39 protein-coding genes and 1 pseudogene (1 of these 40 cut by a window edge) are annotated in these 41,817 nt (G+C 48.8%); 5 read left to right on the top strand and 35 right to left on the bottom strand.

Annotated elements, in window-relative coordinates; genetic code table 11:
• Positions 1–84: 84 nt before the first annotated feature.
• From FJQ58_RS15575 to FJQ58_RS15440, 28 genes and pseudogenes are all read right to left on the bottom strand, one after another.
• On the bottom strand, positions 85–324 hold the full coding sequence (locus FJQ58_RS15575; protein WP_139994994.1) for a hypothetical protein: 240 nt from the start codon (positions 322–324) through the stop codon (positions 85–87).
• An 834-nt stretch (positions 325–1,158) separates the two neighbouring features.
• Complete coding sequence (locus FJQ58_RS15570; protein WP_139994992.1) at positions 1,159–2,106, bottom strand: polysaccharide pyruvyl transferase family protein; 948 nt, start codon at positions 2,104–2,106, stop codon at positions 1,159–1,161.
• 1 nt (position 2,107) lies between these two features.
• Entirely contained in the window at positions 2,108–3,460 is a 1,353-nt protein-coding gene (locus FJQ58_RS15565) for a lipopolysaccharide biosynthesis protein (RefSeq protein WP_139994990.1), read from the bottom strand.
• Positions 3,461–3,469: 9 nt separating this feature from the next.
• Positions 3,470–4,369 carry a glycosyltransferase gene (locus tag FJQ58_RS15560; RefSeq protein ID WP_139994988.1) on the bottom strand — a complete coding sequence of 300 codons (900 nt, stop codon included), beginning with the start codon at positions 4,367–4,369 and terminating at the stop codon, positions 3,470–3,472.
• Positions 4,370–4,372: 3 nt separating this feature from the next.
• On the bottom strand, positions 4,373–5,404 hold the full coding sequence (locus FJQ58_RS15555; protein ID WP_139994986.1) for a glycosyltransferase family 4 protein: 1,032 nt from the start codon (positions 5,402–5,404) through the stop codon (positions 4,373–4,375).
• A gap of 46 nt (positions 5,405–5,450) precedes the next feature.
• Positions 5,451–6,023 carry a DapH/DapD/GlmU-related protein gene (locus FJQ58_RS15550; protein WP_139994984.1) on the bottom strand — a complete coding sequence of 191 codons (573 nt, stop codon included), beginning with the start codon at positions 6,021–6,023 and terminating at the stop codon, positions 5,451–5,453.
• Positions 5,998–7,149 carry a glycosyltransferase gene (locus FJQ58_RS15545; RefSeq protein WP_139994982.1) on the bottom strand — a complete coding sequence of 384 codons (1,152 nt, stop codon included), beginning with the start codon at positions 7,147–7,149 and terminating at the stop codon, positions 5,998–6,000. Before FJQ58_RS15545 ends, FJQ58_RS15550 begins: the two co-directional genes overlap by 26 nt.
• Positions 7,150–8,319, bottom strand: coding sequence for a glycosyltransferase family 4 protein (locus tag FJQ58_RS15540; RefSeq protein WP_139994980.1), 1,170 nt, complete (start codon positions 8,317–8,319; stop codon positions 7,150–7,152).
• On the bottom strand, positions 8,316–9,710 hold the full coding sequence (locus FJQ58_RS15535; RefSeq protein ID WP_139994978.1) for a hypothetical protein: 1,395 nt from the start codon (positions 9,708–9,710) through the stop codon (positions 8,316–8,318). Before FJQ58_RS15535 ends, FJQ58_RS15540 begins: the two co-directional genes overlap by 4 nt.
• A 19-nt stretch (positions 9,711–9,729) precedes the next feature.
• Positions 9,730–10,845 carry a glycosyltransferase family 4 protein gene (locus FJQ58_RS15530; RefSeq protein WP_139994976.1) on the bottom strand — a complete coding sequence of 372 codons (1,116 nt, stop codon included), beginning with the start codon at positions 10,843–10,845 and terminating at the stop codon, positions 9,730–9,732.
• A 64-nt stretch (positions 10,846–10,909) separates the two neighbouring features.
• Positions 10,910–11,596: a sugar transferase gene (locus tag FJQ58_RS15525; protein ID WP_139994974.1), complete on the bottom strand. Its 687-nt coding sequence runs from the start codon at positions 11,594–11,596 to the stop codon at positions 10,910–10,912.
• Positions 11,596–12,501, bottom strand: coding sequence for a UTP--glucose-1-phosphate uridylyltransferase GalU (gene galU / locus FJQ58_RS15520; protein ID WP_139994972.1), 906 nt, complete (start codon positions 12,499–12,501; stop codon positions 11,596–11,598). The genes FJQ58_RS15525 and galU overlap by 1 nt, the downstream gene beginning before the upstream one ends.
• Positions 12,502–12,696: 195 nt before the next feature.
• A complete protein-coding gene (locus FJQ58_RS15515) occupies positions 12,697–13,389 on the bottom strand; it encodes a CpsD/CapB family tyrosine-protein kinase (RefSeq protein WP_139994970.1) in 693 nt (230 codons plus the stop codon).
• On the bottom strand, positions 13,370–14,125 hold the full coding sequence (locus FJQ58_RS15510; protein WP_139994968.1) for a YveK family protein: 756 nt from the start codon (positions 14,123–14,125) through the stop codon (positions 13,370–13,372). The genes FJQ58_RS15515 and FJQ58_RS15510 overlap by 20 nt, the downstream gene beginning before the upstream one ends.
• A gap of 160 nt (positions 14,126–14,285) precedes the next feature.
• Positions 14,286–14,573 carry a hypothetical protein gene (locus FJQ58_RS15505; protein ID WP_139994966.1) on the bottom strand — a complete coding sequence of 96 codons (288 nt, stop codon included), beginning with the start codon at positions 14,571–14,573 and terminating at the stop codon, positions 14,286–14,288.
• A gap of 954 nt (positions 14,574–15,527) precedes the next feature.
• Complete coding sequence (locus tag FJQ58_RS15500) at positions 15,528–16,577, bottom strand: M42 family metallopeptidase (protein ID WP_139994964.1); 1,050 nt, start codon at positions 16,575–16,577, stop codon at positions 15,528–15,530.
• A 457-nt stretch (positions 16,578–17,034) separates the two neighbouring features.
• Positions 17,035–17,526 carry a EutP/PduV family microcompartment system protein gene (locus FJQ58_RS15495; protein WP_139994962.1) on the bottom strand — a complete coding sequence of 164 codons (492 nt, stop codon included), beginning with the start codon at positions 17,524–17,526 and terminating at the stop codon, positions 17,035–17,037.
• 9 nt (positions 17,527–17,535) lie between these two features.
• The gene (locus FJQ58_RS15490) at positions 17,536–17,883 is read right to left on the bottom strand and encodes a VOC family protein (protein ID WP_139994960.1); all 348 of its coding nucleotides are present in this window, start codon (positions 17,881–17,883) and stop codon (positions 17,536–17,538) included.
• Positions 17,884–18,216: 333 nt separating this feature from the next.
• On the bottom strand, positions 18,217–19,572 hold the full coding sequence (locus tag FJQ58_RS15485) for a dipeptidase (protein ID WP_139994958.1): 1,356 nt from the start codon (positions 19,570–19,572) through the stop codon (positions 18,217–18,219).
• Between the two features lie 178 nt (positions 19,573–19,750).
• Entirely contained in the window at positions 19,751–20,083 is a 333-nt protein-coding gene (locus tag FJQ58_RS15480; protein WP_139994956.1) for a hypothetical protein, read from the bottom strand.
• Between the two features lie 375 nt (positions 20,084–20,458).
• A pseudogene (locus FJQ58_RS15475) lies at positions 20,459–20,955 on the bottom strand (SRPBCC family protein).
• A 659-nt stretch (positions 20,956–21,614) separates the two neighbouring features.
• A complete protein-coding gene (locus FJQ58_RS15470; protein WP_139994954.1) occupies positions 21,615–22,955 on the bottom strand; it encodes an FAD-dependent oxidoreductase in 1,341 nt (446 codons plus the stop codon).
• Positions 22,956–22,981: 26 nt separating this feature from the next.
• On the bottom strand, positions 22,982–23,836 hold the full coding sequence (locus FJQ58_RS15465; protein ID WP_139994952.1) for a carbohydrate ABC transporter permease: 855 nt from the start codon (positions 23,834–23,836) through the stop codon (positions 22,982–22,984).
• Complete coding sequence (locus FJQ58_RS15460) at positions 23,820–24,731, bottom strand: carbohydrate ABC transporter permease (RefSeq protein ID WP_139994950.1); 912 nt, start codon at positions 24,729–24,731, stop codon at positions 23,820–23,822. Before FJQ58_RS15460 ends, FJQ58_RS15465 begins: the two co-directional genes overlap by 17 nt.
• Positions 24,732–24,747: 16 nt before the next feature.
• Positions 24,748–25,440 (bottom strand): hypothetical protein, encoded by a 693-nt coding sequence (locus FJQ58_RS15455; RefSeq protein ID WP_139994948.1) that lies wholly within the window; start codon positions 25,438–25,440, stop codon positions 24,748–24,750.
• Between the two features lie 72 nt (positions 25,441–25,512).
• Positions 25,513–26,802, bottom strand: coding sequence for an ABC transporter substrate-binding protein (locus FJQ58_RS15450; RefSeq protein ID WP_139994946.1), 1,290 nt, complete (start codon positions 26,800–26,802; stop codon positions 25,513–25,515).
• Between the two features lie 122 nt (positions 26,803–26,924).
• Entirely contained in the window at positions 26,925–27,701 is a 777-nt protein-coding gene (locus FJQ58_RS15445; protein WP_139994944.1) for a response regulator transcription factor, read from the bottom strand.
• Entirely contained in the window at positions 27,694–29,526 is a 1,833-nt protein-coding gene (locus FJQ58_RS15440) for a cache domain-containing sensor histidine kinase (RefSeq protein WP_139994942.1), read from the bottom strand. The genes FJQ58_RS15445 and FJQ58_RS15440 overlap by 8 nt, the downstream gene beginning before the upstream one ends.
• Before the next feature lie 589 nt (positions 29,527–30,115).
• Here FJQ58_RS15440 and FJQ58_RS15435 point away from each other — a divergent pair.
• Both FJQ58_RS15435 and FJQ58_RS15430 read left to right on the top strand, forming a co-directional pair.
• Positions 30,116–30,934, top strand: coding sequence for an SPL family radical SAM protein (locus FJQ58_RS15435; RefSeq protein WP_139994940.1), 819 nt, complete (start codon positions 30,116–30,118; stop codon positions 30,932–30,934).
• Between the two features lie 107 nt (positions 30,935–31,041).
• A complete protein-coding gene (locus FJQ58_RS15430; RefSeq protein WP_139994938.1) occupies positions 31,042–31,722 on the top strand; it encodes an SRPBCC domain-containing protein in 681 nt (226 codons plus the stop codon).
• A 93-nt stretch (positions 31,723–31,815) separates the two neighbouring features.
• Here the strand turns inward: FJQ58_RS15430 and FJQ58_RS15425 are convergent, their stop codons facing one another.
• The 4 genes from FJQ58_RS15425 to FJQ58_RS15410 form a co-directional block, all read right to left on the bottom strand.
• Positions 31,816–32,514, bottom strand: coding sequence for a DNA alkylation repair protein (locus FJQ58_RS15425; RefSeq protein ID WP_139994936.1), 699 nt, complete (start codon positions 32,512–32,514; stop codon positions 31,816–31,818).
• Between the two features lie 16 nt (positions 32,515–32,530).
• The gene (locus tag FJQ58_RS15420) at positions 32,531–33,148 is read right to left on the bottom strand and encodes a DNA-3-methyladenine glycosylase family protein (protein WP_139994934.1); all 618 of its coding nucleotides are present in this window, start codon (positions 33,146–33,148) and stop codon (positions 32,531–32,533) included.
• A 182-nt stretch (positions 33,149–33,330) separates the two neighbouring features.
• Positions 33,331–34,440, bottom strand: coding sequence for a glycoside hydrolase family 88 protein (locus FJQ58_RS15415; RefSeq protein ID WP_238404075.1), 1,110 nt, complete (start codon positions 34,438–34,440; stop codon positions 33,331–33,333).
• Positions 34,441–34,528: 88 nt separating this feature from the next.
• On the bottom strand, positions 34,529–35,395 hold the full coding sequence (locus tag FJQ58_RS15410; RefSeq protein WP_139994930.1) for an SDR family NAD(P)-dependent oxidoreductase: 867 nt from the start codon (positions 35,393–35,395) through the stop codon (positions 34,529–34,531).
• A gap of 200 nt (positions 35,396–35,595) precedes the next feature.
• On the opposite strand from FJQ58_RS15410, the gene FJQ58_RS15405 reads away from it, so the two are divergent.
• The 3 genes from FJQ58_RS15405 to FJQ58_RS15395 all read left to right on the top strand — a co-directional run bounded on the left by FJQ58_RS15405 (position 35,596) and on the right by FJQ58_RS15395 (position 37,739).
• Complete coding sequence (locus FJQ58_RS15405) at positions 35,596–36,021, top strand: MerR family transcriptional regulator (protein ID WP_238404073.1); 426 nt, start codon at positions 35,596–35,598, stop codon at positions 36,019–36,021.
• Positions 36,022–36,185: 164 nt separating this feature from the next.
• A complete protein-coding gene (locus FJQ58_RS15400; RefSeq protein WP_139994926.1) occupies positions 36,186–36,527 on the top strand; it encodes a DUF1801 domain-containing protein in 342 nt (113 codons plus the stop codon).
• A 240-nt stretch (positions 36,528–36,767) separates the two neighbouring features.
• The gene (locus FJQ58_RS15395) at positions 36,768–37,739 is read left to right on the top strand and encodes an NAD(P)/FAD-dependent oxidoreductase (protein ID WP_139995010.1); all 972 of its coding nucleotides are present in this window, start codon (positions 36,768–36,770) and stop codon (positions 37,737–37,739) included.
• A gap of 64 nt (positions 37,740–37,803) precedes the next feature.
• Here the strand turns inward: FJQ58_RS15395 and FJQ58_RS15390 are convergent, their stop codons facing one another.
• The 3 genes from FJQ58_RS15390 to FJQ58_RS15380 all read right to left on the bottom strand — a co-directional run.
• Positions 37,804–38,409, bottom strand: coding sequence for a DUF1349 domain-containing protein (locus FJQ58_RS15390; RefSeq protein ID WP_139994924.1), 606 nt, complete (start codon positions 38,407–38,409; stop codon positions 37,804–37,806).
• Positions 38,410–39,277: 868 nt separating this feature from the next.
• A complete protein-coding gene (locus tag FJQ58_RS15385) occupies positions 39,278–40,957 on the bottom strand; it encodes a type 2 periplasmic-binding domain-containing protein (RefSeq protein ID WP_139994922.1) in 1,680 nt (559 codons plus the stop codon).
• Between the two features lie 106 nt (positions 40,958–41,063).
• A protein-coding gene (locus FJQ58_RS15380) for a response regulator transcription factor (RefSeq protein ID WP_139994920.1) crosses the window boundary here: on the bottom strand, positions 41,064–41,817 show its 3' end. It continues 854 nt past the right edge of the window; 754 of the gene's 1,608 nt are visible here — the last part of the coding sequence; the start codon falls outside the window, past its right edge — the gene reads right to left on this strand; the stop codon is at positions 41,064–41,066.

Raw genomic sequence — 41,817 nt, 5'->3', positions numbered from 1 at the left:
CTCCCGCTAATTCTGCCAACCTACCTCTCAAATCGCCAATTCGGCTAAATTAACGGTAGTTTTTCCCACTAATCAGGTTACTTATCAATATTTCGGTTCATTAGCGGGAGGTTTTCCTGTTAATTGGAGCGTTAGTTTAATTGCAGCAATTCGTGCTGATGATGCGTTTAGTTTTGCCAGTTTAGCTAGTTGTGCCAGTTCTGCATGCTCTGCTAGTTCTGCTAGTTCTGCTTGCTCTGCTTGCTCTGTTCTTGCTAAGGATGCTATTAACGTTACTGCTACGCTTGTTTGTACCACGCCAATTGCAGCAACTGACGGTACCAAATAGCATTAGTCTGCACATTACCAAACTCACCGCCGCCACGTGAATCTTGTAATTTAACGGGAAAAGCTCCCGTTAATTCGACTAACTCGATTCAACTATTTAACTTAACGGGAATTTCTCCCGCTAATTCTGCCAACCTACCTCTCAAATCGCCAATTCGGCTAAATTAACGGTAGTTTTTCCCACTAATCAGGTTACTTATCATTATTTAGGCTCATTAGCGGGAGGTTTTCCTGTTAATTGGAGCAGTAGTTGAATGACAGCCATGCGTGCTGATGATGCGTTTAGTTTTGCTAGTTCTGCTAGTTCTGCTAGTTCTGCATGCTCTGTTCTTGCTAAGGATGCTATTAACGTTACTGCTACGCTTGTTTGTACCACGCCAATTGCTGCAACTGACGGTGCCAAATAGCATTAGTCTGCACATTACCAAACTCACCGCCGCCACGTGAATCTTGTAATTTAACGGGAAAAGCTCCCGTTAATTCGTCTAACTTGATTCAACTATTTAACTTAACGGGATTTTCTCCCGCTAATTCTGCCAACCTACCTCTCAAATCGCCAATTCGGCTAAATTAACGGTAGTTTTTCCCACTAATCAGGTTACTTATCAATATTTTGGCTCATTAGCGGGAGGTTTTCCTGTTAATTGGAGCGGTAGTTTAATGACAGCCATTCGTGCTGATGAAGCGTTTAGTTTTGCTAGTTTTTCCAGTTCTGCCAGTTCCGCCAGTTCTGTTCATTCGAAGGGTACTATAATCAAGTTACTCGGCATCATTCCAGCACATGAGCGGGAGTTTTTCCTATTCGTTCATGACGTCTTGTTAATCTGAACCTTACTTCTTCATCACTAACTGGGCCGATTTGATGCTGCTGGTCCAGGTATTATAGTAGTTGGAGTTTTTGCCGTATGAGTTGTCGAGCAGCGTGTTCGGCTTGTCCATCAGGCAGGATAGGATATGTCCGTGCAACCTGGAGGTTTGGACAACGCGGTAGCCGCTAAAGCGCTTGACCGCTTTGTCCACCAGATAGTCGGAATATTTGCCCCAGATCGCCTGCATCGGAAGCGGCACGCCGCTTTTTGTCATCATTTGGCCGATCATCTTAATCGACTTCCGCTCCACTTTGTTGTACAGAGAGGCCCAGTCCAAGTAATCCCCGCGCCCCGCCGACTCGAAGCTTTCCTGCTCGCTCGTCTTCTCAATGTCGGTACGGAAGAAGCAGAGCAGCTCCTTGCCAGGAGCGCTCTTCGGCAAAATTGGCCACAGCTGGTGAGCCATGTCAGGCGACAAATAGACGCAGCAACGATCAAATTTTTGAGCGGCCACGCTATAGGTTAAGGTGTCCCTCACGAAGAGGTGGACGTCCTTATGCCCGTTGAAAATACGTGCCGTCCGGTCGTATTCCGCCTCGCTCTTGAAGAAGATCGTTTGCGGCAGCAGCACGATGCGGTGATGCGGATAGTCCATGACGATTTTCTCCCGCAGCTTCTGGTGCACCGGATACAAATCGCCGAAATTGCCGCCGCCCTGCAGAACGATCACCTGATCCTTCGGGATGCTCAGCTTGTCCGGAAAATCAAGAACGCTGTAACGCGCCGTCACGCGGATATGATTATCTTTGAAGAACGCCTCCGCCCCCTTCATGATCAGCAGATCGCCGCCGTTGTTGTACACGGGATAATCGATATAATAAATGCTTGAGCCTGGCGGGATCACCTTCAAAATTTGGAGCAGCTGCTTCTTCAAGCCCTCCATCGGGTGTACGTTCGATTCCACTAGCATATCAGCGCGCTCCTTTACGTTGTTTTTTGGCTTTCAAGCGTTTAATCAGAAACCGGAAATCATTTTTATCAAACAGCATGCCCTTCAGGCTCACGTGGAAAATAATCCGCATCGACGCCATCGTTACGACCAAACGGATAACTGCGCCTATCAATAACGCAAGCGCGATCCCGTTCAGTCCATACAGCGGCGTGAAGATGAAAAACAGGCCGATCGTGGCGGCCAAAGCAATGAGCTGGCGCATCAGCACCAGTCCCGGCCTGCCCATCGCATTAAACGATGAAGCGAGAATCCAAGAGCCGCCGCCGAGAATGCATTCAATCGACAGCAAGTAGAACGCACCGCTTGCTTCAAGGAATGGCGCCCCGAACAGAATGCCCATCAGGAACCGCCCGATGAACATGCTCGGAATAACGACGATCGTCATAAGCAGCATCGATAACCGGAAGGCCCGGCCTACCGTAGCAATAATCGCTGACTTCTCCATCCCGGTAACCTTCGGAAAAACGACATTCGTTATCGCCATTTGCACGACGTTGAAGACGCGGGATAACGCGTAAACGACCGTATATAACCCCAGCTCCCTTGCGGTAAGCATGGATAAAATAATGATTTTATCGAACTGCGAATACAGCGTGCCTAGCAGCTCCACCCCAAACACTTTGCTGCCGTAGCCGAACAGCGCTTTGGCCGCGACCCTGTTGCCGAGTCCCTTCAGCCAGTTCATGCGAAGCGCATCCCTTATGCTGTATAAGGACCAGCCAATGACGAGCACGCTGGTGACAAGGAAAACGAGAGAGGCATTATGCAGGCTTAAATCGCCTACCGCCCAGAGTCCCATCAGCCCGAGCAGGTTGCATAAGGGAACGCATAAGCGCACGCCGTTGTAGACGCCAAATCGGCCCGTGCTCTGCGCAAGGGCCGAAATTAAATTAATGGCAAGCAAAATCGGCAGCATCAGCACCGTGTACCATCTGGCGATTTGAACGATATCCGGCGGATAATTTCCCAGCCAGACGGGCAGCCACGTCCAAGAAACGACGCCGACGATGATGCTGACCGGAATTTGAAAAAGAAAGCCCGCTCTCACAAAATCGCTGCCGCTGCCCTTGTTCTGCTTCATGTTGTAGATAAGCGAGGTCGGCAGGCCAAACCCGACAAGCCCCGCAAGCAGCGTCGGCCAAAATAAAATTGCCGAAAACTCGCCTTTTCCGACGACGCCGAACATGCGAGCCGTGACGATCGAGGTCAGCGTGCTGATGACCATGACAAGAAGATTCGTTGCGCTCGTGCGCATAATCGTTTGAACGAGGCCGTTGCCCCTCCACGCTTTATGAATAGCGAGCTGTGCCATAGCTGTCCGTCAACCCCTACTGTTATAACGCAGGATGCCGACCAGCGATCCGTTGCGGTAACATATTTTCACAACCTGGCGAATAAATCGCTTGAAATTAAAAATCGTCAGCAGCGACGTTCCAATCGCCTGTACCATCCGAATCACATGCTTCACGATAGCAAATAGGCTTCGATCCTGCCGCTTGACCGCGTCGCTGACGCCCTGCCAAAAGATCCGTTTCAAAAACCATTTCTTGGTCGTCCGTTCCTTGGCAATCTTATGCTGAACCGGAGCAAACGGAGTATAGTACACCTTGTAGCTCTCCCTGATCCTTGCGATCAGCTCGCTCTCCTCGCTCGACAGCAGGTTTGTTCCCACCCGGCCGAGATCTTCGCGGAAAGGCTTGTAGCGATTGAAGACGCTTGCCCGGAAGGCCACGTTCGCCCCGTAAGGAATCGCAGGCGCCGGCATTTCCTTCACCGCATCCGAATAATCAAGAATGGTAAACACCGAGCGGTGCTCCTCGGGAATCCAATCCGGCTCGGCGGCTTCCCAGATCGGATCGATTCTTCCACCTACGCAGCCGATGGCTGGATCGCTCTCGAAGACTTCCACGATTTGCTTCACCCATTGACGGGAAGCGAGCGCATCATCGTCCAGAAACAGGATGAATTCGCCCTTTGCCTCCCGGATCGCCCGGTTTCTCGCTACGGATAAGCCAAGCTTGTTCTCCAAAATATAACGCACCCTTGAGCCGTGAATCGTCACTTGGGCGCCAACGACGTCGGCGGTATTATCCGTCGACCGGTTGTCGATGACGACGATTTCGATTTGATCCTGCGCAAAGTCTTGCGCGAGTACGCTCTCTATTGCTTCTCCCGTATCCTTGGCCCGGTTATGGGTGCAGATGGCTACCGATACTTTCATCCTTCATCCCCATCCTTGGTAAACGTTTTTGATCTTCTGCGCAATCGCGCTCCATTCGAGTTCCTTCAGCACCTCTTCATACGGAGGCGTCCTTTGCTCCCGCTTCACGTTCAACGCCGATTTCATCGCGTTCTCAAGGCCGTTATAATCGTTCGGGTTGTACCGTACGACCATGTCCTCCTTGAAATATTCGTCGATAAATTCATTGTCCGGCATGACGATCAGCTTCCTAAACGAGAGGCCAAGTATCGCCGAGCCCGAGGTTGTAATTTCCTTATACGGCATAACCATTACATCAACTGCGTTGATGAGATCGGCCACATCCTCATTCGGTATAAAGCGAAGATCCAAAATAATATTTTCCTTATCCTCGACTCGCTTTAAATAAGCCTCCATCTGCTTATCCGCCTTGCCCGCAATGATCAAATAGGACTGCCTTGTCTTCATGGCATTAAAAGCCTCGATCAAATCCTCAACGCCCTTGTAAGCTTTAATCGCTCCGAGGAACAAATAAATATCCGCATCCGCGTCTATCCCATAGGCCTTTCTGCAATCGACCCCTTTGGATTTATATACCCCAAGGTAATGACCGTGCTTGACGACAAACAGCTTGCTAGCCGGAACGTCAAACTCAGCGATAACCTTGCGCTTGATCGATTCCGAAGCCACGAGCAGCTTGCTGCAAAATTTGCAAATAACGGTCCGCATGAAGCGCTCCAGCCGTTTATATTTCACCTGATGCGGGTAAAGATTATGAATCGTCCATACTAGCTGCACGCGTCGTACTTTCAAATACAGCATCGTCATAATAAACAGGATCGACTTCACAATAAACACCAGCAGATTGCTGTTCTGATAAGCGTGATGCATCCAGTGAATATGGACGATGTCTCCCGCTCTCGCCCCGCCGACCTGCAGCAGCAGCTTGCCATGCTTTAAATCCTTTACTTCTATTCCTGCGCCGCTCAGCGAATTCGTGAGCAAATCATTGTAAAAGTTCAATTCGCTTGATTTTGGCCACATCCATACTTTCATCGCCCTACGCTCCCTAGCCTTGCCAGAATCATTGCTGCTTGACCCATTAGTTGTATCTGCGAATCCATTCCTCCGCGACTCGCAGCTCGCGAATCACCTTGGCAGGCGTTCCGCCCGCCAGCACGTTGGCCGGAATATCCCGCGTCACGACGCTGCCTGCCGCAATGACCGAATTGGCGCCAATCGTTACGCCCGGCAAAATGACGGCTCCGCGCCCGATCCAGACATTATCGGAGATCACGATGCGTTTGCCCTGCGAGCGGTCATCCATATCGACCGGATGAAAATTCGTGTCGATAATATTGACCATTGGCCCGATGATCGTATTGCTTCCGATTCGGATCGAAGTCGTGCAGCCGATGTCGAGGCCATAATTAAAAAATACATTATCGCCTACCCACAGCTCCGCCTGCTTCTCGACCGAAATGGATGAGGGCAGCGGCTTCGCATGAAACGAAACGTTTCTGCCCACATAGAACCGGCCCTTGTTGCGTACCGAAAGCTTGCCTGATATGCGCCCAAGCCGCCCGACCGCGCTCGTCTTGATCGGCAGCACAGCGGCCCCCTTCAAGACGGCAAGCACCTTGCCGAAGCTAATCTGACTGTATGAGGTACTCATCTTTGCCTCCCGCCGCTTCCGCTTTCAAGCTTGGTGTGAGCAGCATCCGGTAGGTGTTCTCCACCTTCCTGGCAATCGTGCTCATGTTAAAATCCTTCATGACGCTCTCATACCCGCGGCTCGACATTTCTTCATAATTCACTTGATTGTCATATACGCGCTGAATCGTCTGGTAAAGCTCCTCGACATCGCCGTCCTTGACGATAAAGCCGCCTCTCGTCTCATGAATAATTTCGGGTGCCCCGCCGGAATCTGCGACAATTACGGGCGTTTGGACGAGCATCGATTCGATGATCACCCGCCCGAAGGGTTCATTGAGCGAGAAGTTGATCGTCAAATCGCATTCCTTCATGACGTCAAGCGGCTTCTTGCTGTAGCCGTAGAACACCACATGATGCTCCAGCCCGTAAGAGAGCACGTTCTCGATCATCGTGTTATAGTACTCATCCGAGCCGTCTACCGAGGCGTCTCCCACAATAAGCAGCTTCCAGTTCATCCGGTTGCTGTCGGCCAGCTTCTTCACGGCCTCGATCATAAGGTCATATCTCTTCCATTCCACAATCCGGCCGAATGTGCCGATGACCAGCGTCCCGTCCTCCATAAAGGAGCGACTCTTCGCTGTCAGCGCCAGCTCCGGATCAACTCCGTTATAAATAATCGTTTTGTTGCTGCCCTGAATCGAATTCGCCACAAAATGCGAGATACAGATCACTTGGTCAAAAAACCGCGGCAGCACCTGGTTGAACATGCGCAGATGCGTAAAATCGCGATGATGCCAAATCAGCTTGCTCCTCGCGAGCAGCTTCAGCGGTGCGGTATACCATGGCGCCCGCCAGCCATTGGCATGGACGATATCGATTTTATTTTTGCTGACAAACGATTTGATCTTCATTACCGTCTGTATATAGCCAAGCCCAAACTTCTTCTTAATGCTCTGAAGCTGCAGCGGGAAATGGGTGTAGTCCGCACGGATCTCATCCAAATAGGCGGCATCGCCGGGACTAAGCAAGAAGACCCGATATTTCGTCTTGTCCAAATAATTGATCAGATGGATGAGACTTTGCTCCGCGCCGCCTTTCTTGTCCGCATGGGTAACAAACAAAACGTTAATTTTCCGATTGGTCATCTAGAGCACCTGCTTTACTGGGTAACTGGCATTCAAGGACTGCATATATTCACGCAGCACCTCTTTATGGTTGTAATGGGTGCGCAGGAAGTTTTGCGACGCTTCGAGCAGCGCTCTTGCTGCCTGCGGGTTATCGAACAGCTGCTTGATTTTCCCGTAAAATTGCTCCGGCCGGTCAGCGACCATAATATGCTGATTGTCCACTAGCCCCGTCCCCTCGTAACCTATCGAGGTCGAGATGACAGGCAAGCCGTTCTGGATCGCTTCAATCGTCTTTAGCTTGACGCCCGCGCCGTTCTGCATCGGGTTCACGAACAAATAACCGCTCTTGTAGATGTCATCAAGTGTTTTCGGCGTATCATGCACGATCACATTGGTCAAATCATAAGCATCCATCCAGCTAAGGCTCTGCTTCCTGCTATTGCCGGCCACGATGAACTTGTAGCCCGGCTCCTTCAGCATCAGCGGATGAATATGCGCGAGATACCACTGAATTGCCTCTCGGTTATTCGGCATAAACAGCGAGCCGATAAACACGACATGCTTGCTCTGAAAATCGCTCGCCTCGAAGGTTCCTTTCGTCACCGGCGGAGGCAGAAACAAGCTTTTGGCTGAAGGATTCTGCTTCCGGAAGGTTTCGAACTCCTTGCTGGAGATGAACAGATACTTGTCGACCTTCTCCAGCATCTTTTTCTGCAGCGCCGCAAATTTGCTGCTCTCCATGTGATAGTACATTTTGTGGGCGACGTTCTTGGTGCTGCGCGCCAGCGCCTTGAAATAGACCGCTTCATCGTTGTGCACCCGCAGGATGACCGTGTCATGCTTGATCTTCGGATTTTGCAAGACCGGATACACATAATCGCCTTCAAGCAGCACGTAATCATAATCGCCTGCCAGCTCGACATTTTGCAGGCTGCTGCGCGAGCGAACCTGCATCGGTGCGGCGTGAATCAGATCCGCCAGCTTGCTCCGCCTGTCGCAGAGCGTGATCACCTCTACGTATTCATACACGGCGTCCATTTCTTCCTTAGAAGGCTGCTGCTTCCCGCAAACAAGCAAATGCAGCTTCCAGCCGAGCTCAGCCAGCACCTTGATGCGGCCCCAGGTGTCGACTCTTCCGCCATGGTCGGCGGGATACGGAAAATCACTGCATACGACTAGCATTCTCATTTGGTTACCCCCGGCCTATTGGATTGGTTCATTTCGTTCTTGCCAAGAAAGAGACTAATGAAGGCAAACAACAGCCAAACTTCGTATTTAATCTCCAATGAAACAAGAAGCATAGAAAACAAGATAAAGATTAATGCCAAGAATAAAATGGAGCTGGATTTCACCTTAATGATCAGATTCTTAGCCATCAGGTAGAAGAACGCGACGGCAACCAGCCCGCCGAACATCACCCACTGGAAAAAGCCCGATTTGACGCCTAGGTTTTTATCCGAGCCCGAATATTGCAACAGCTCCCCCGCATTAATTTGGCTAATGCCAAATACGTTGTAATAGAAATGCGACATCATGCTGATCGAGTCATTCACATATTTATCGAAATACATGAGATAGGCTCCCGTGCCAACCCCTAGCGGATTATGGAAGACGGTAATCAGCGAAATAATGATCGTACCCATTCGCGTGTAGGAAGATGTGTAGTTTTCGATGTCATTGCTGAACGAGCTGACCAGCCCTGCAGAAAAATTGGTGATGAACATGTACATGGCCAGAACGACGGAAATAAGCAATATAAAGTTTTTCTTCTTGCGGAAATCAAGAAATTTGATCATCGTTACGACCAGCGTAAGCAAGCAGATGATCATAAAGCCTTTGGAGCCGGTAATGAACAAATAAAACAAAAAGAACCCTGATGCATATACGATCGTCAGCGTCCTGGCAAAACCGTTCAAATATTTGGTTAAATACACGAGGATCGCAGAATAAACAACGACGATCGAGCCCGTCGTACTGCTCTCCGAGGTCAGCATCCTTACGCGCCAGTAGGGGTGGCTCCCCGAATGCAAATACGTAAAGGCATTGGGCATGCTCGCCAGCTCAAGAATCATAATAGCGAGCAGCAGCGTGATTACGGCCAAAAAGCAGCCGTACAACACTTTAAAGCTTTTGATATTGGCGAACACCAGCTGCATATGCCGGATGTAAAGCAGAATAAGCACAAAATAAATCAATACCTTGATGCCTTTGCCAAGCAGGCTCTCCGAGCCGAAGCTGTAGCTTCCTTGCAGAAATTGAACGAGCAAATAAAAAATTGTGACCAAGCTTAAATAGAGAATAAAGCCGAAAATATACTTTTGAAGCATCGAGCCATGCATGACCCGTTTATGCTTGGCCAGCAGCGCAATTTCGCAAAAAACGAATACAGGCAGCATCAGGATAATTGGCGTGCGCCCGATCTCTCCGATCATGTTGACCAGCGGAAAATCCTGATACATGGTCAAGATCAGAAGCAAACTAAGATACAAGGCTAAAAAAATTTGCTCCTTGTCCGCGGTCTTCGCTTTTTTCCCCGCAGCTGCCCATGTGACCGGACGGATCGGCTGGTTTAGGTTCATGGCTTCCAGCCCTGCTAGGCTAGACATATTTTTTGATTGCTGCCGAATAAGAATCGCTCCTCTTCTGGAGGGCTTCCTCATATAGCCGCTCGATTTGGCTGTTCATTTGGCTCGAGTGGAACTTCTCCTGAAAAATAGCAAGTCCGGCCTGCCCCATCGCCGCAAGCGTTGGCTTGTCCAGCTGCTTGATAATATCGGCCAGCTCCTGCTTCTTCTCAAAATCGAAAATATAACCGTTCAAGCCATGCCGGATAATTTCCGGCAGTGCGCCGCGGTTGCTCGCGATGACCGGCTTCATATTGCGCAGCGCCTCAATGGCGACAATGCCGAAGCCTTCCCAGCGCGACGGGATAATGACTGCATCGCAAGCTCTCATGTAACGATCGATCTCGGAGTTGTCGACCCAGCCAATCTTTACCGTATTTTCCGGAAAAACGTAGCTAACCTCCTCGAGGACCGTATCGCCGACAAGATATAATTGAACATTTTCAAACTTATGCTCATTGAACACCTCAAGCAGCAGATCAAACCCCTTCTGGCGGTCAAAGCGCCCGACGTACAACAAATTGATTTTGTCTGACTCAGTAGCAAAGGGAGCGCCGCTGGATGGCAGCGTATCGGATACGCCATTATAGACGACGCCTGACTTTTTGGCCGGAAGCCCGTAATGCATCGCCCTGTCGTATTCATGCTGCGAGATGTTGATGATGTAATCGGTACGCACCGCCAGCACCTTCTCCACGAAAGCAAAGGCGCGCTGTTTCCACGGCTTCGTATCCATCAAGAACGCCCAGCCATGCGCATTATAAATAACGACGGGCCGGCGGCTCTTGAAAAAAAACAACGTCCGCAGGAAAACTCCTGCGAACGTGCCGTGGACATGGACGATATCCGGTTGAAGCTCGTTCACCTTGCGCTGTATCGCTTTGATTGCCTTGATGAAATAGGCCGGCTTCCTCTTGTAAGGATAAAGCTGAAGGCGTTCCCCGCTAATTTGCAGCGTATCCGGACGAGAGTTCTGCTCGGAAGCCATAAGATAAATATCATGTCTGCCCGATTGATAGCTCAGCACTTCGTTCAGATGGGTTTCGATGCCGCCCTTGGTAAATTCCGAAATATGCAGGACTCTTGCCATTTTTTTATCAACTCCTAAAGTTTTGCGGAGCAAAACTATCTTCGTAAGCATGAACTTTCCGCATTTAAAAAGCGTCTTGCGAGCCGGCGAGCGCTTTAACCGTCCGGAACATAATTTTGATATCGAACCAGATGCATCTCTTCTCGATATAGGTGATGTCCAGCTCAACCATTTGCTTGAAACAAAGATTGTTTCGGCCGCTCACCTGCCACAAGCCCGTGCAGCCCGGCGTAACGGACAAGCGCTGCTTGTCGTACTCCGTATACTCGGCTACTTCCCGCTGAAGCGGTGGCCTTGGGCCGACCAGCGACATTTCGCCTCTCAGCACGTTCAGCAGCTGCGGCAGCTCATCGATGCTCGTCTTGCGAATCAGCTTGCCGATCTTTGTAATGCGCGGATCATCCTTCATCTTGAACATCGCGCCGCTGATCTCATTCTTATCAAGCAGTTCCTTCAGCTTGTCTTCCGCTCCCGTAAGCATGGAGCGAAACTTGTACATCCGAAACGGCTTCTCGTCCTTGCCAATCCTCGTTTGATAGAAGAAAACAGATCCTTTCGGGTCCTCCCACTTAATGAGGATGGCGATGACAACAAACAGCGGGCTGAGGAGAAACAAGCCAAACAGCGAGCCCGTAATATCGATCGTGCGCTTCATAATGGAATACATGCTAAGCTCTTTACGCTCGCCGCGTGCCGAATAATAATCCGATACGCCAATTACCGCTTCATCCTGATATTGTGGAGGCGTCATTATCTCTCACCTCTTCCGACCAATAGCCGTTTGGCAAGCTCGCGCTCCATTAATTCTTCCAGCTCGGACATCAGCTTATGCTTAAGCTCATTGTTGCGAAGCGCAAAATCAAGCGTCGTCATAATAAACCCAAGCTGCTCGCCGACATCGTAACGGACGCCTTGGAAATCAAAAGCATATACGCCTTGATCGACGTTGAGCTTCTGTATCGCATCCGTCAGCTGGATTTCTCCGCCCGCGCCGCGCTCATGCCGGCCCAAATATTCGAAGATTTCCGGCGTCAGCACGTATCTGCCCATAATGGCCAGATTGGAAGGCGCTTGGCCTTGCGGCGGCTTCTCCACGAAGCGGTTCACCTCATATAAATTATCCAGCCGCTGTCCCGGATCTACGATTCCGTACCGATGCGTCTGATCTACGCCAACCGTCTGAACGCCAATGACGGAACGGCCGGTTTTCTCATATTGCTCGATCAATTGCCGCGTGCAAGGAACCTCCGCTTCGACGATGTCATCGCCAAGCAATACGGCAAACGGCTCATCGCCGATAAAGTTTCTGGCGCACCATACCGCGTGGCCAAGCCCTTTAGCTTCTTTTTGCCTGATATAATGAAGATTGACATTGGATGACTTTCTTACTTTTTCCAAAATGTCGAGCTTGCCTTTTTCCTCTAAAATGTGCTCCAGCTCAAACGCGATATCGAAATGATCCTCAATCGCCCGCTTCCCTTTTCCTGTTACGACGATGATATCCTCAACGCCCGATTCAATCGCTTCTTCCACAATGTATTGAATAGTAGGCTTGTCGACGATTGGAAGCATCTCTTTGGGCATCGCTTTCGTTGCTGGCAAAAACCGTGTACCGAGTCCAGCGGCGGGGATAATGGCTTTTCTCACTGTTTTCATCTGACTTCACCCTATCCTATATATTTTGGTTGTATCTATTTTTATAAGGGGCATCTAACCCCTCCTCACGTCACACCCTTGACGATTAACGTCTAAGGTCGGCTGACCCACAGCATGACCGAGTGCCTCCGGTGATAGAGGTGCAGGAGACATTACCTAATCTATCCGATGCTTTCAGCGGCAAGAGCTGGACGCCTAAGCGTCGTTTTTCTCTCCGTAATAGTAGGAATAGATATCTGAATGATTTCGGTTGATTTTGTTCAGTACAACGCCGATAAGCCTTGCTTTCACATGGTCCAGCGACGCTTTTGCCTTCAGTACAACATCCTTCTTCACCTTGCCCGAATCGATGACGAGCACGACCCCGTCACTCTGTGTGGCAACAATCTGGGCATCGGTCACCGACATGATCGGCGGAGTATCTACGATGATGACATCGAACTGTTCTCGCGCCCGCTTTAGAAGCAGCGCCATCGGATCAGACGAGAGCAGCTCGGATGGATTGGGCGGCGTAGGTCCGGCTTGAATAATCGAGAGGTTTTCCGTATTCGTGAACTGAATAATATCCCTCAGGTCCAATTGGTTTAATAAGGCTGTCGTCAAGCCGCTCCGATTCGATTTGCCGAAAATATGATGCTGCGACGGCTTGCGCAAATCTGCATCGATCAGCAGTACCTTTTTGTTGGCCTGAGCAAACGCAACTGCCATATTCGCACAGGTCGTGCTTTTGCCCTCGCTTGGCTTGGACGAGGTAACCATTATGATTTGCAGCTTCTGATTGATCGTAGAGAACTCGATATTGGTCCGCAGCATGCGGTAGCCCTCGGATATCGGCGATTTCGGATTCAGCTCCGTAATCAGGTTCCATTTAGGAATCAAGCGAGACATTTTGTTCCCTCCCAGCTATCTTCGTTAATGGAGCATTGCTGCTTCGCTCCATAGAGTCGCGTTCCTCAAACTTGGGAATCGACGTCAGTACTGGCACCTCAAGCAGCGCTTCGATGTCTTCCTCTGTCTTCACGGTGTCATCCAAGTAATCAAGCAGGAAGGAAATCCCTACTCCTACCATCAAAGCGAGCATGAAGGTTACGGCGATGTTCATTTTGGCATTCGGCGCAACTGGCCCATGGCTTTCCTTTGGATCGGCCTGATCGAGGACAGAAACGTTATCCACCTTCATCAGATCAGGAACCGATTTTTGAAAAACGATCGCAATCGCATTGGCAATCAGTGCCGCCTGCTCATACGAATCATCCCTTACCGAAATGGACATGACCTGCGTTTCATTTACGGAGCTAACGCTTACCTTTCCGATAAGCTCGCTGTAGGTGACGCCTAGGTCCGGATACTGCTTAACGACCTTCTTCATCATTCGTGGCGTTCGCAAAATTTCTTTATAGGTTTTTATAAGTCCGATCGTAGAGTTGATCGCCCCAACATCGATGCTTGGCAGCAGTGAGCTGCTGTCCTTATATTGGTTGACGATTAATTTCGCGGATGCTTCATACTGTGGTTTGATGAAATAGCTGGAGTAAATGCCTATGGTTAGACAGCTGACGGTAATTAATAGAACAATCATCAATAGCCTTCTTTTTACGATGAGCCAATACTGTTTTAATTCCAAATGATTTCCTCCGTTACTTGTAATGTCATCTGTCCTTGCAGGTCGCAAAAGTTGTTCTAAATGAATATTAAAATTTATTAATTATTCAAAACGCGACCTTTTGGGCATTGATTATGGTTAGGAATATCCCTTGCGAGCATACCAATGACAAGGACGGAACCTATGATTTGGCTGTATTCATAAAATCATCCACGGTTCCGCCATTCATGATAAACTCCATCATTTGCGCGGAACAAGGGGTCAAGCCCAGCTTGCCAAGCAGTTGCGACATTAACTCGGCCATATCTAAGGGCTCATTGCAATACCGGTAACCGGTCGCCATAAGGAGCTCAGGAAGCGATCGTGTTTCAGTTTCGCCGGTTTGCTGTAATAGAGAAGGATCCTCGGATAGTATTTTCAAAAATTGCTTCAGCCTGATTCGCTTCTGCTCCTGATTTGAAATGTTCATCTTTGAAACCTCCATTCATCAGCTTGAGTTTTCACTTTGAATCCTGGAACCATCGTACTCTCTCGTTGCACTCTAGTATGACACAATCGATCATAATTCTTGAGGGAATAAAGACATGGTGCGGATTAGACATTCCTACTCATTTTCAGGACCGTTTTCATAAGTACGGACTCCTAATTGATGCGAATAGTGGGATATAAATTAGCATTTTTTTACTGCAGAATTTAATAATTCTGACAATTGGAAGCGCTTTATGAATTTTCTGAGAGAATCCCACTATAGACTCATAAACCCGAAAGCAAAATTCGCTTTTTTCCCTTTAAAATCCTAGGTTTTTGTCAAATTGGACAGTCGTATTCCACGTTAATTTTGGCAAAAAATACGATATTATCAGATCAAAAGAAGGGACTATTGACCAGCATCCTACCTAAGCAGGACATTTTTCCTGTTCGACATATTTCGCGAAGGCCTTTTAACTGTACATTTTCACCTTTGAGAGCGTTATCTTTACAATAAAATAAGAAAAATAAACGGATTCTAATGAAAAAAAAGCATTGAATTCGGCCTAAAAGCGGACATTCAAACGATTCAGGCAAGAAATTTATGTTCTTTGGCCAAGTTCCCCATGACGGCGGTCAGGATTTCAACCCATGAATCGGGATAAATATAAAGCTCCAAAAGCCCTGAAAATGGACCAACATTACATGCCATGTTATCCCTAAATGACTAGGTGCGGCGCTTCTCCAAACGTCCTAGGAACAGCTTATTTTGACGAATAAGGGCAAGTAGCTGCTGCTCGCTCTCCTCGGCGATCTCTAAATCATACCTTAGTAAGCAAATAAGAAATAAGTTTTCCCCTACGCTTAGATAGCAAAAAAAACCCTGTACCGCCGAAATGAATATCGGCCGCGCAGGGGCTTATTTAGAAACAAACTCTTAACTTCCAAGCCAGCTTTACTCCATAATATAAGCAAGCAGCAAAGCCGCCGTATGAACCACAGCATCCAGATGAGTCCGCTCCATGCCATGAGAGGCGTGTACTCCCGGCCCGATCAGGGCTGCTCGGATATTGCTTCCGCCTCTTAGCGCTGCTGTCGCGTCAGAGCCATAGAACGGATAGATATCAACTGCATAAGCCAGCTTCTCGCGCTTGGCGAGTTCAATCAGTCTCGTTGTCATTTGATAATCATAGGGACCGCTCGAATCCTTGGCGCATATCGATACGTCCTGCTCCGTCGCGGATAGGTCATCTCCAAGCGCCCCCATATCGACCGCAATGAGCTCCGTGATATCCGCTGGAATATGCGAGCTGCCATGCCCGACCTCCTCGTAGGTAGAGAAGATGAGCTTGATCGGATGGGCAGGCGTTTTTCCTTCGCGCTTTAACCATTCCAACAAGCCAAGCAAGGCAGCTACGCTTGCTTTATCATCCAAATGACGCGATTTTACCCAGCCGTTTGAAAAAATACGGGTTCGCGGCTCCCAAGATATGATATCCCCGACGGAAATGCCCAGCTTCTCGGTATCCTCTTTGGTTTTCACCAGCTCGTCGATTCGAATCTCCATGTTGGCTTCCTCGCGCTTCCAATCCTTCGCATCCGCATGAACATGAACGGAGGCTTTCGTCGAAAGCACCGTTCCCTCATACTTCCTGCCGTCACGCGTATGAATGACCGCATACTCTCCCTCTACCGTATGCATGGCATACCCGCCGATCGGCGTAAAACGCAGCATGCCATTTGATTTAATCGAGCGCACCATCGCTCCGAGCGTATCCAGATGAGCAGACAATCCAATGACATGATCTGGCAGTTCTCCAGGTATCGTGACTATTCCGTTTCCTTTCGGCGTAGTCTCAAGCGTATAACCAAGCCTGCTGATCTCCGAGTCGAGGTATTTCATTATATCCATGCAGTAGCCGCTCGGGCTCGGTATGTTCAGCAAAGCCTCAAGCTGGCTAGATATGTAGCTGCGGTCTAACTGCGGTGCAAGCGGTGACGTCATATTTTACATCTCCTCTATTTACGGAATAGCTTACTATGGCTTAAGTATATCGCTTGTTTATGGGTAAAGGCCAATTCAAGGTTGCATGGGAGTCCTCATCTATGGAGTTTGTATTGTTACTTGCAGCTGGCTGAGTAATCATAGCTATCTATCTTGCACTCACGCAGGATAAACGCTCTTTATCGAATATTTCGCCGCCTATCCTGCATTCCATACAACATAGCTATCCGTTAATGTCTACTTTGCTGGATTTAAAGGACATTCTATTGCATTCATGCAGGATAGCTTCCTCACAAGGTCTAAATTGCGTAAAGTTAATGCATGCGTGCAGGATAGCTTTCCAGTAACCAATTCCTTTACCTCAAAAAAGTAACCTTACGTTTAGCGAGGACTATTTCCGTTGATATCGACAGCACCCTTCGAAAAAAAATCATAACTTTTGCACACGCGTGCTCATTTAACTTTCAAAGTTAATCTTCTTACTATCGTGTAGTCTGATCACTTTATTTTGATATCGCTTTAGCTTGGCTTCAAAGTTGTCTCTGTCTCTCTCAAAATCCTTCGTCCATGTATACATCATTTTCAACATCTGGATATCCGGTTTATAGAGGCACGCTTCCATACCCAGCTTCTGTTTCATGAACCTAACGAATATTCTGATTCTGCGTTTCCATAACGGTGTATCCAGAAAAATGATCGTATCCGCCATTTCATATAAGCATTGATAGGATGCCCGGTCCGTTCCTTCAAATATCCACTCTCCGACTTTATCCATTTCCAAAATGACCTCGACCTGTTCATCTGCTGTGCGTTTAACTCGTCCAGCCGCCGTTTGATGATGAACGATAGAATCCAGCTCATGCCAAGGAATATTCGTCTTTTCCGATAATCGCCTCGCCAAGGTTGTTTTGCCGCTTGCTACAATTCCAATGATAAGAACTTTTTTCACATGTGCCCCTTATTTCTCCCAAAGCTCGATCAGTCGACCGTCAGGGTCTTCAATCCAAACAAACTTGCCAAAATCACTAACCTCTTTTTTCTTCGCAAGGGGTATGCCAATTTGTTCAAGATGCTGAATCGTCTCGTTTAGATCATAAACTTGGAAGTTCAGCATCACCTGTTGTTCTGTTGGAAAATAATCGTCATTCTCGGTAAAGAAAGAAAAAATAGTCTCATTGCCTAACTCGGGTTTTATTACAGTCCCATTCCAATTGTTTATTTCAATTTTTAATACTTCGCTGTACCATTTTTTTGTTGCTTCAAGATTTTTAGTTCTCCAAAATATTCCTCCAAAACCTTTTATCATCATATCCAGCTCCTGTCTGTCATCAAATTTGTAGCTATCCGGCTTACATTAAACGTACTCTCTCTCTTCTCGGCCTTCCGTATGCTCGTATCGAATCCAACTCAGCTGCGGAGCCACAAATGCCCCGTCTTCTGGTGTAAAGAATTTCGGGGAGCCCCGTAAAATCCCTTCATTAACTTTAACTTCCACCTAGCTGGGTGCCATTCTCCAGCCTAAGCTTTATTCTCTAGTCAACAACGTCCATAACAATACCGATCTCACCCTTTATTTTCGTTGAACACCCTTATGATCCAAAAAAAATCGCGAAGCCAGCTGCTTCGCGATTCTCCATCCCTATAGCCGCTTCAGGAACGATACGATCGTCAGAAGCCCTTGGTCGAAATTGGACAGATTAAAATGCTCGTTCGGCGCATGCAGATTCTCGTCCGGAAGACCAAATCCCATCATAACGACAGGAGCCGCAAGCTCGCGGGAGAAAGTCTCAACGATCGGAATCGACCCTCCGTCTTTCGTGAACAGCGCTCGCGTGCCATAAACATCTTCGTAAGCATCCGCAGCCAACTGCAGCATTTGGTCGGAAGGATCGATGTTGAAAGCACGAGCCTTCTCGCCGTCTTGGATGTGCAGCTTCGCTCCCGGCTGAATATGCTTCTGCAAATGCTGTTTAATCTTGTCCAGAATATCCTGTGGGTCTTGGTCTCCAACTAGGCGGCAGGTGATCTTGGCATGCGCCTCCTTCGGTATGACCGTCTTGGTGCCTTCTCCCTGAAATCCGCCGTAAACGCCGTTCAGTTCAAGCGTTGGCCTCGCACCGACGCGTTCCACAAAGGAGAAGCCTTCTTCGCCGTACAACGCATCAAGACCAAGACTTGCCTTCAATCCATCTTCGTCCAGCATCTGCTTGGCGAACTCTTCTCTCATGAGCGGCGAAAGCTCCGGCACGCCTTCATAGAATCCGTCAACGCCTACGCGGCCCTGATCATCGTGCAAAGTCGCAAGCAATGAGACGAGGGCATGAAGCGCGTTAGGAACGCCTCCGCCATAGGATCCGGAGTGCAAATCAGTATTTGCTGTGTTCACGGTAACCTCTAGGGAACACAATCCCCGAAGTCCCGTACTGATAGCGGGCTTGCCCGGCTCGAGCAGCGAGGTGTCCGAAATCAAGATGACGTCAGCAGCCAGCTTGTCCCGATTCATCGTCAAGAAAGGAGGGAGGCTCCGGCTGGAAACTTCTTCTTCGCCCTCGATGCACAGCTTGATATTAACCGGAAGCCGCTCTTCCTGCTGCAATATGGCTTCTATCGCTTTAATATGTAAAAACACCTGGCCTTTATCGTCCGTCGCTCCCCGCGCGTATAGCTTGCCGTCACGAATATCCGGCTCAAAGGGAGGCGTCGTCCACAAATGCAGCGGATCGACTGGCTGCACGTCGTAATGGCCGTAAACAAGCACGGTAGGTTTGCCGGGAGCATGCAGATGATCGGCATACACGATCGGATGGCCTTCGGTTTGATGCACTTCTACATTCTCGAGTCCCGCGCGGGTGAGCGCGTCCGCAAGCCATTCCGCTGCCTTGTTCATATCCGCCGTGTGCGCGGACAGGGCAGAAATGCTCGGGATCGACAACCATTGCTTCAGCTCGTCCAACTGTTGTTCCCTTATGTTTTGAAAATAAGTTTTATAACTCATCGGTGATTTCATCCTCCCATACAATTTATATCCATATCATATACCTTCGCTAAGTAATTATGCCAGAATAGCCGTCATAATACGAATCCATTAAGAATAGAAACGGCGACTTCTAGAGTGCCAATCCAAGTCATGCCCGATAAGCATACCTGCTCTGCAGCCATGGCATGCTGCTTGATCAAAGCTGCTTTAATAGTATAGCTGCAGCACCTGAGATAGTGGCTGCAGCAAGACAGACGTACGAGTATTTCTCTTTTTGAAAATAAACCAAAAACATCGTTAGCAGCGCAAATCCAATGGAAATATTAGATGCAATGAATGCTCCTGCCAGCAGATTGCCTGCTTTGAACGGAACCATTATAACTATCAAATTCAGAATGAGACATGTAAAAAAGACCGTTTTTTGTTTCCCTGTTAGTTTTCGATAGCTCCCTTTCTTTCTTACCGCAAAGGTTATTACGGCAGCAACCCCAATTGAGGCAATGATGAATGGAAAAATAAGCTGAAACATAGGCATCTCCCTTCTCGTAAAAAATTCCAATTTACACCATTTAAGGTTACCATAATGACCATCATACGTCAGCCAAACTCATGCCTTGTTTTAGCTTTCGAAGATTAAAGGAGTTATTTTCGGGAGGGCGAAGAACTATAACGAAGAAGAGAAACTATCGCTGAACGGAACTATTTTTTATCGATCATACATAGCGAGTTCGGCGCAAAATGTATAGCGGTCATTGTCGATTCTGAATTCGGGCAAACGGAGTCCGTTCTCTGCTCAGCAGACGCGGCAAAGACCCCGCAGCATTGAGTCAGCGGGGATCTTTCTTAGCTTGATGATGATGATGATGATGAGCCTCTAAGGGCATAGGCCTGTTACCTGCTTCCCTTACTCTCCTTGCACGGACGCCAAATACGTTTCCAACTGATCGAATGTGCCGCCAAAGTCTTGTTTCATGGAATCGAACATGCCCAAGAAAAATTGCTGTTCTGCCTCAGTGGCGTTGATTGGTCCGCCGCGAAGCGTCAGCGTTGTCTTGCCGTCATGCTCTTCGAAAGTTAACTTATTTTCGATTTCTAGAGGGAACGTTTCATCAAACGCCGCACGAACAGCATTGCCTTCTTTATCCGAGAACGAATTGACAAATACGATTTTCTCCGGCGCAATGATTTCGCTAAATACGAATCTGCCCACAACTCATCGCCTTCCGGCGATACCATCTTATAATAAAACTTGCCGTCTGGTTTGAAATCCAGCTTGGCATAGTCAATGGTCAGCGCCGTTGGCCCCCACCATTTTTTCAAATGCTCAACGGCAGACCATACTTTAAATACCAAATCACGCGGCGCATGAAGCACGCGGGTAATCACGAGTTGCTCAGCCATGTTCATCCTCCAATTGTCCCTGCCCAGCAAGCTGCTTTAGTGTGTTTAAAGGTAAGAATCCGGCTACAAAGGCTAACATTTCGTTTCTCCAGAACGATCTTCTCGCTTCGCTTACACCTCATTTCTTTTGTTCAACATATATTAGAAGGATTTTCTCCCTCTAATCTGATGGATTTGAGCTTATATTGGAATTTAGATGGATTTTCTCCCGTTAATTTCAAGGAATCAACCTACAATGGTGCGAATCAAGGAAATTAGCAGGACAAATTCCAGCTATTTCATATATCAATTGATTAATAAGATTTTAACGGGAGAAATTCCAGCTAATTCATGAGAACTTCCCGATAATTCTGCCAGCACTCCTTCAAACGATTTAAGCTAACATACTTCCCTCTCAGCCAATATTTTCTGAAATCACTAGCCAAACTGGGTCGCGGCATTAGTCGGATTCTTTGGTTTCATTTTCATTTGATGCCGCATTGCCTATTGCTATCCTTCTTCATAAAAAAACAAATAAACCGCCTATATGAGCGGTCTACTTGTCGTTGCTATGATTAAAAGCGATTTTATACTCTTTTTCTTTATCTTTCTCTCTCTTTATCTCTCTTTAGCTTTCTAGACTTCCTTCACTTTGCATCCAAATGCTCTTACGTATCTTGCTAAATAGCTGCCTTCTCCTTGCGCAGCTCCTCTTGCAACTTGGCAATGGCGACATCCGCAGGATCTACCTTGGTTAGCACCGCTAGGGCCGCCGCCGTTCCCGCGGCTTGGCCAGTGGCCATGCAGCTTGGCGTTAACCGGGTAGTCGCGAGCGCCTCATGCGAGGTCGATATGCATCTCCCCGCTGCCAGCAAGTTGCGCATATTGCGCGACAACAGACAGCCGTATGGAATATCGTATGCGCCATCTCCCGAGATAAAAGCGGCGGTCACGCCTTTGCCCGAAGGATCATGAATGTCTATCGGGTAGCCGCTGCGGGCGATCACGTCGCTGAACTTCCGGCCTGCGACCACATCTTCCTTCGACAGCAAATAGCGGCCGACAATCCGGCGCGATTCCCGAATGCCGATTTGCGGGGCGACTACGGAGATCGAAGCACGCTCAAAGCCAGGCACATCACGCTGCAAAAACTCGGCCATCATCAGCACCTGGCGGCGACCCTCCTGCTCCGCTTCGGTCAAATCCTCGGCGCTGGTCGCATCTAGCCCCTGCACTCTGGTGCAGTTTATAAGCACCTCATCATCGGCAGGGCCAGTGAAAAACAATACCTGATCACGGTTGATCGGCACGTTCGCCTTTTTCCACTGCGAGTAGAAGCCGCTTACACCGGTCAGAGGCAGGTGAGGCAGCTCTGCAATGGGCGTCTTTTTGTAAAACTCCTCCGGATGCTCAATCATATAATCCTTCACTTTAGCCAGATCAACGCCGCGCATCCGAAACTTCATCGTCATCGGTTGCGCTTGATTGTCTCCCTCGCGCCCTTGCAGCGTTTCGGCTCCGGACAGGTGGGCAACGTCCGCATCGCCGCTCGTGTCAACGAAGGTTTGGGCACGTATCAGCGATCGGCCTGACTTGTTTGTGACATACACGCCCTCGATTACTTGTTCCTTAACGACAACCTCGTCCACAAAGCTGTGCAGCAGCAGCTTTACGCCCGCCTCGCGCAGCATGTCGGCCGCAACCACCTGATAAATTTCCGGATGATACGGGGTCAGCGTATGCACGAAGCCGACGGTATCCCTCAGATGTCCCGGCGAGCCGCCGCGCTCCTGCAGCCGATCTACAATTTCCTGTGCGATGCCTTTAATGACTTGCTCGCCGCTATCGGTATGAAAGGTCATCCACGGATAAACCATCGCGGCAGTGGACATACCGCCCACGAAGCCGTAGCGCTCAATCAGAACCGTCTTGACGCCTTGCCGTCCAGCGGCAATTGCCGCTGCTATCCCAGCAGGACCGCCGCCAACGACAACGACTTCCGCTTCTATTGTGTTGTTCACGCAAATTTCTCCTTTCACTGCTCTTCTTATTCCTTAAGCCCCGTCATGGCTACCCCTTCAATAAAGCGCCGCTGCGCCATAAAAAATACGATTAACAAAGGCACCGTCGCCATGACGGTCGCGCTCATCAAATAATGCCAGGATGTGCCTACTTCATCCGTGAACAGTGACAAGCCAAGCGGCAGCGTCATCAGCTCTCGTGAATTAATAAAGATCAACGGGTCAAAAAAGTCATTCCATACCGTCACAAAAGTGAAGATGGTCAGTGTCGCAAGGCCCGGCTTCGCGATCGGCAGCATAATTTGCGCATAGATCCGGAAGCGGTTGCAGCCATCGATCATCGCCGCTTCTTCCAGCTCCGTTGGCACCGTAATGAAAAACTGCCGCATGACGAAAATGCCGAACACGCCGCCTGCGCCGAAGATCGGCAGCAGGATGATCGGCAGATGCGTATCGATCCAATTCAATTCACGCATAAATAGAAACATCGGAATCGCCGTAACCTCATGTGGAATCATCATGGCGCTTAGCAAGATCAGAAATACGAGATTTCTGCCCTTAAACGGAATTTTCGCGAACGCATAGCCAGCCAGCGATGCAAAAAACACGGTGCCGACTACAACAACAAATGCGATGTATACACTGTTGAAATAAAACCGGTGAAACGGGATCAGTTGAAATACATCAGCGTAGTTTTGAAACCTGAACGTGGATGGGATCAGCTCTGGCGGATAGGTGAAAATGTCCTGCGGCTCCTTGAAGGAGGTGGACAGCATCCACAGAAATGGCACGAGCATAATAAACGCGATAACGCTAAGCACGGCATACACGCCTATCGCCTCAAGCGGCCTGCGCTTGTCCAAATTAGGTGTCGCTTTCATTGAACACCCACCTCTTTCTGAGCTGCCACTGCAGCAGTGTCAAGATTAGCACGACAAAGAACAGAACGAATGCGAGCGCCGAGGCGTACCCCATCTGAAACAATTTGAACGCTTTTTCCCATATATAATACACCAGCACCTTCGTACTGTTGCTCGGCCCTCCTTGCGTCATGACATAAATTTGGCCAAACACCTTCAGTGAGCCGATTACGGTCATAACTACGGTTAGAAACACCGTTGGCGTAATCATGGGCAGCGTCACATTAAAGAAGCTTTTGCTCTTGCCTGCGCCGTCGAGCATCGCAGCCTCGTACAGCGAACGCGGCACCTGTTGAATGGCGGCGATAAAAAGCACCATGTTGAGCCCGACATTTTTCAGCACACTCGTTACGATGACCGCCGGCATCGCGAGCTTCTCGTCATACAGCCACGCCGGTCCCTTAATATCCAGCAGCAGCAAGAGCTGGTTGATTAAGCCCGAATCTGTTGCGAACATATACTTCCAGACAATGGACCATACGATCAGAGAAGTCATAACCGGTACAAAAATCGCCGTGCGGAACAGCCCGATTCCCTTCATGCTTTTGGATAGCAGTAGGGCAAGAAGCAGTGCCAGCACAATATTTAGCGGGACCAGGCCCACCGTAAAATAGACCGTGTTCCCGAATATTTTCCAAAACATAGAATCTGTCGCAATATTCCGATAATTTTCAAGCCCAATAAACTTGTGATCGCCTAGCAGCGGCCAATCCGTCAAGCTCATATAAAGTGCCTGCCCCATAGGGAACAGCAGCAGCAAGGTAAAACCCAATACCATTGGCGAAATAAACAGCCAGCCGGTCCATTGCGCTTCCCGGGCAAGCGGCCCTCTTCTTTTTTTGCCCGTTTTCTTCATTAAGGTACACCGCCCTCTAGCTCAGTCTATCCATTGCATTGCGGAACTCGCTTACTGCTCTCCGGAGCTCATCCTCCGTCTTTCCAACCACAATGGCTCCCAGCATAACCGCTTTCACGCCCGCATCCCGAAGCGCCGCAATATCGCCAGGCACAAAACGCCGCTGCGAAGGAATAACGACGGGCAGCCCCGAATGCTTCGCCAAATGCCGATATTTCATCACATCCGCAAAGCTGAGCGGCGTGCCGTATTCGCTCCCCGGCACAATGGAAGCTTCCAATGCCGTAAACCCAAAATCGCTGGCGGACTGTACAAGGTCCAAATCGTATTGCTCATTGATGGCAAACGTCCGGTCAAGCCCATGGTTCTCCAGCATAAACGAAGGAAGATGATGCGCGTAAATCGAATAAAAATCAAAGCCTAGAGGCGCGAGCCGCATAATATCTTCTTTGGAAACGCCCTCAAGACTGCCGGACGGCACAACCCCAAACGGTCCATCGAACTGTTCGCGGATGCTGCGGAATTCCGCTTCGTATTCATCAAGCGAACCAAAGTGCGTACCGCTTGCGCGATGCCCCACATTAAAATGGACTTTAAGCGCATCGGCGCCTTCTTCAAGTGCTGCCTTAGCCAGCGCTGCATCATTCGCGGGCAGGCTGATGAACAAGGATAATTCATGGTCTTTCAATCGCTGCTGTAATTTCCCCACTGCGTTCCACTCCTTTGCTTGGTTGGAGGGAAAGCCGGCCGCGAAGCGGACCGGACATTCCGCATCCTTTGCTTACTTCAGTACAGCGTCTACTTCGGTTTGCATTTTAGCTAAATTGTCCTTTGCGGTTCCTGAACGGCCAAACAGCCGGTCAAAGCCCTGCAGCACGGTATTGTCGATATCCTGCCAACGAATGTGTCCCGGAATAATGCGTGCTTTTGGCATTTCGTCAATAACGGCTTGAATAATATGCTCCTTCGGCGGGTTGTTCGGCTGATTCAGGAACAGATCCGAATTTAACACCGACGTACGCGGCGGTACGAAGAAAGTCGATGTCTGCTCGATTCCGGACTGGCTGGCGAAATATTTCAACAGCTTCTTCGCTTCCTCCGGATGCTCGCTGTCCTTAAACAGCGTATAGCCCGCTTGTCCAAGCATAGGCACGCTGCCCTGTGAACCGGACGGCATTGGCGCAATGCTCCACTCGAAATTCGTTATTTCTCTAGCTTTCGAGACGTAGCTGTAGTTGTCAAAGAACATCCCAACGTTACCTGCATCAAAGCTCACTTGCTCGCCAGCCTTCGGGTGAGAGAGCTCAGTGAACATCATGCGCTCCAGCAATTCGAATGTCTCCACGCCATATTGGTCGTTCCAAGTAAAGGCGGTCATATCATCATTGAACGGGCCGCTGCCGTTGGACCAGGAATACGAAGAGAGGATCGCCCAAGTTTTCCAGTCACGGAAAAAGTTTGCGCCATACACGCGGTTTTTGGCATCGCTGCTCGAAATCTCTTTTGCGCTTTGCTCGAACTGCTCCCATGTCCACTCGCCTTTGGCAGCCAGCGTATTCGGATCGGTCAATTGTGCTTGATCAAATAACGTTTTATTGTAAAACATAACAACGGGCGGCGTAGAGAAAGGCAGACCCAACAGCTGATCGCCATCGCGGAACAGATCCAGCGTGCTAGGAATGTAATCATCCAGCTTAAAATCCGCATCGTCTTTAAATTCCGACACATCCGCCAAAATTCCGTTTTCCTTAAACTGAGGAACCATCCGCTCGGATACCCATGCGATGTCCGGCAGCGATTTGCCTGCAGCAAGCACGGAGATCTTCTGCTGGTATTCGGCGAAAGGCACCGATTCCATCCTCACCTGAATTCCCGGATTTTCCTGTTTGAAGCCATCAATGAGCTTGTTGTAGACGTCCATATGCCCTTGATTGCCCCACATGAGAAACTTCAACTCAACATCTTCCTTTTTCCCCGCTGCGTTGTTTACGTTTTTGTCGGAATTCGTACTGCATCCGATCGCCGTAACAAGCAGCGCGGTAGCCATGAGAGCCAAACCTGCCTTTTTCATAAAATCCCCCTTAACGGTCGCTAGTTTGTGATGACTACTTAAGTATATCGGAGGAGCTTGCAGCTCTTAAATCACTTAGATTACAGGAAAGGTTCGTTTTATTTATCTCTTTGTCATATGATCTAACTTAAGCTGCTAGGCGGATTAAATTGATTGCGGTATTCGCCTGCGGTCAGCCCCGCCTGCTGCTTGAATACGAGCATAAAATGTTTAGGGCTCTGATGGCCGGACAGCCTCGCCACATCGTAAATTTTGAGCTGCGTATGCGTCAGCAGCCATTTCGCGCGTTCAATGCGCGCTTCCGACACGTAATCCGAATAGAGAACTCCCGTCTCTGCCTTAAACAGCTGGCTCAAATACGTGGCGTTTAGGCTTACCTGGGAAGAAACGGTCTGCAGGCGCAAATCCCCATCTAGATGCAGCTTTACATACTCCTTCACATCGCGGATAATTTTCCGAGCATCCCTGCCTGCCTCCATAGCTTCTGATTCCGTTTCGAGCTGTGGCGCAGATACTCCATATTTTCGATCCAGCAGCACGCGCGCCTTCTGCAGCACAGCTACCAGCTCATGTCGCTCGATCGGCTTCAGCAAATAATGGAACACCCCGCATGCAATCGCCCTCTGCGCGTATTCAAATTCTCCGTATCCGCTCAAAATAATGACCAGCAGATCCGGATACATTTGCTTCACCTTCTCCATCAGCGTCAGCCCGTCCATCTCTCTCATCCGAATATCGGTAATCATGACATCAGGCATATCGGATTTCAAATAAGCTAACGCCTCTGTGCCGCTTGCCATCTCTCCCGTCACCTCGAACGAATGTGCCGACTGGCGGATCAGCTCCCGCAATCCCTGGCGTATGACCATTTCATCCTCTACAAGCAGCACCTTATACATCCTGTTCTGCCTCCTTTTCCTGTAAGGGTATCGTTATCGTGACCGCCAAGCCTTGCCCCAAACTTCCCTCCACCGTCAGGCTGCCGCCTTCACCGTAAATCAGCAATATGCGCTGATAAATATTGTTCAGCCCCAGCTCATCCTCGTCATTGCGCTGCAAGGACTGATAGGAAGGCAGCTTGCTTATCTCCTCGTTTAGCGCATCGATCTCCTCTTCGCCCATTCCCTTGCCATTGTCCCGCACGGTAATGAGCAGCTCGTCCTCAAATCGCAGGGCCGAGATCCAAATAGTGCCTCCCTCTTCCTGTCCGTCAATGCCGTGATAAACGGCGTTCTCGACGAGCGGCTGCATAATCAGCTTCGGTATGCGGCATTCGTTGACCTCATCATCAATGTCATAAAAAACCTGCAGCTTGCCCCCATAGCGGACCTGCTGGATTCGCACGTAGGATTGAACAAAATCAATTTCCTCCTGCAGCGAAATAAGCCTGCCGGCTTTGTCGATCGTATATCGCAGCAGCTTGCCGAGTGCGGAAACCATGTCCGATACCTCGGCATGCTTCCGCTGAACAGCCATCATGTTGATCGACTCCAGCGTATTGTAAATAAAGTGCGGATTAATCTGGCTCTGAAGCGCAGACAGCTCCGCCTCCTTCTCCCGAATTCCAAGCACAAAAACCTCGTGAAAGAGGCGATTGATTTCCTCCATCATTTTGTTGAAGCCACGTCCGAGCTGACCGAATTCATCGTTGGTCAGCGGGGTCACCCGCTTGTTGAAGTCGCCCTGCTCGACGCTTGCCATATTTTTTTTCAGTACAATTAACGGCCTTGTTATCCGGTAGGAAAGCATTACGGCCAGTATCATAACTATGGCGACGCACACGACAGCAAACCATAAGGTGAACTTCATAATCTCGCGCGATTCCTTCTGAATAACGGCGATTGGCGTCAGTCCGATGACCGACAGGCCTGAATACGAAGAATGATGCTGAACGAACAGGTAGTCGCTGCTGCCCAGCCGTTTCCTATGCCCGCTTTCGAGTTGCTGCGGCTGCCCCTGCTTCATGATCTCCTCATAGGCGGAAATGCCGTCCGCCGACACTCGCTCATACAATAGTCGCTGCAGGCCATCCACAATCATCAGCCCCGCTTCCTTCTCCACATTCAGGTTGGATAAAATGCCGCCGAACGCCTCCAGCTTCACATCAATCAATATATAACCAAGCCGGGCCAGCGTCTTCGGTTCGCGAATCACTCTGGCAACCGAGATATAAGCTTCCGCATCGGAAACGCTATAATAGGAAGGCTTATGCGGCGGGATAATTCTCCACTCCCCTTCCGATCTTGCAAGCGATGTAAACCAGTCATCCTGCCTGCCGTCCCATACGGCATCAATCGCCATCGCATCGACATTCGAGAACAGGACTCCGCTGTTGCTTATCAGATGGATGCCGCGGATCTCCGGACGGTCATATGCCTGCCCGGAGGTATAAAGCTTCATTTTCATATAATCATCGGATTGTACCCACGTGCCCGAGCCCATTGCCCCGTTGTATTTGGCCAGAATGGACAGCACCATCTGATCGTACAGCGGCATAAGGGACAGCCTCTCGAAATCCTTAAGCTGCCGATCCAAATTGGCACTGATCTGCCGGACGATGTCAATCGTATATTGCTCCGTCTTGTCATTCATCGTTGCCGAGAAGTGGCGATAAGTCACCATGCCCTGCAGGCTAAGCGGCAGCAGTATAAGCACGGTGAACAGAATCAACAGCCTTGTTCGCAGGTTGCTTTCTCTGAAATGGCCATTCATCCACTGAATCAAGGGTGTTTCCTCCTGTCGTTAAATAAAGTGACATCCTACTATTTATAGAAGTTTATCGTATAATGAGCATCGATTGGAATCCTATCCTTTACATTTCGGAAGTAGTATGGAATATTCAGCTGATATGCCCGCCTCCGTTTGTTCTATAGGTCATTTTCTCCTCCAATGAATGGATTTCAGCCTATTTAGAAATTTAACGGGATTTTCTCCCTTTAATTCAAGGGATTTGAGCTAATTCAGTGAATTAACAGGATTTGTTACCTTTAATTTCACGAAAACAGCCGAAATTCGCTGAAACAGTTAGATTAACGGGATAAATTCCTGCTATTTCACCTACGAAGCGTGTAGCGCTATTTTAACAGGAAAAATTCCTGCTATATCAACCGCGAAGCGAATAGCAGTACTTTAACAGGATGAATTCCTGCTGTTTCATCACTATAGTTTCATTTTTCCGCTTAGCTGTCTCATGTTTCGTTATCTTGCTCTTACACTCAAAAAAAGGGTACATACGTTCACATTGAGGGTATACTGGTTATGGAGGTGACCCTATGTCAGTCATTCGAACCTTAACCCCTGAACAGGTTTTTTTATGCGCATAGACTACTTAACCAAACAGCCAAAGACGCTTCTGAATAAAGGAACCGGATTTCTGTCCGGTTACAGCCACTCGCTTAATCCCTATACGGGCTGCTCGTTTGCCTGCTCCTATTGCTACGTTCGGAAAATGCCGGTTTCGACGTTTAGAGGTGCGGAATGGGGGACGTGGGTCGATATCAAAAAGGACGCTGCCGCCATTTTGCAAAAGGAACTAAAAAAGGCCAAAGCCAAAGGGCCAGTCACGATCTTTATGTCTTCCAGCACCGATCCGTATCAGCCCATTGAACACAAGGAGCAAATCACCCGTTCTTTGCTTGAGGTGATGGCGGATGATCCGCCCGAATTTTTATTGATGCAAACGCGAAGCCCGCTTGTCCGAAGAGATATCGATCTGTTTCAGCGACTAGGCGATAAAGTGCGGGTAAGCATGACGGTGGAGACCGACCGCGAGGATATTCGCAAGCATTTTTCGCCACACGCCCCGCCGATCAGCGCTAGGCTAAAGACACTCGAGCTGCTTGCCGAAGCTGGCATTCCAACGCAAGCTGCCATTGCCCCAATGCTGCCGAGCAGCGAACGGTTTTCCGAATTGTTGCGCCCGCTCGTCGACCGCGTCTGCCTGGATGACTATTTTATGGGCGATGGAAGCGGCGGCAAGCGAACCCGTCAGATGGCGATTCAATCGCTTTATGAGCAGTTGGGTCTGGAAGAGTGGTATCACCCCTCGGCTTACCAAAAAGTGTATGAACGGTTGAAGCAGGTATTCCCCGAGGAACAAATCTATATTAGCCAGCAAGGCTTTGAGCCTTAATGCCATTTGCCACCGTATATGGAATTATAGGCTTGCCAACCTGAAGATACTAACAGCACTGAAGCTAAGCGCGATTTTCAAAATAAGAAAATGAAAGGATGTCACGCATGGCTAACGAATCCCGAACAACTTTAGAAATGAAGCGTCATTTTGCCGTATCCGCCGAGCTGCTCTTCGATGCTTGGACTCGTCCGGAGATGATGAAGAAATGGCTCATGACCACGGAATCCACCAATACGTTAGCCGAAAATGACGCCCGCGTTGGCGGTCATTGGACGATTGCCGATCATCGGCAAGGCAAGGACTACAAAGCTGTCGGCGAATATGTGGAGCTGAGTCGCCCTAACCGGATCGTCTTCACCTTTCAGATGCCGCAGTTTAGCGAATCGATCGACCGTCTAACGGTAGATATTGCGCCGCAGGAGCATGGCTGCGAAATGACCTTTACGCAAACGATCGTCGTGCCTCATGAAGAAGGGTGGACAGAGGCTGATATCGCGAAAGCACTCGAAGAATATCGGAGCGGATCTGAGCACGGCTGGAGCTTAATGTTTGGCGGGTTAAAGGATATTCTCGCCCTCTACCCGCTCATCCAACACATTGGCGCCCAAAAAGTTGCTGTCATGGATGATGCTGAGCTGAAGAGCGCTGTAGAGGACCATTTTAAAAAGGAGAATGAACAGGCACTCGCCAGTCTTCGCTATTTGGGATACTTCGAACATGATTCCGTTGCCTTGACGCCTATCGGACTGCAGCTTATTCGCCAGCTAACGCAGCATCTTCTATAATCGCAAAAAAACAGGCAGTCCTAATTAAAATAAGGACAGCCTGTTTTTTCATGCCTTAAAACCTCTATAAGACCAATCAACCTAGCCGCAAACTTATCGTTTTCCTTTGGTCTTCCGCTTCATGCCTCGGATGATTTGTTTAGACGTTTGATCTACTCGGTAGGACTCCGTTATTTTTTGAAGGGCTTTGTTGTACGTAAAATCATCCAGCGAGTTATTCTCCAAATAGGCAAGCGTCGGCCCCGGCAGCTTAATGTAACAGATCGATATGGCCCATGCTACCGCCATTTGAACGTAATAAGTCTCGCGTTTCGTTTGGTCTAGCAGTGAAAGCAGCCGTTCGATATAGGGCTCTTCAATATAAAAGTCGAGCAGCATGACGACTCCGAACCGTATTTCATATTCAAGTTCAGAAACTAAATAAGGCTGCAAGAAGTCCCATACGGCTTCCTTATGATTGTTCGTGAATTTCAGGCCAATGCAAAAGCTGTCGCATACCGACCAATTGTTTATTTTCGGAACAAACGCCGCCACATAACGCAGCATTTCTTCGATCTCCGCTTTCACTGTGCCGATCACCATGCCCTGCAGCATGACCTCTTCAAAATAATCGCTTTCCGCATGGGCCAGATAGGTTCGCCAATCCCCCTGCGCAATGGCCTTAGCCAGCTTCCGAAGCAGCGGCAGCCGCACCCCGAGCACATTATCAATATTCGGGATGAGTGCCGCGGTAAATTTCTGAAAATCCGGTTCGGCCAAGCCAAGCAATTGCTCTTTTATGCTTTGTTCCATTAAGGTTCCCCTTCCGCTATTCAAATGAAATTTGCCATAAATAAATAGATGCGATCGAGCCGAGCGGCGAATATCGCTTTCGGTACTCTTCGAACTGCTCCTTTGTAAGAGCAGGAAGCCCATATAGCTTGATCATGCCGCGCCGAATGGCAATATCGCCCCAGCTTACGACATCGTGGCGCTCCATCCCGTGAATGAGCAGCATTTCGGCTGTCCATTCGCCGACGCCCTTCAAGCTCACCAACTGTCGGATGGCCTCCTTATCGGGCAGTTGATGAAGCTCATCCAGCCGGAATTCGCCTTGCGCGATTTTCTCTGCTATGGCAAGCATACTGCTGGCTTTTTTCATTGTCACGCCGCAGGACTGTATCGTTTCAACAGTCTGTCCGGCTATGTTTTGCGGCGATATTTCGCCCAGCTTGTCCAACATTCTCTGCCAAATGGTATGTGCGGCCTTCGCCGAAATAAGCTGGCTAACCATGGCATGCATAAGAGCGGTGAACAAATCAGGAATGATCAAGCGTTCCACCTTGCCCAGCCGCTCCATCGCTGTCCCCAGCTCTTTATCCATGCTTTTGAGAGTATCGATTTCCTCCTGCCCATAATTAAAAAACTTTGTTTTCACGCCTCCCATTTGTCCTGCCTCCGATCCAACTCATTAAGCTAACTATACCTTATCCGACGCACGTTTGTGCTTAAGCCGGAATAGGACAGCAAGATAACGAATAAGAATTCGTTATTTAAAGCCGTTGTTTGGTTCTGTTCCATGATAAAAAAAGCAGCCTTCCCTTACTAGCAGGGAAGGCTGCTTGCTGTTTAGTAGATGCGATGCTTCCAGCCATTCAGCTTGGCGATCGCCTCGATGTAATAATAATCGCCATAGATTAGCGAGCCTTCCGCTTCTGCGGATACGCTGCTAGACCCGTGAAGCAGAAGCGCCTCATGGTCAGGATAATCCCACGTTGCGTAATTTTCCGTAAGCGAGCGAAGAATGCGTTCCGCAGCGCCAGCATAAAGGCCTTTCTCCCCTGCGGGTACGACCTCAGCGATTTCTAGCAATCCTGATGCGGCAATTGCGGCTGCCGAGCTGTCTCGGTAACGGCCTTCCAGCGACTCAAAACGAAAATCGGAATACGGTACATAATCCTCAGGAGAAGCTGCGATAAAATAATGAGCAATTCGCTTCGCCGTATTCAAAAAACGAGCATCGCCAGTGTTGCGATAAGCATTGATGAAGCCGTATAGCCCCCACGCTGTGCCTCGGCTCCACGATGATTCCGCGGACAGCCCTTGCCCGCCGAAGTTCTCGATATAGGTACCTGTCTCTGCATCAAACGATAAAATATGCTTGGTCGAGCCATCCTCACGGATCCCATGCTCCATCGTCGTTTCCGCATGTGCAATAGCGATGTGCTTATAACGCGGATCGCCAGTCGCCTTGCTCGCCCAGAAGAGCAGCGATATGTTCAGCATGCAGTCAATAATGGCCCAGCCATACCTCTCTCCATTCCATGCGCGAATGAATCTGCCTGCCGGATTGTATCGGGCAGCTAGGAAGTTAGCCGCCTCAATGCCCCGGCGGAATGCGTCCTTATCTCCTGTGATCATGTGCTTAATGACCGCTGTGGAGAGAAACTGAAAGCCTACGTCATGATGCATCTCTTCCGTTGGCTTAATGAACCATTGCTCCAGCTCCTCATCCCAGCGCCACGCCGCGTTCTTATAATGCTCTTTGCCCGTCATATCGTGCATAATCCAGAGCATGCCTGGCCAGAAGCCGGTCGTCCACCAGTCGGAGCCAATATCGTCAAACTTGCCATCCTCGCCAGCAAAATGCGGACATTTATCGCCCATTTGCGAAATCGTTCGCGTTACTTTTTCATCCAGCCGTTCCATGATTTCATTCCAATATGCGCTGCTCATCATTGTAGCCTCCACCGTTTTTTTCTTGATTATAGCTTGGCAAAGGCAATAAATGTGTTGAATTCCTGCGTGAAAATGTTGATATCTTGCGCTACTGAATCCTCCTGCCGGTATCTTCCGCAAACGCCTGCTTGTAGATCGAGCTTACTTTCTCCAGCACTTTGCGCCCATGCTCTTGAAATTTCAGCTCCGTCACCCTGCCGCTTACAAAAAATTTGCCCGGCTTCGCCTGATGATCCCCGAAGGCTGCTTCATACAGGAGAGAAGCCCCTTTGCTTGGATGCGGAAAAAACAGCTTGATGATTGGCTTCAAATAGAAGGGAATGCCTGATTTTTTTCCTTTCCGTATCGTATTATTCCCACCTGGGTCGACACTCCAGATTTCAAACCCTTCCCGTGCTAGCTGGGGGGCGATTTCCTGCGTCCATAGCGATAAAGCCAGCTTCGAAGCCGCGTAGGGCCCGAATAGCTTTGTAAAATCCGCGGGCTTCTCTAATGAGTCAGGATCGAACGCCTTCCGGTGCTTGAACGCATAAGAAGAGGTATTTATTATCGTTTTCAAATTCCCTTTGCCTAGCAGCTCCTTCAGCTCCATTAAAATCATATAGGGAACTACCGTTTGCAGCTCAAAATGCAGCTCGCGCCCCTGCTTCGAGAATGTTGGCTCTGCCATACTCCCGCCTGCATTATTAAACAGCAAATCGAGCTTCGCTTCCTTGGCCTTGATCTCGGATAAAGCTCGCTTTAATTGATCAAAATCGGACAAATCGGCCTCATAAACCCTAAGCTGCTTGCGGTCTAGCGCCTCACGAATCAACGGGTCACCTTCCGGGAAGCCTGAACGTATTAGTGCCGCAACCTGCCAGCCTTCGCCCAACATTTTGCGCGTCAGCTCCAGTCCGATTCCGTTGCTGGCTCCCGTTATAAGCGCCGTTCCTTTTGTATGTTTGTTTTTCATTATCATTTCCTCCCTCGATATGTTCAGCTTCGTTTTGCTTCTCGATAATGTGCTCAGTCTATAACTTGGAGCCGACTCCAAGTCAAGCGCAATTCATACTATTTTTAGAACTTCTTCGCCTCCTGTGCAAAATCGATTGACTTGGAGCTGACTCCAAGTTATATACTATAGTCACATATACAATGAGGAAGGTGAAACGGTTGAGCGAGCTACTAGCCCTTACTATTAAAGAAACCGCCGAGCAGACAGGCATTTCAGAAGATACGATTCGCTATTATGAGAAAATCGGCCTGCTCCCGCCTGCGGAGCGCAAAGAAAATAAACACCGTATCTATCGGCCGGATGATATCGCTACTATGAAGCTCATTGCCTGTCTCAAAAAAACTGGCATGTCGCTGGAGGAAATGAAGCCGTTTCTTAATCTTTCGTATGACGATGAGATCCGGAATTTTCCTGAGCTATTCGCGATGATGCAAACCCATCGGAGCAAAATCGTCAACCAAATCGAATCCCTGCAAGAAATCGTCGATTTTATCGATTCCAAGATGCAGAAGCAAACCGAGATTGAAGAGCCCTGTACGCTTAAAGGAGAAAATAAGCTGATTTCGGCCATAAAGACGAAATAAGCTTCAATAGGCTGCTTGTTCTCCTAGCCATAAATCCATTGTCGCTGGATTGAGCTGTTATCCAAATTATGCTAATGTAATAAGGAAGCTAGTAATTCAGAATAATAAACAGTCCATGGGAGCAATTGCTCTCAACCCGAACGAGAAAGGTGTGCGGTAATCACATGAATCAGGAAGTTACCGAATTTATTGAGAGCAACCCCTTACAATGGCAGGTTGAAATCAGCCATGGACTCCGGCAAATGGTTCATCAAGCCATTCCCGATGCTGCGGAACGTATTCAATACAAAAAACCTCATTTTCTTAAAAATGGAAAATATGCTGCCGTCATCTCTCCTTCCAAAAAAGCAGTTAGTTTTACGATTTTTAATACAGCAGAATTAACTTTACCGGAAGATGCGTTCGAAGGACCGCTAGAGCGAAAAACGATTAAAATTGGCGAAGGACAAGCTGTGGATTACGAGTGGCTGGGAACGCTGCTTAAGCAAGCATCCGAGGGTTTATAACCTTATGCCAAGCGATTAACTAAGACCTATGACAACCATTTAGCCATTGTCGGCTAGCTGGTTGTTTTTCTTTTTAGAGAACAGATGGCTCCTGACTTTATAAACAAGAAAGTTGACAAAGTGGTTTGAAACCTCTATCGTTACTTTATAAACAAATATCTTTATTTAATGGTTTAACCATTGCATCTACACCGTCTAAAGGAGAGAACGTTAGTGACAACAGAGAAATCAACCCCCTTTATGGATATTACGATTATCGGCGGCGGGCCTGCCGGTATGTTTGCGGCTTTTTATGCGGGCATGCGTCAGGCCAGCGTCAAAATTCTCGATAGCATGCCGCAGCTTGGCGGACAGCTGGCTGCCCTTTATCCCGAAAAGTACATTTATGATGTTGCGGGTTTTCCTAAAGTAACCGCGCAGCAGCTTGTTCATAATCTTACTGAACAAATGAGGCATTTCCCCGTGGAAACCTGCCTTGAGGAGAAGGTACTGCAAGTCATCAAGAGAGCAGAGCATCACTTTGAGATCATCACGGATAAAACGACTCATTACAGCAAATCTATCGTAATTACCGCTGGAATAGGCGCATTTGAGCCGCGGCGTTTAGACTTGCCGGAGGCCCGCCGGTTTGAGAAAACCAATCTAAACTATTTCGTCAATGACTTAAGCGTGTACGCGGGCAAGCGTGTCGTTATTAACGGGGGCGGAGATTCGGCGGTGGATTGGGCGCTGATGCTGGAGCCTATTGCGAAAGAAGTTACCCTCATTCATCGCAGAAACAAATTTCGTGCCCATGAGCATAGTGTGGAAAATCTGATGAATTCCAAGGTTAAGGTGGTGACTCCGGCGGAGATTACAGAGCTGCATGGGGAGAAACATCTGGAGAAAATAACGGTGAGATATGAGAAATCGGAACAGCCCCATGAAATAGAATGCGATGAGCTTATTGTCAGCTTTGGCTTCATTTCTTCGATCGGCCCCATTTCGGAATGGGGGTTGGATATTCAAAACGGCTCGATCTGTGTGGATACGCGGATGGAAACCAATATTCCGGGTATTTTTGCCGCGGGCGACATTACGACCTATCCCGGCAAGCTGAAGCTGATCGCGGTCGGCTTCGGTGAAGCTCCTACAGCGATCAACAACGCCAAAGTCTATCTGGACCCTACAGCCAAGCTTTCGCCGGGGCATAGCAGCAATATGAAGCTTTAACGCATAACAGAGCTATTCTCGTGCCGGGAACCGTCTGATGAGACGTTCCCGGCATTTTTGCTTATCAATCACTCACGGGCGGATCAATATGGATATCCTCATCCGGCGCCGTTCCAGCCCAACGTGTAAAAGCCACCTCTAGGCCCGCCCTTGTTGGCGCACAAAGAAACGGACCCGCTTGCTGGCCGCCTTCATTCAGGAAACGAGCAACCCGAATCGTTCTCCACGGATGGTTTTGCGTCCTTGCCCTAATAATAACGGCATCCTGAGAGCGGGAGGCGCGAATCGTTACAAGCTCTCCCATCCATTCCGGCACCGGGGAGAGGGACCAATCCGAATAAGTATCCGTGACGACCGCCCCTATATGCGGAACGCCATCGTTAATCTCGATGCCTGCTTTGATCCAGCTTGTCCTGCCCTGCCAGAGCATAATGCCCGCCTGGTCGTAGAGCTCCGTGAACCCCTTTAATTCAAAGCTGATTTCAATCGCCTCATTCTCTTTCCATGGAGCCAAGAGGGCATGGCCGTTATCATGCTCAAAGCCATACATCGTTTTTTGCCAATAATCGCTCCCCTTGAGCGCTTCTACCACTAGCCCCTCGCCCTCTTGCCGATAAGCTACAGGCTCTGTCGTCCAGTTCCCCTCATTCCAAACAATTACTCTCGACATCTATGTAGCACCTAGCTTTCAAGTAAATTTACCGAACACGCCGAGCCGTCTCATTCACCCTCAGCGTGCTCTTTTTTATTATGATTCATTGTAAAAATTATGCAATGGCTCTATTCGACCCGACTAGGGTCAGTACGACCTGCCATTTTGGTAGAAGAAGGGGGAACTGATCTATTTTTCAGATCTGCTTTTTAGATCTATTTCCTTTGCAGCGGGCCTATTTGGGCTCATCTAGATCATATCCAGCGAAATAGATCTACTTTTTAGACCTATTTCCTCCAACGGAGCCCCTTTGGGAGGAATAGATCTATTTTTTAGATCTATTCCCTTAACATCAGGCCTTAATCGGCTCATCTAGATCATATCCGGCGGAATAGATCTACTTTTTAGACCTATTTCTCCAAATCAGCCCATTTGGGTGGAATAGATCTATTTTTTAGATCTATTTTCTTAACCTCAGGCCTAAATCGGCTATTCTATATAAGTTGAACTAAAAAATAAGGTGTACGCGAAGTGAGAAGATCGTTCTGGAGAAACGAAGGGTTCGCCTTTGTAGCCAGATACTTACCTTAAATGTGTAAGTCAATCAAAGAATCTGGTTACAACCGCGACCCTACAGAATGTTCTGCTCACGCAGCGACCAACACAAAAAATTCAGTTCAATTTAGAAAAATCAATTCCGATGAAACAGATCTACTCTTCAGAGCGCCCCTTCCCCCTAACGCCTCCATACTAAAAAGGCAGCTATAGACGCTCAAAAAAAGGGCCAACCCGACAACTCGGGTTAGCCCTTTTCCCACCACTATCGAGGATGTCCCGCAAAGCTGCTGCTCACAGCCTTATCGCGTATCCTCCACACGATTACAGATTATTTCGATACCGACGTAAACCACTCATTCACTTCTTTAGTGATTTGATCTCCGCCATTTGTTTTCCAGTTCGTTACGAAGCTGTCGAAGGCGTCGATTGGCAATTTGCCGTAAATAATTTTGTTGAACGTCTCCAGCTCGGATTGACGCAGAAGGCTCCATTTTGAAATCATCGTCGTTGTTGCCGCACCGGTAAAGAAGTTTTGTTTGCGAATATCAATTTGCGACATTACGATTTTCGCAGAGTACCAGTTTTCCGGTTTACGGAATTCAGCGGTATTTTTCTCATATGGCGTTTCAGGCGCCGCTCCGTCAGCAAGCTTCACGAGCGTTTTCATATAAAGGTCAGGAATACGCGCCGGTCCGGTAAGGAACGGGAACTCATTGTTGAAATCTTTGATTTTATCTTTGTTGTTCGTTGGCTGACCGTCTACTTCATCCCAGTCATATCCCTTAGCAAAACCATACTCATAAGCGCTGCCAGCGGCAGGGTTAGCCAAGTTATCAAGCAAATAGTTGTAGTACAGGAAGAAAGCTTCCGGATGTTTTGCATCCTTGTTAACCATAAAGCTGCTGTTTACGCCTGAGTTTTGCCATTTCGTGCCGATCTGGCCATCAGGGCCAGCAGGTACAGGGTAAGCTTTGTATTTAGCGCCTTTTACGTTTTTGAGCAGATCCGGTGCCGGCCAGTCTGGTACCCAGTTCGCGCCTGGCAGTACGCCTGCCTTGCCGTTCGTCCAAATTTCAGCCGTTTTGCCTTCATCCCACAAAGCCGCATCCGGGTGGATATAACCTTTGTCCATCCATTCCTTCAGCTTAGCAAGTGCTTGCTTCGCTCCAGGATTAACGGAACCATATTCCAAGTTGCCGTCAGCATCTTTGTTCCATTGCTCCTCGATTGTGCCGTAAGCACCGTATAACCAATCAAGCGAGCCCATCCACGTGTTAGTATTGTTTTTTAATGAAATGGCTAGCGGATATACATCCTTAGCTGCCAATCCGTCAGGGTTCTCGTTTTTGAATTTATCGAGAATGTTGTCCAGGTCAGCAATGGTTTTTGGAGCTTCAAGGTTCAGCTTCTCCATCCAATCTTCACGCAGCCATAGAAGCGTATCATCATTGTCGGTGTACTCAAGAATCGGAATGTTCCACTTCTTGCCGTCCTTCGTGAACGGGTACCACAATTCCGGATGCTGTGCAGCGTGGTCTTTCCACGTTTGGTTCGCGTATTTTTCGAAAAGCTCATCGACTGGCAGGAACTGTCCGGAATCAATCAGCTGGTTAGTCAAAATCGCATCCGTTGGCACGAATACAAAATCAGGCAGCTTCTCGCCGGAAGCAATGGCAAGCTGAAGCTTCTGCTTGTATTGATCGTTGCCAGCAGGGTACCAAGTGTCCTTGTGCTTCATGCCGAACTGCTCCAGCATCCAGCGGTCATGGACATTGTCTTCTTTCGTATCGCCATTCGTGTATTTCTTAGGCATAATAACCGTGCTGAACTCAATTGGCGGATCGTATTTGCCTTTAGCAAATGCCTCATCGGAGGCGGTTGTCGTCGTTCCGGTAGTTGCTCCGCTGTCCGTGCCCTTATTATCGTTCTTGCCGGCATTACCGCTGCAAGCACTTACGATAAAAGCCATAGCAACGAGCAGCATTCCTGCTTTTCTAAGTTTACTCATGTTTAAGTCCCCTTTGAAGTAAGATGATCACATAAGCTACTTTACCAACTTGTCGGGGAAGTCATCTATATGAATTTGTTAGTTTCCATAGGACTCTGTCATGTTGTTAGTTGCCATGCCTGTAATCCTGCGGGGTAACGCCGAACTGTCTCTTGAACACCTTAATAAAGTACGCGGGCTCCAAATAACCGATCTCCGTGCTGATTTCGTACACCTTTTTCTCGGTCGTTTTCAGCAAATGGCATGCTCGCTCCATCCGAAGCCGGGAAATATAATCGCTGATCCCCTCGCCGGTTTCAATCTTATAAATTTTAGATAAATGCGTCGTATGCAGGTTCACATGATCAGCGAGCACACGCAAGGACACGTCCAGATGAAGATTTTTTTCGGTAAAATCCTGAACCTTCTTGACGTACAACGAGCGAATGTCATTCACTTCATTGGCAGTCCCCTCTTTCAGCTTGCCAATCACTCCGATCGACCAATTGCGCAGCTTGCTTATCGAGGAAAAAGCCTCTCCGCTTTGCAGCAGCTCCATATCCGTTCCCAGCAGCTCCGCCAGCGTATGCCCGTTCCGATGGGCAAAATGAGTAAATGAGGAAGCAATGAGAAATCCTGCTTCCATGCAATGCTCCCAAGAATCGGACCATTTCTCGTCCAGCTCGGCAAATACGCCCTGCAGCTTCTCCTCAAGCGCATCCCAGCGTACGGCCTCCAGCAAATTGTTCAGTGTTGGAGGAGCATGGATAGCATCCAATGCGCCTTGCGATACATGCTGCTTCAGCTCGCTGACGCGCATAACAAATTCACGCTCATCGCCAACGATCTGCCGGAAGGAAGACGAAGCTTGCCTATAGCTG

This window comes from Paenibacillus paridis (assembly GCF_006345825.1).
GTDB classification, from domain to species: Bacteria; Bacillota; Bacilli; order Paenibacillales; family Paenibacillaceae; genus Pristimantibacillus; species Pristimantibacillus paridis.
Note: the sequence above shows the minus strand (reverse complement) of the source record. Positions and strands in the feature narration are given on the sequence as shown.

Excerpts from the sequence above, each read along its gene's own strand:
- FJQ58_RS15430 (WP_139994938.1), top strand. The coding sequence starts at position 31,042 with ATGGCTAACGAATCCCGAACAACTTTAGAAATGAAGCGTCATTTTGCC.
- FJQ58_RS15550 (WP_139994984.1), bottom strand. The coding sequence starts at position 6,023 with ATGAGTACCTCATACAGTCAGATTAGCTTCGGCAAGGTGCTTGCCGTC.
- FJQ58_RS15545 (WP_139994982.1), bottom strand. The coding sequence starts at position 7,149 with ATGACCAATCGGAAAATTAACGTTTTGTTTGTTACCCATGCGGACAAG.
- FJQ58_RS15505 (WP_139994966.1), bottom strand. The coding sequence starts at position 14,573 with ATGAACATTTCAAATCAGGAGCAGAAGCGAATCAGGCTGAAGCAATTT.
- FJQ58_RS15420 (WP_139994934.1), bottom strand. The coding sequence starts at position 33,148 with ATGGGAGGCGTGAAAACAAAGTTTTTTAATTATGGGCAGGAGGAAATC.
- FJQ58_RS15540 (WP_139994980.1), bottom strand. The coding sequence starts at position 8,319 with ATGAGAATGCTAGTCGTATGCAGTGATTTTCCGTATCCCGCCGACCAT.
- FJQ58_RS15570 (WP_139994992.1), bottom strand. The coding sequence starts at position 2,106 with ATGCTAGTGGAATCGAACGTACACCCGATGGAGGGCTTGAAGAAGCAG.
- FJQ58_RS15530 (WP_139994976.1), bottom strand. The coding sequence starts at position 10,845 with ATGGCAAGAGTCCTGCATATTTCGGAATTTACCAAGGGCGGCATCGAA.
- FJQ58_RS15565 (WP_139994990.1), bottom strand. The coding sequence starts at position 3,460 with ATGGCACAGCTCGCTATTCATAAAGCGTGGAGGGGCAACGGCCTCGTT.
- FJQ58_RS15390 (WP_139994924.1), bottom strand. The coding sequence starts at position 38,409 with ATGTCGAGAGTAATTGTTTGGAATGAGGGGAACTGGACGACAGAGCCT.
- FJQ58_RS15400 (WP_139994926.1), top strand. The coding sequence starts at position 36,186 with ATGAATCAGGAAGTTACCGAATTTATTGAGAGCAACCCCTTACAATGG.
- FJQ58_RS15560 (WP_139994988.1), bottom strand. The coding sequence starts at position 4,369 with ATGAAAGTATCGGTAGCCATCTGCACCCATAACCGGGCCAAGGATACG.
- FJQ58_RS15515 (WP_139994970.1), bottom strand. The coding sequence starts at position 13,389 with ATGTCTCGCTTGATTCCTAAATGGAACCTGATTACGGAGCTGAATCCG.
- FJQ58_RS15490 (WP_139994960.1), bottom strand. The coding sequence starts at position 17,883 with ATGATAAAAGGTTTTGGAGGAATATTTTGGAGAACTAAAAATCTTGAA.
- FJQ58_RS15435 (WP_139994940.1), top strand. The coding sequence starts at position 30,116 with ATGCGCATAGACTACTTAACCAAACAGCCAAAGACGCTTCTGAATAAA.
- FJQ58_RS15460 (WP_139994950.1), bottom strand. The coding sequence starts at position 24,731 with ATGAAGAAAACGGGCAAAAAAAGAAGAGGGCCGCTTGCCCGGGAAGCG.
- FJQ58_RS15525 (WP_139994974.1), bottom strand. The coding sequence starts at position 11,596 with ATGACGCCTCCACAATATCAGGATGAAGCGGTAATTGGCGTATCGGAT.
- galU (WP_139994972.1), bottom strand. The coding sequence starts at position 12,501 with ATGAAAACAGTGAGAAAAGCCATTATCCCCGCCGCTGGACTCGGTACA.
- FJQ58_RS15465 (WP_139994952.1), bottom strand. The coding sequence starts at position 23,836 with ATGAAAGCGACACCTAATTTGGACAAGCGCAGGCCGCTTGAGGCGATA.
- FJQ58_RS15425 (WP_139994936.1), bottom strand. The coding sequence starts at position 32,514 with ATGGAACAAAGCATAAAAGAGCAATTGCTTGGCTTGGCCGAACCGGAT.
- FJQ58_RS15445 (WP_139994944.1), bottom strand. The coding sequence starts at position 27,701 with ATGTATAAGGTGCTGCTTGTAGAGGATGAAATGGTCATACGCCAGGGA.
- FJQ58_RS15480 (WP_139994956.1), bottom strand. The coding sequence starts at position 20,083 with ATGTTTCAGCTTATTTTTCCATTCATCATTGCCTCAATTGGGGTTGCT.
- FJQ58_RS15385 (WP_139994922.1), bottom strand. The coding sequence starts at position 40,957 with ATGAGTAAACTTAGAAAAGCAGGAATGCTGCTCGTTGCTATGGCTTTT.
- FJQ58_RS15500 (WP_139994964.1), bottom strand. The coding sequence starts at position 16,577 with ATGACGTCACCGCTTGCACCGCAGTTAGACCGCAGCTACATATCTAGC.
- FJQ58_RS15535 (WP_139994978.1), bottom strand. The coding sequence starts at position 9,710 with ATGAACCTAAACCAGCCGATCCGTCCGGTCACATGGGCAGCTGCGGGG.
- FJQ58_RS15485 (WP_139994958.1), bottom strand. The coding sequence starts at position 19,572 with ATGAGTTATAAAACTTATTTTCAAAACATAAGGGAACAACAGTTGGAC.
- FJQ58_RS15410 (WP_139994930.1), bottom strand. The coding sequence starts at position 35,395 with ATGAAAAACAAACATACAAAAGGAACGGCGCTTATAACGGGAGCCAGC.
- FJQ58_RS15555 (WP_139994986.1), bottom strand. The coding sequence starts at position 5,404 with ATGAAAGTATGGATGTGGCCAAAATCAAGCGAATTGAACTTTTACAAT.
- FJQ58_RS15415 (WP_238404075.1), bottom strand. The coding sequence starts at position 34,440 with ATGATGAGCAGCGCATATTGGAATGAAATCATGGAACGGCTGGATGAA.
- FJQ58_RS15450 (WP_139994946.1), bottom strand. The coding sequence starts at position 26,802 with ATGAAAAAGGCAGGTTTGGCTCTCATGGCTACCGCGCTGCTTGTTACG.
- FJQ58_RS15395 (WP_139995010.1), top strand. The coding sequence starts at position 36,768 with ATGGATATTACGATTATCGGCGGCGGGCCTGCCGGTATGTTTGCGGCT.